A 54,546-nucleotide genomic window follows, 5' to 3' on the forward strand; every position below is an offset into this window, starting at 1 on the left:
GAGACATGAGCATCAGCATGTCGCGCCGGACGTCCAGACGCGACGAGATACTCAAAGGGGACGGCGATGACACCCCCGTCAGGCGCAGCGAGTCGGCTGTACTCGCGCTCGCGGGGCCGGGCGGTTGGAGTCGGCGGCGCCGTCCTTTCAGGCTTGTTGCTCTGGATCGGCGGAAGCGCACCGACCGCTCATGCACTCGGTTCGCCCGCGATTGAACACACCACGACGGTGACGGTGACCCGGCCCTCGGTTCGGCACGTCAACGTGCCGCTGGAGCCGATTCACATCACCCGGATCGCGTTGCCGAAGTCAATGCACGAGGCGAGCACTCCGATCTTCACTCGCGACGGCCAGCACCTATTGTTCTTCTCCGGTCAGCACCTGTGGCGGATCAGTACAGCCGGTCGTCACCTCGCCTGCCTGTCGTGCGGCGTGGCCCATCAGCCTGCCGTCACGCAGTCCGAACAGGAAGGCTTCGCGACGGAGCTTCCCGGCGGTAAGCGAGTGTTCTTCGGAGCGGCGAACAGCGTCGCGATCCTGCGCTGCCTGCCCAGCGTCGACAGTTGCCACAAGCGAAGGATCTTCCCGATCGACCTCTCCGGTGCACGCCCACCCGGCAACGTGATCCCACCGGGAGGCGCCGATGTGGTCCCGGCCCTCGACGAGGGCGGAGCGTCGTCACCCAAGATCTCTCCCGACGGTCACTGGATCGCGTTCTCCGACGTCACCACCGACGCAGTGGAGCTGATGACCATTGCACGGCTGAACCCCGGCAAATCTGAGTACACAACCAGCGATCCCCGCGTCCTGAACCCGGCCGGTCCAACCTCCCTCACCGACACCAACACGCAGGCTTGGTCGAACAGCTCCGCACTGTTCGAGTTCAAGACCTTCGGCGACGGCGGCAAGGACGCGTCGTACGCGCAGGTCGGTGGCACCGCCGGCTACAACCCGGACGTCTGGAAGGTCGACCTGCATACCGGCAAGCGCACGCGCCTCACCGCCAGCCCTGACTGGGATGAGGACGACGCCCCGTCACCGGACGGCCGTTCGATCCTCATCGAGTCCGACCGAACGATGCACCGAGTCGACATGCTCGGCAGCCTCATGCCCGTACGCGGCTTCATCGACGCTCCCGTCATCGGCGTCGAGGCGAGCTACCACGTCGCCGGACCCATCGACCGACAGTGCGACCTGCAACCCTGGCTGTTCCCGGCCTCTGGAGACCGCAACGCCACGTTGATGGGCCAACCGATCCAGCCCTACACCGGCGGCGACGTACACGCCGCGAACAACGTGTCGGGCTACCCGCAGTGGAGTCCGGACGGCACACGCATCGCGCTGAACACGGAGAGCTTCTCGACCAACCGGAGCGCGGACTACCTGCTCGTCGCGCACCTCATGGACCGCAAGCCGACGAAGCCCAAGCCGATCGTCAGCTCACGACCCGGGTCATGGGCACCCAGTAGCTACCACGGTGCGATCGGCGCAATCGACACCGTCGTGCTCCACGGCAGAGCATCAGGCACCGCCACCGTCAGCTACGACAACCCGGCAGGGGTCGTATCCGGTGCCGACACCGTCATCTACAACGACTACTCCGACAACGGCCGTGACGTGGTCAACGGGACAACCTCGTTGGTCAACCCGACCATCCTGACCGGACCGATCCACCTGAGCTCGCACCTCACCATGACCGGCGACAACACCGGATCCTCCGAGGTCGACCTGACCTACACCGGGATCGACACCGGCCAGGTCAAGGTGACCGGGACCGCGACCGACAGCTACGACGGCACCACCATCTCCGGTGTTCCGCAGGTGCCAGCACACTGCCCGAGCAGCCTTCCAAGAAAGCCGGTCACCAAGATCACGGCGCGACGGGTGACCCGCCACGGACATGAGTACGTGCTCGCCCGCGTGACCGGTCGAATCGCGGGTGACGGCACCAACGAAGCAACGACCGAGATCGCCCCCGTCGTCGACGCCACCATACGCATCGACAACGCGACCGCTCACACAAACCGCCACGGCGTCGCACTCATCCGCGTCCCCGCGAACCTGCAAGGACGTCACAAGGTGACGATGACCGCAGGAGACACCCTGCGCGCCGCCCAGACCTCGGTGACGATGTGAACATGCGACGCGCCGGCGCGGCAGCACATCGACATCGCCACGCTTCAGCCCAGGACGTCCGCATCGACCGCGCCGAATAGCGCCGGTCTCACCCAGCGGGCACTTCGACAATTCAAGCGCCGACAACGCTGCGGCGGCCGGATCGCAGGTCGTCCGACAATCGCGGGCAGTCGCAAGACGCGATCATTGGACTGGCAAGGAGGTCCCTGTGGACGAGGAATGGATGGCGGCCTCGCGCCCGGTCGCGGGCTCGTCTGTGAGCGGCGGTCAGGGCGAGTCCCTCATCGCCGAGGACCCGAACGGTCGACGGGTGTTCGTCAAGAGACTGAAATACAACGGGCGGCAGGCTGCCCGACGTCGATTCGTCCGTGAGGTCCGTTCCTACGAGACCCTCGAGCATGCGCAGTTGCCGAAGTTGATCGAGACCAACGTTGACCATTGGCGGGATCGCAAGCGGAAGCTGTATCTGATACTCGAGGCGATCGACGGGCCCACACTGGCCGAGCGGATCGCGAGCGAGGGACCCCTGCTGCACGCAGACGCCACAGCCCTCATCTCGACGATTCTCGCGACCTTGGAGTACTGCCATGAGAACACGTGGTGCACCGGGACATCAAGCCCGCCAACGTCATGCTTCGAGCCGGTAGTCCCGCCGACGCGGTGATCGTCGACTTCGGCCTGTCCTTCAATTCCAGTGATCCGGATCAATCGGACCTCACACGCATCAACGAAGAGGTCGGCAACCGGTTCTTGCGCCTTCCCGAGCACTCGACGGGTGGACGGAGCCCGATCGCGGACGTCTGCCAATCGGCAGGACTGCTCATCTACGCCCTGACTGGGCACGAGCCGCGGACGCTGATCGACGACGAGGGCCTCAAGCCTCACCAACGAGCGGCGATTCGAGGCATCCTGGCCCAAAGCCTGTCTGCCGGCCAATACCGAAGGCTGCAGTCAGTGTTCGACCGCGCCTTTGACGTCCGAGCAGCCACGCGCTACCCAACAGCCGGCATGCTGCGGAGTGCGATCATCCACGCGATGAGAGACGAGGACCCCGAACCGGGACTTGATGCGCTGCTAGCCCAGCTCGACGATCGCATCGCCGCCGAGGACCACCAGCAGGCGTCCGAGCACGCGACCTCGCTGAAGACGTTCGCGTCACAGATCGAGACGCTCGCGATGCGGTTCGCCGCAAGTCGCCAGCTGCAATGCGCGCGTGGCCGCGGGCCCGACGACTTTCTTGCACCGATCCCCTACGGCCACGTGAACATGGCGCTCACGCCACCGCATGCGACCGGGGCGAAGAGCCTGGTCAGCTTTCGACTGGAGCGGTCAGCCGACGAACTCGTGGTCAAGATCGACGAGGACGTCATCTGGCGAGGTATGAGTGTTAACGACCAGCTTGAACAAATCGTCGTCGAACGACTCGCTAGCCACTACCTCCACGGCAATCAGTAGTCGACGCTGAGCGCCAGGCGCGAAAGGTCACGCACCGGTCTGCCCCAGTGGGGCACTTAGACACACACCCGTTCCCTTGATGCCGCAGTAGCCGTTCGGATTACGTGCCAAATACTGCTGGTGGTAGTCGTTCATAGGTAGGTACACCAGCCGCGGCGAAAGAGCTCCGGGTGCGGTATCAAGATCACCCAAACGGCGTAGCGCACGAGCACGCCACCCGACGCGCGCGGCGGTGCTCTCATCAGCCCATCGGTCAAGGATTCCCGTCAGACCCGCGCGCTACGGTCCCTTGGCATGCGATCCAACCCGGCCATCTATGTCCTGGTCGGCAGCCGCCCTCGCGGTCCCTACAGCTATGTCTGGCGTGTTTGGGCCAGAGGTACATCGTTCTACCTGAAGGCGCGCTACAAACCACTCACTCACTGGAAAGTCAGTCTCCACGGTCCCGATCCCCGCCACCCTGGACTCGATGGCTTCAAGCTTGCGTGCGAGGCAGCGCCAGATGCTCTGCCAACAGACGCCGGACAGCTCGTTTCACCCGGCATGGAACGCACTTGGTTCATGGGAAAGGAGATGGCCCCTGGCGTCCGCCACGTCATGCGGATTCGAACCGACTTCACGCTCTTCCTACCCGGCGTACCGTCCGCACCGAATCCGGGCAAGATCCGCGAGGACGACCTAGGCGCCCTCATACCCCCACCTGCGCCGCTTTGCGCTGCCGATGTGGATTTCTACGTCTCAAACGGAGCGCCCTACTGGGCCGGAGGATCGAAGTCGAAGCGAGCGAACGCTCGCCTCGGACCAATCGCCAACGAGGCCGGCCAAGTATTGACAGCGGTATCGAGTCAGAGACTGATGGTTAAGTTCCCTTCGCCACCGAGCCTTGAGCAAGCACCGCGCCCGCAGGGTGCGGGCGACAGCGTGCGCGGATTTAGCGGGAGCTTCGACGAAGACCAAGTGCTCTGGATTCGAGAGATGCTCTTGTCACGCAAAGCGCTGGCGGGCGCCGGACAAGTCGACGAGATCTACACCGACGATCGGACAGCCTCATGACGACACCGAGACCGACGCCAGCGTGGCCTAGCGGCGTCCATCTGCTTCACGTCACTCTGTAGACCATGAGCGACTCATCAGGCCACAGTGCGGGTCAACGGAATGTTGACCTAATGACTCAGGTCGCAGTCAACGCCGGCGGCACGGTATTGGGCGGTGTGATCCTCTTCGTCCTCGGCGCGCTCGGCGGACTCGTCAAGGTTCACACAGCGGAGTGTCTTGTCATTGCGGGATGGGTCCTCGTACTGGCGACCGTCGCGGCCTGCCAGCTTCAACCTGAGAGTTCTCTCAAATGGTGGTCGAAGACGGCTCGACTCAATCGCGCCGGTCTAGTCCTGGCTATCGCCAGCGTCGTCTGTTTCGTCGTCGCTAGCCAGCTCGGAGCCTGACGCACTGAGAGCGCTTCCCTACTTAGGAAGGTGCGTGCCTGCGCCCTAGCGCAGAAGCAAGCCGTCGACCTCGATGTGGCGCTTCTTGCTACCGATCCCACAGACCGCGTGACGTACTGCGCGGTCTATCTCCTTGACACGAAGCAAGCCCGGACGACATCCAGGTCGCCGCGAACCATCACAGACGAGTCAGTCGCGTGTCTGTGGATTGCCAAGACCAGGCAACACCAATACGCCGTATGGATCACTCCTCGTACAGAGTTCGTTGATCTACTAGCCAAATGGAGCCAACAGAATCTGCCGGTATGTGGTGGCTACCTGAGACCCCGGAAGCCAAAGTTCCCGGAGTTCTCAAGATCGATGAGCGCGGGAGCGCAAATCTTGAGTTGATCGGATGCTTTAAGGACATGTTTGCTGCCCCCACATCCGCCGGCAAACCAACACCGTTGACAAGCTCCGCCTTGGCCAAGGCGGGCAACTACGGTCGCATCTGCGGACAGTCCGGAACCGATGCGTACACCCTCGACAGCTGCCACCGAGGTCGCTTGTCGAGCGCCCTCTTCAACGGAATCGCGAGCGAAGAAGTCCGCGTTGGGCGCGTGTACAAAGGACTCTGGCTCGATCGAGACGAAAGCGCTTCGTTCGATCAGGCGGATGTACGACTCCAGTGGTTGCCGTTTTGGCTCATGGAATCAGCCATCGACGAGAACTGGACGTGGGAGGGCGAAGGCTCCGCTCGTACCCACAAAATGCAGATCAACGTGAAGGGACTTGCGTCCCGATCCTGTCGCCCATGGAAGGGCTGGACTGTCAGCTTGAACCACAGTGCGGGTCTCCGTGGCGACAGCGTCACCGGACGCTCGGTCTCGCAGGAGTATTACTTCACCGCGCGCACCACGCAGCCGGAACAGGTTGAAAGGCTCCTCAACGTCCTGTCTGACGTTCAGACGTTGGTGGCCTTCGGCGTGAACAGAACTGTCGGAATAGAGCGCATGACCCTTCGACACCCCGACGTTCATCCGCCGGATCGACCGCAACGTCGATATCGGACGCCGATCGACTTCGTCGTGCCGTGGTCATACCGCGACACCGACACAGCGAAGCGACTCACCGACCACGACATGGCATTCACATTCCCCCAGATCGGCGGCATGGCCGGCGTTCGAAAGTTCCTTCACGCTGCGACGAAACACAGGAGCTCACTCACCCGTGTGATCGCCAGCAGCATGGCGAAGGACATGTTCGTGTCTGATCAGTTGCTCCACCGAGCAGCCTCGCTTGAAGCGTTCGATCGCGTACGCACGAACACACGCAAGAAGAAGATCGATTTCAAGGATCGGCTGAAGAGCTCAGTTGCCTATGTGGGATCGCCATTCACCACTCTGGTACGCGATACGGAGAAGTGGGCAACCCGGATCACGAAGGAGCGCAATGACGCTGCGCACACGTTAGGCCTAGGCAGCGACGCGGCTGATCAATACTTCCTGGCCCGGTCCCTGTATTGGCTGTATGTCTTGAGCATTCTCCGTGAGGCCAACACCCCAAAGGCCGCCTTCGTCCACATTGGAAGAAATCCGGAGTTCGAGTACGTCGCCGAACGCCTCACTGCAATGGGCTACTGACTGCGCAGGTGTGGTCACCGGAACCGGCTTCGAAGCAGCACGAGGAGTGATCTGTCTGGGAGATGACGCAATCGCACCAGTCGCGAACCCTTTGGCGACAGCGCTCGATACCTTTCACCTCGACCTTCTCGGCCACATGCGGGCACGTCATCGTGTTGCCGATGAGGGTTAGCCCGGTGGCATCTCCCCCAATATGGATGCCGCCACTACCGAAAACATTTCCGCACGACGGACACTTGAATGGGACTGCTGGCACGGGACGACCTGACCTAAGAGGCCGTGCCGATCGCGCAAGTCACGCCTGTGCCCTTGATTCCGCAATAGCCATTTGGATTACGTGCCAGATATTGCTGGCGAGAGCTCCGATCAAAGCAAATCCACACCTTACGAACTCCCCATATAAATAGTTGCCTGATTGGGTTCGTCTTCATGGGACGCGAATCGAGTCCGGAGATCATTGCCGACGACAAGGCAACGCCCGTTGGTCACGCAACTGGCACCGGCGGAACGAAGCGTTCATTCTCGTCCACCACAGATAGGAGAATCAATCGTCGAGCCGTGAGGACTCGTCGGCTCTCAGGTACTCTTCGACCGACACGCCACCCTCTTCGAGCTGTCCGACCATCTCGGCACGCAATGTCTCGTACGTAGTCGAGTTATAGTTAAACCTCCGGCCCGAGATTCGGTTTGGTCGGCCGAGTGTGCTGGCACGCTCACCGTGGTCCACGAGAAGTGCAACGCCCAGCGCCTTGGCACATTCGTCGAATGTTTCGTTTCGCAGAACGTCTGCCGGCCTGACATCCAACTCCAAGAAAGCCAGATCACGGGTCGGCTGTCGAGACTGCATCTTGCTAAAGAGATCGATCGTCAGCTTGTCGAGTCGGGCGGCGCGCTCGGTCGCCGCCTTTCGCGTCTCGCGAATGTTCAATCCGCGATGCAAGCCCTGATGCACGTAGACAGCGCCAGACCGGGGAAGGACAAGCTCGCTGTCTTCTGACTTGAACCGAGTCGAACCAGCGTCACCGATACGGACACCAATCACGGAGTACTCGAAGAGCCTTTCTAACAGGGCCTGGATTCCAAACTGTTTGACGAGTTGCGGCGCCTTACGCTCGATCACCTTTTGCAAGTCTCGCAGCGAGTCGTAGCGATGCCGTTCTTGGCGCAGGCATTCCACCAGGGGATCGAGCTCGGGGAAAACCTTCTGAAATTCCTGCTTCAGGTCCGCGACTTTCCACCTGCTGTAACGCGCTTCGGCCGACCGAACATCGTCTTTCGTTACGGAGGTGGCACTCGGGCCGGCCTCCTGGAGACACTCGTCAAGAAACTGAAGAACCTCACGAGGTCGAAGAAAGGTCCGCCGCACGATGTAGCCAAACGGGCTGATCGATCCCCGCATTTCGCCTGACTCAAAGAGTTCGTCGATGGTCAGACCCTGTGGTAGTCGTCTGTCGACCATTTCCTTTAGTAGCTCGATGTTCCAAACGATTGTTTGCTCTGTTCGCCTGTGCTTGTCCTTATCGTCAAAGCGCAGATCGTCGTAGATGTCGGACCGAAGGAATACCACGACGCGAATGCCTAAGCTCCGCGCATTTGGTGTATTCTGGTCGTTGATTTCCTTTGTCGCCTTTAGCAGTCCTATGAGAAGAGAGCGGCTCTCCTCCGTGCCATCCCACGAGTCATCGAGACGGTCGATTGCGACAATCAGGCCGCATTCCTCAACGAGCACTCCAAGGTTTTTGAAGAGCGCCTCTGTCGCGGCGGGTGCTAGTGCGACCTGTTTCGTTTCTTCTCTCGATAGACCGACGCCAAATCCAAAAGCAGAGAAATTGAAACTCGTCAGCCCTTTGACGATCGAAGCCGCGGTACTCAGCAGCGAGGGCTGAACGCGGCCGAAGTTGTCGGAAACAAACGTCCTTAAGATCTCAAGACTCTCTTGCGACTTCGGAAGCCAACTTCGGTCGAGGGCGAGCATTGCCCCCACCGCCTCGACCGCGAGAGTAAGTTTCCACGCATTCGTATGGGCCTGCTCGCTAAGCAAGCCTTGCTCCTTGTACTCCCGCAAAGCAGACCATGCGTACTGGTCTGGGCGGACCGCGAGCACCGCCTGATCGTCTGTTGCATGAGCCGCGGCCAACCGTGGAAGCTCACGGAAGAGCGCAGACTTTCCGCTGCCCTTTCGACCAAGGAAGAGTGTCCGTCGTCCCTGTAGCGCTGACTGGACATACGGCGTCTCAACAAAATACGCCTCCAACCTTGGATCGCTCTCGGCATCGATACCGCCCAGGTCAATATGGGCGGTGGTGAGGTTGAGTTCGACCAAGTTCACCAGTCCATCCTCGCCCTCATGATCAGCCGTGTCACGAGTCTCGTAGAGCATGTCTCACGCGTAGGAGCGACAAAGCGAGAAAGAGAACCACCGCGAGTGTTGGCCATTGCCGCAACGTCCTTGCAGAACTCACGAGCGGCTTCGACTTCGGGTGTAGGAAGGTCGCGGTTCCAGTCAAGACCATCGGATTCGGGCAGTACTCGGTCGACGGCACCATCGAGTCCTTCGAGACCAAGGTCCGCGTGTAGACGCGACCACATGATCGCCATCGGAAGTCCCTACTGCCGGCCGGTGACATCACGTCGCAACTTCCCGGTCTCGGAAGCGAGCGAACGACCCGTCCTCGCGCGGGCCAAGGCTGGCTCGCGACGTGCGCGCACAGGAGCCGAAGACCAGAACGTAGGACGCGGTCGCGGACTTCGTCCGTGACCAAGACTGAAGCGTCGAGTGTCAGCGCGCAGGGCCATCGTCGGGCATGCTCAAACTCGTGGATGGCATTGAGCAGGGACGCTCGGTCACCCTGTTCCATGGCACAACGAGATCGGCGGCCGCGCGCATCGTCCGTGAGGGGTGGGAGCAACGCCCGGCGCTGGTGATCATCGAGCAGGTAGCTGCCGAGTGGGACGTGGACGTGTCAACACTCGGAGAGAACATTCGTGACTACGCCGGGTTTGGGCTCTTCTCGGGACGAGGGGCGACGGTGTCGTTCGACACGGATCCCATCGCCACAGCGCACAGCTGGGCTCAGCGCAGTCCAGAGACGCGATGGGAGGCGCTGTGGGCAGTGTGGCGCCTACGGAACCCGCGGTTGGCAGAAACCTGGACCACCGAAGCGCAAGGGCGAGCCTGGGTACACCAGCAGATGAGCAATGACTTCGCTGCGATGATCACTTGGACAACGACCTACGGGGAGTTAGTTGCCTTGGGAGCTCGCCGAGGAGGGTTCGGGCGGTCTAGTGGCCTCGCGGCAGTCTGGGAGGGCGGAAGTATGGAGATCGAGGTCTCGGCACCATTCCGGCCGGAGCCCGGCGCCATTGAGACTGAACACGTCGACCGCATAGTGGACGCTCAACTTCTCTCTTATCTCCTCGGCGTTGACGTGCGCGACCTCGCCGACCTACGAGAGTCCGGCCAGCTGCCAGCGCCCGATTCGGAAGCCTTCGAACTCCGAGTCGGCGAGCGTCGGCCTTGGTGGTGGACTTCCTCGGTTGAGCCGCTGCTCCAGGAAGCATCAGGCGGTCGTGAGGTGCACTGACGCTGTTGAGGCACAGCGCCTGCTCACCGGGATGAGTGGATGTCGATGGTCGCAACCGTGTGTTCGAAGGTCTCGCAGCCGACGATGCCAGGACCATCTGATCAGCAGTCAGAACATGGTCTTTACAACCCGCTCCACGCCGCTCACTAGCTCCTCAACATCTTCGGCCGTGGGCTCGTGGTCTCCGCTGTGGGCGCAAAGATTCCGCATGTCTGCAGGGTGCTGAACCGTCGCCACTGTGGGACGTCGTAGACCTCAGAGTCTTTGAGCGCATCGTTCAAGACCGCGAGCGTCGCCTTCCGGCGCCCTAGAGATACTGCATGTTGCTGGACAACCATGCCAAGGTCTTGTTCGAGAACAACGCCCGCGATCGCGCCTGCGGCGCGAACGTGTTTGGCCTTGAGCACTCTCGCGCTCCGTCTATTTCCGCGTCAAAGACTCCTGCCTGCAACTCGCGAACAATGTCGGCGAGGAGCGAGTCGAGCCTTCGTTCAGCAGTCCTGAGGATTGCGACTTGCTGCTCGAACTTGCCCAGTGCACCGGCGCGGGTATCGAACACAGGCTCTTCTGAGGTAGCCGTGGGTCACGGTGACTTTGCTGATGTAGTCGGCGATGCCGTAGGTGATGACGTCGAGGTCATCGCTCGCGCGCCGGGTCGGCTAGTACAGCGTTAGAAACTCGTCGATCCGATCCGGCAAGAGTAACCGGACCGTGGGAAGCGCAGCCGAGTACCAGTCGTTGTACTCCCTGCCGAAGTTCGGCTTCTTCTTGTCCCGCAGAGGACCAACAGGGGTCTCGAGGGCGGCATCTACCTTGGGGTCCGCCTTCTTAGCCTTGCGAGTCGGCTTGCCCTCACCTTCGAGCCCTTGCCGCCGTGATATGTGCCGGATGCTGTGGAAGTACGCCTTTAACAGACTGGCGGGGGGCCTATCGCTTGCGCGATTGATCCTTCTGCGCTGCCACATTGTCCCTTGGCTTGGACGCAGGAACTACCGACGGCGGCTGCTTCAGAGACCGCAGATACTGGTCCCTCTTGTCCTTGCTTGTGAATCGGACCGCCATGGCAACCGCCTCCGTCTGAGGGACCCAGCCTACGCCTGTCCCCGTGTCCTTCCTGGCACCACGGGCCGTGGGACGAAGGTCGAGGCGACCCAGAACCACCTGCGCCCGAACCAACGCGGGACACCAACGGTGAATGTCACTTGCCAGCCGAGAACATCCCGGGAAGGTGGGTCGACGAAAAAGATGGCACTGCCAACGACAGTCTCGCCGGGCCCTACGAGATCGTCGCCTTCAAAAACGGATCGAGAAACGCCCACATCGGACGGCCCGGCACGGGTGTACTCGACGACCTCGATCGACGGCGCGTTCTCGATCTCGTGTTCAAGTCGCAGCGCAGTAGCTCCCTGCGACGCGATCGCCGGACGCACATGCAAAATGAGCCCGCCGTCAACGGCTGACGCAGTCGCCTCAACTGAGGTGACGCCACGGATGAGGTACCGCGCCGCAGCGATCGCGCCCCCCACGACGAGGACAGCAGAGACGACCGCCGCAATGGCACTGACTACGGAGGTCCAGTCCGGATGTACTGGCCCAGACTCGTGGTGGACCCATGCGACCGCCGACAGCACGCACGTATCTAATCGCCAACAGGCAAGGTCCGCATCGAGACGCGCCCACGCCAGCGCATGGCTGAGTCGCTCCCGGGACGGTTGGCAACGGTCGGCTTATCTCGTGACGACTGATCTCCGCGCAACCGAAAGCCAGTGGGCGGGCGGGACGCTTCCCGCCCGCCCACACCAGCGAACTACTTGCCGGACTTGTGCTTCGTGACGTCCGGCTTGCCGTATGTCATCCCCGGCTTGGGCGTGGGCGGCAGCGGCCGTCCACCTACCGCGGTGACCTCTGTTCCCGTCTTGCCGCCCTTCGGCCCAACGACGGGATACTGACCCGAGACAGGAGCGCTGTCCCCGGGTCGCAGGTTGCCCTTAGGCATGGCCTGCTCCTTATCTGTCCGGACTTAGCGCGTCGGATTTGCAACGGTCACCGAACATCCGTACGGTGCCGTCTGCTGATGCAAATCGACCCGGCACGCTAAGTCGCATTCGGGCCTCGCGGTCGCGGGACCCGACGAGTAACGACTCGCACTCTCTAGGGTCCCGCCGCCGGACCTACCGTGACGTGGCGACACGCCGTGATCATCGAACACGTGTTCGGTCGCTCTCGACTGTCGTGCTAGCACGTCATCCCCTACGCGTCAGCCCTTGCCAGGGTGGCGATGACCTGTCATACGACGGCCGACCGACGTCCTTTTCGGCCCTACGTCGTCAGCGCCGCCACGAAGCTGTCGCAGCTCAGCCGATCGTGCAGGAGACCCCGGTCCCCTTGATCCCGCAGTAGCCGTTCGGACTACGTGCCAGATACTGCTGGTGGTAGTCCTCGGCGTAGTAGAACTCCCCCGCCGGCGCGATCTCGGCGGTGATGTCGCCGTACCCGGCACCGTTGAACGCCGGCTGGTAGACCTCGCGCGAGTCAGCCGCGGCCTTCAGCTGAGGGTCAGTGGTCGTGTAGATCGTCGAGCGGTACTGCGTGCCGACGTCGTTGCCCTGGCGCATCCCCTGCGTCGGGTCGTGTGACTCCCAGAACACCTTCAGCAGCGCGTCGTAGGCGATGCGCTCCGGGTCGTAGACGACCTTGACGACCTCGGCGTGCCCGGTACGCGCCGAGCAGACCTCCTCGTAGGTCGGGTTCGGCGTGTACCCGCCCTGGTAGCCCACCGCGGTCGAGACCACGCCGTCGATCTGCCAGAACAGCCGCTCCGCCCCCCAGAAGCAACCCATGCCGAAGTACGCGACCTCGACGGTGCCGGGGTAGGGCGGCTCGAGCGGCGTACCCAGCACGAAGTGGCGGTTGGTGATGGCGAACGGTCGAACGTCACGCCCGGGCAGCGCCTCGGTCGCGTCGACCATCTTGGTCTTGTGGCTCGTGAACAGCACGGGTCTCATCCTCTCCGGAGCCGGACACACAGCACAACGCCCGACATGACTCGAGCGTTCCCGGCGCGGGACACTGGAGGCATGGCCCTGTTCCAGGACGGCGACGGCTGGACCCTGTGCCAGGCGGGTCACCAGCACTGGGGCCGCCACGGCGCCGCCGGCCTGCTGCTGCGGACGGTCGACTCGACCGGCGCCGACCATGTGCTGCTCCAGCGCCGGGCCTGGTGGACCCATCACGGCGGGACCTGGGGCGTGCCGGGTGGCGCGAAGGCGTCCTGGGAGACGCCCGAGCAGGCGGCGCTTCGCGAGCTCGGCGAAGAGGTCGAGATGGCGATCGACGGTGTGACGGTCGAACGGATCCATCACGACGACCACGGCGGCTGGTCCTACTGGACGGTGATAGCGACGGTCGCGAGCCCCACAAAAGCCCGCCCCCGCAGCCGCGAGACCGCCGAGATCCGCTGGGTCGCAAGCGACGCAGTCGCCGCGCTCGAGCTGCATCCCGGCTTTGCGGCGACCTGGCCGATCCTCGCCGAGCGCTAGTCGAGCGAGCAGACGCTGTTCCAGCCGCCGTCGAAGTACGGCGGTCCGACCGGCTTGCGGGCGTCGGTGAAGCTCTGCTTCGGCTCGGTCACCTTGCCGCCGAGGTGGAAGAACGCACCCTTCTGGTCTTGCGCGGCACACGCCCGACGCGGGCCTTCATGCGGGTCCTGGTTGGTCGTCGTGTCCGGCTGCGGTACGTCGGACGGCGGCGGCGGGTCGGTCGTGAACTGGCCGGTCGCGCCGTCGGGGCCGCCGTCGAACAGCGCGATCGCCGAGCCGTCGTACGGATAGCTCCTGATCGGCTTCAAGTCCCAGAAGACCGACGACGCCTTCCAGCAGTAGTTGCCGTCCGTCGGGTCGTTCGCCTTGTCGTGCTTCGGCTCGCTGCTGCACAACCGGCTGGCGAGAAGGGCATCGCCGCTGCCGATCCGGTTCGACGTAGCGGGCATCCCGACGGCGCGGGCGCCGATGGTGCGCGCCTCGTCGAACGCGGTGATGTTGGCGACCTGATGGTCGCCCCACGCGACCTGGAGCAGGACGTGATGATCCGGCGTCGCGATCGGACAGGTCGCACCGACCTTGCTCACTGCCACGACCCCCTCGCCCGTGCAGTCGCGCAGCAGGCCGCCCTCTGACGAGGCGGTCATGTGGGTCGCGTACCCGTCGGGGTCGTCGCGGTCCCACAAGGTCGACAGCACGTCGAGGATCAGCTGCCGCTGCGCCTGGTCCGGGTAGGCGGTGTCGAGGATGTTGGAGTAGCCGATGTCGCCGTAGACCGCCGTCGGGTCGAAGCCGGCCGGGTTGGCGAGCAGCTTCTTGACCTCGCCGCCGGCGAACTGCAGCAGGTCGGTCGGCGCGATGTAGTCGACCGAGCGCGGCAGCAGCAGCGGGTAGTCCATGCCGGGCACGCCGAGGGCGCATCGGCGTACGTCGATCGAGATCGCGCAGACCGTGCCGCCGTAGATCCCACCCTGGCTGTTCCCGTCGTAGTAGACGCCGTCCTTCGTGTTGATGAAGGACTTGCCGTTGCGCTGGAAGGCCGGGCTGGCCGAGAAGCCTTTCGGGCTGATCTCCAGCCGAGCGAGATAGAGGAAGTTGAGCTCGCCCTGCTCGGTGCGGTCGGCCAGCAGCGGGAACAACGACAGGTTCGTCAACGCCAACAACGCGTTGGGTACGTCGGCATCGGCGAACCCGAACCAGTTGACCGCGCAGTACAGCATCCCCTCGCGGTCGGCCATCTCCGTCTGCGGCGAGGAGTTCACCTCGTCCTCGCTGCCGAACAGCCCGTGTCCGTACTCGACCGGCCGGTACATCCGGCCCGAGTGGAAGCCGTGGCGCCCGACGTTGCAGGTGAACGCCGCGTTGTAGGTCTGGCCGAGGACCTGGGTCGGGTCGGAGTCCGGGTCCAGCGGGTTCTGGTATTCGAACACGCCTGGCGTCGGGCAGTCGTCGAACGGGCTCTCCGGAATGTTGGAGCACTTGATCGGGGTCGAGCAGGTGGGCGCGATGTAGCACGGCACCTGGAAGCTGCCTTTGATCTGGCGGATGACGTTCGGGTTCTCTTTCGCGGTGTACGTCGTGACCTTCGAGATCTTGAACGACGGCGCTCGCCCGACGTCCTTGCCGGCGTCGATCTGCGCCTTCGTCTCACCGAGCTGCTCGAACGCGTCGTCACGGATCGCCAGCAGCCGGCCGGTCACGCTCTGCGAGGAGGCCGTGGTGAAGTCCCACGCCAGGTAAAGGTCCTTCGGGTCGACCGAGACCTTCCAACCGGCTTCCGCCAGGTCCGCGAACACCCCGTCCATGTGGGCGACGCGCGGATCGCTCGACGTGGAGTGATGCAGGTAGTCCTGCACGTACGCCGAGAAGCCCGCGGACTGCGCTGCGTCCTGGCCCTTGTTGGTGACCAGGTGACGCAGGCCGATGACGTAGCGATGCCCGTCGATCAGGTTCTCCGCCGGGTGGATCATCAGGTCCTGCTGGATGGGCGCGGTCGCGCCCGCCTTGATCAGCCCGGCCTCGGATGTGTAGTGGTCGATCTCGACCCATACCGGCCACCGTTTGCCCGTCGTCGCGTCGATCAGCACGACCCCGAGGTTCGGCTCACCGTTGGCGGCGAGGTTGACGTCCGTCGGCAGCCGAGACTTGGCGAGGTCGGCGTTGTGTGTCATACCGGGTACGACGGTGAGGATCTCCGAGCCGGCGCTGAAGCCGTCGCTGGCGTTCCATGCCGTCGGGTCGATGGGCAGGCCGGCGATGTTCTTCGGCATCGCGAGCTCGTTGAGGTCGAGCCGGCGCCCGGTCGCGCTCGTCGGGTCGGCCTTGGTGAACCAGTCGTTCGGGTACGGCAGCAGGCACTGCGCCGGGTCGATCGGATCGCAGCCCTGTGGGTTGGTCAGCGCGGTCGTGCCTCCCTCACCGGACCAGCCACCCCACGCGTCCGCGTCGTGATTAGTCCAGTGCCTGGTGGTCGACTTCGCTGCGCTCGCCTGGGCGGTCCAGGCGACCGCGGGCAGCATCAGGACAGCGAGCAGCAGCGAGAGGGTCCGGCGCATGCGGGTGGACTTCGTCGCGGGCGGACGGGACTCCTGCCCTATAGATACAGACCGGGTGCGCTCTCGCCGTCATCGAGACGTTCCGCGGCAACCGCATGGACGTCACGCTCGCGCAGCAGCACGTACGCCGCGCCGTGCAGCTCGACTTCGGAGCGGTCCTCCGGGTCGAACAGCACCCGGTCGCCGACCTCCATCGTGCGGACGGTACGTCCGATCGCGACCACTTCGGCCCACGCCAGCCGGTGGCCCATCTTGGCGGTAGCCGGGATGACGATGCCGCCGTTGGAGCGGCGCTCGCCAGCGTCTGGGTCGATGCTCACGAGGACGCGGTCGTGCAACATCTTGATCGGCAGCTTGTCCGGCACGGTCACGACGCTACTTCCTAGCGAGCGGTCAGCTTCGCCAACCGCTCGGCGTCTGCGCGCTGCTTCGCCTCGGCCTTCTCGAGCAGCACGCCTACCTCGGCCTGTGGCCAGACCACCACGCCGTCCGCGTCGGCCACCACGATGTCGCCGTCGGACACCCTCACCCCGCCGATCTCGACGCTGCCGCCGACGGAGCCGGGCCCGTTCTTCGACGACTTCGTCGGTGTGCTCTTTCGTGCCCACACCGCGAGACCGAGCTCGGCGACCGCCCGCGAGTCCCGAATCGGCGCGTCCGTGACGACCGCGGTCACACCGGCCGCCAGCAGCTCACGAGCCACCAGGTCGCCGAGTACGGCGGTGCGTGACTCGTGGCCGCCCGCGACGACCAGCACCATGCCCGGCCCAGCGACAGCGGCCGGCACGTCCGCCATGGCGACGTTGTCGTCGCGCGACACCTTGACGACCAAGGCCGGACCGACCACGGTCCGCTCCGGAGAGAACGCGATGAGGTCGGTGTCGATCACGCCGCGGCCCTCGGTCGCGTCCGACGCCACGGTGCTCGCCAGCCAGTCAGGAAGCTCCTTCACGCACCTATCCTGCACGTTGTGCTCGGAGCGTGCAGCGCGTGCGGCGACTGCTGCGATCCGGTCTGGTATCCACTCGGGCCGGCCGACATCCGACAGTCGGCGAACACGACCGGTTCGCTCGACCTCAGCTTCGCCGCCGCGCACTGGTCTGCGACCGGCGACCGGAGCGAGGAGATGTACGCCTACCGGTGCGATCGGTTCGACGCGGTCACGCGGTTGTGCACCGCGCACGACTCCCGGCCGCCGATCTGCCGTGCCTACCCGATCGCGGTCAACCTGCTTCCGGCACGCTGCACCGTCCGCTGACCGCTCAGCCGTAGCGGCGTACCCATTCGAACATCGCAATCCCCGACGCCACTCCTGCGTTGATGGAGCGGGTCGACCCTTCCTGCGGGATGTGCAGCACCGTGCCGCAGGCCTCCCGGGCCGCCGGCGAGAGCCCGGGACCTTCCTGCCCGAAGACCATCACGCAACGCTTCGGCAGGTCGGCGTCGACGATGCTGACCGACCCGGGCAGCAGATCCACGCCGATGAGCGGCAGACCCTCGCCCGCCGCCCACCCGGCGAGGTCGTGGAACTGCGCGTGGTGGCGGACTTCGACGTACCGGTCGGTCACCATCGCGCCGCGCCGGTTCCAGCGCCGGTTGCCGACGACGTGGACGGCGGCGGCACAGAAGGCGTTGGCGTTGCGAACGACCGTGCCGATGTTGAAGTCGTGCTGCCAGTTCTCGATCGCCACATGGAAGCCGCGTCGCCGCTCGGCGAGGTCCGCCATGATCGCGTCGCTGCGCCAGTAGCGGTAGCGGTCGACGACGTTGCGCCGGTCCCCGTGCTCGAGCAGCTCCGGGTCGAGCCGGGCGTCCTGCGGCCAGGGCCGCGGGTGCGGCCCGACACCCACCTGCTCAGTCTCCCCGTCAGGTCCCACGACGCCATACGGTAGGGCGCTATGGCCTCCCCCAGACTGGCCCGGACCCTGATCGCAGCAGCGCTGGTCACCTCGACGGCGCTCACGCTCACCTCCGCGGCGGCCGCTCCACCCACACCCGCCCCTGGGTCGCCGTCTGCTTCACCGACGGCCTCGCCCACCCCGACCGCGAGCCCGTCCGCCACGACGTCGCCCGCGGCGCTCGCTCGGCTCGCCTCGCGCGTCCGCGCGGCGATGCGCGGCGCCACCGCCGCCCACGTCGACTACCAGATCCAGGTGCAAGGGGTCGGCACGATCATGCAGAACGCGTCGACGGTGAGCGCTCCGGCGAGCAACGAGAAGCTGCTGACGTCGCTGACCCTGCTCAACCTCGTCGGGCCCAGCTTCCGGTACGACACGACGGTCTCCGGCACCTCCGACCTCGGCAGCGACGGCACGCTCGACGGTGACCTGGTGCTGACCGGCTCCGGCGACCCGACCCTCACCCGACGAGACCTCGCCGCGATGGCCCACTCACTGGCGAACGCCGGCCTCGCCCACGTCACCGGACGGCTCGTCGTGGACGACACCCGGTACTCCCACACCACACTTGCGCCCGGCTGGAAGCGGGACTTCGTGCCCGAAGAGTCCGGCACCGTCGACGCGTTCACCGTCAACAACAACGACTGGCGCTCCGGGACCGCCTTCGACGCCGACCCGACGCGCGACAACGCGGGGTTGTGGCGTACCGCGCTTCACAACGCGGGAATCACCGTCGCCGGGCCGACGGTCGTCGGCGCCTCACCGGCCACCCTCGTCCCGCTGTGGTCGCACCACTCGCGCCCGCTGTCGGCCATCGTCGAGATGACGCTGAACGAGTCGATCAACTTCTACGCCGAGATGATGCTGCGAGAGGCGGGCTATCAGCGCTCCGGTCACGGCAGCCTGACGACCGGGACCGCCGCGGTGCGCGCCCAGGCGGCCGCCCTTCACATCCCGATCGGGGTCGTGCGGGACGGGTCCGGGTTGTCCTACGCCGACCGGCAGTCCCCCGCGACCTTCACCGCGCTGCTGGACGAGCTGCCGACACAGCCGAAGGCCTACCAGACGATCTACGACGGACTGCCCCGGTCCTGCACGCCGCCGGGCACCCTGGAGTACCGGCTGTGCGGCTTCAAAGGTTTGGTGCGCGCCAAGACCGGCACCCTCGACCGGATCAGCAGCCTGTCCGGCTACACCATCACCAACAACGACCGCGGCGTGGTGTTCTCGTTCCTGCTCAGCGGCATCGGCAACGTGAGCGCCGCGAACGACCGGATCGACGCCACGATCCGAGCGGTGATCAACAGCAACGCCTAGGCTTCGGCGTCGTTCCCCGCTCGATCGGAGTTGCCGTGCCCACCCGCCGCGCCACCACGCCTCCCCCGCTCACCGACGACGACGTGGACTCGTTGCGCGCCAAGGTCGCCAACGGCGAGAAGCCACGAGTGGTGGTGCGTGCCGCCTCCGCGTCCGTCGCCGCGGGCACGCGCGGCAACGTGATTCGGATGGGGGATCCCAAGGAGAGCGAGTACATCGTCGTGCGGCTCGGCAAGGACGAGGTGCCGTTCGCCCCTGCCGAGCTCGGCATGCCGGGACGGACGGCACCCCAACCCGAAGCCCGTACCGCTGCGCGGCCGGCGACTGCGCGGCCGGCGACGGATCGGCCGGCATCTACCCCACCGGCGGCCGCCCGCCCCGCCGCTGCCAGACCAGCCGCGACCCGCCGCGGCGCAGCGCGTACCGCCACGAAGCGGGTCCCGCCGCTGTCGGTGACGTTGCGCTTCTCGGGCGGAGCCTGGACCGTGGAGGCGCAACGCGGCGCACGGCGGCTGGCCCGACCGACCGCGTTGCGGCCTGGCGCGGTGACCGCGCTGGCCGACCACCTCGACGACGACTCACTCCGCGACGCCCTCGTCGAAGCCGTCGAGTCCTGCCGTTCGGTCGTCGAGGCACAGCGCGCCGAGCTGCGCGCAAAGCTCGAAGCCGCCGAGGCGGCGCTTCGCGACTACGACGCGAAGCCTCGTCGCCGGTGACGTTCGGCCCGTACGACGAACCGCCGGCTGATCCGGCGGGTGACGTCGTGCTGGCGCTGGTGCCACTTGCCGACGCGCTTCCGATCGCCTGGGACCGCTATTTGCGCAACCGGCTCCGCCACCCGTACCCGAAGTGGCTCGAAGCGGTGTTCGCCGACCCGCCCGAGCCGTGGCCGACGGTCCGCTCGTTCTGGCAGCACCACCACTACGACGCCCTCGCCGAACGATGGCGAGCCGCCGTCGGCGAACGCCTCGTGGTCAGCGTGGTCAGCGTGGCCGCGGCACCGGCGACAACTCGCCCGCCGCTGCCGGCCGCGGCGGCCGAGGTGGTGCGGCGCGTCAACGCCGCGTTCCACCACCGTGACTGGCCGGTGGACCGCTACGACCAAGTGGTACGACGCGGGCTGCTGCCGGCGCTGGCCGCACCCGCCGCGACCGCGACCGCGACGACCACGCCGGCCTGGGCGATCGAGCACGCCAACGAGATCGCCGCCGCCGACGCCGCGCGCATCGCGTCGTCGGGGATCCGGGTCGCCGGTGACCTCGCCGCACTCAGCGGCGTACCCGTGCCGGCCGGCACCGCGCACGACGGCCCGCCCGAGGCGCCGCACGCGTTGCCCGTCGACGCAGCGGCCGAGGCCGTCGTCGCGACGGTGACAGCGGTCGCGGCTACTTGGCCGCGCTAGGCGCACGGTTCGCCGGGCGCACCGGCGGCGTCGGCTCGTGAGGCCAGCGACGCGGGCCGGACCACAGCGCGGGCACCGCGTCGGTCTTGCAGGCGAGCTCGTAGGCGAGCCGCTCGTAGTTGACCCGCCAGCCGCGGAACTGCGGCCACGCCTGCTCGGCGGTGCGTTCGGTCTCGAAGCCGACCTCACGCAGCCGCTGTACTCCGGCGGCGAACTCCTCGAACGTCAGCTGGATCGACGCGTCCGGGTCCGGGTCGTCGTCGACGGCCAACCCGACCGCGCGTCCCATCTGCCTGAGGGCGGTGAAGCCCATCCGCAGACACAACCTCGGCTCGATCCGCTCCCGGCTCGGCGCCAGCGACAGCAACAGCGCCGCGGAGTCCATCACCGCGAGCAGACCGACGAGCCACGAGGACAGTGGCTGCGGCGAGCGGAACCGCATGAGCACCGGGTAGTTCGAGTGGCTCTCCGCGACGTCGGCCGCCCACCGTTCCCACCCGGCGTAGAACGCCGGCAGGTCGTCGCCGTCGCGGCCGATGCCGTACCTCGTCCGGGCCAGCAACTCCGGACCCCACGGCGGCGTCCCCGCACGCGAGCCGAGCAACGTCACCTCGGTCTCGCGGCGGTTGAACGCGCCGTAGAGCGTCGGCAGGTAGCCGATCTGGGCTGCGACCACGAACAGCCCGGAGGCGGCGGCGAGCACGTCCACCGCAACCGCGCCGTTGTCGTCCGGCGCGACGAAGCCGAGCGTGAACATCGATGACGCGATCTCGCGCAGCGCCTGGCCGAAGTCCTCGGTGAACGGCCAGACCAGCAGCGCATAGCCGACCAGGAAGCCGAGCAGCCAGACCGCGAGCAACGAGACCAGGTACACCGCCGCCTGCGCGGCGAGGATCGTGTCACGGTCCTCATAGCTGGACACCCGGCCAGCCGCGACCCGGAACACCCAGTCGACGCCCCGATCGACCGTGCGCCCGATCGGGCCGAGGCTCGCCCGCGGGATCACCAGCGTGCGCAGGACGCTGATGCCCGTGAACACCACCAAGAAGGCGCCGACGACCGCGACGACGTCCCTGAGCGCCTGCACGGTGTCAGCCCCCTGAGGTCAGCCCCCGAGTACGCCGAGCAGCGCGCCGAGCTCGTCCTGGATCGACGTCGGGACGATGTAGCCGTCCTGCTTCTCGATCTGGTCGAGGTTGTCCAGCACGTCCTCGGCGGTCGGGGTGTGTCCCTTGCCGCCGTACCAGCCCTGCGCCAGGCCGATGAAGACTCGCGCGTAGCGGCCACCGGCCGCCGAGAACGTCTCGTGGGTGAGCTCGCACGCCTCCGAGGCCAGGAAGGTCACGAGCGGGGTCACCGTCTCGGCCTGCAAAGCGGAGGCGGCGTCGCCGAGCAGCTCCATCGTCATCCGCGTGGCGGCGACGGGGCACACGACGTTGGACTTGATGCCGGCTTTCGCGCCCTCGATCGCCAGGACGTTCGACAGCCCCACGAGACCCATCTTCGCCGCGGCGTAGTTGGCCTGGCCGAAGTTCCCGAACACCCCGGCGTTGGACGAGGTGAAGACGAACCGGCCGTAGCCGTTCTCCTTCATCACCTTGAACGCCGGCTGCGACACGTAGAACGCGCCCTTCAGGTGCACGTCGAGGACCGCGTCGAGGTCGGCCCACTCCAGTTTCGCGAAGGACTTGTCACGCAGGATGCCGGCGTTGTTGATCACGACGTCGACCTTGCCGAACGCGTCCACGGCGGTCTTGACGATGTTCTCGCCGCCCTCGGGCGTCGACACGGAGTCATAGCTCGGGACGGCTTCGCCACCGGCGGCCTTGATCTCGTCGACGACCTTCTGTGCCGCGGTGTCGTCGCCACCCGTGCCGTCGACCGACCCGCCGAGGTCGTTGACCACGACCTTCGCGCCACGCCGGGCCATCTCGAGGGCGTAGGTCCGCCCGAGTCCGCCACCGGCGCCGGTGACAACCGCTACTCGTCCGTCAAAAGTGATCTCAGCCATTCGCACACCCTATAGAGGGTGGTGTTGACTCGGACACGTGCCGTCCAGCCGGAACATTCGCGCGCTCGGACTAGCCGGCTCGCTCGGCGGGATCACGACCACCGCCGGCACCGGCGCGGTGCTGATCGCTGCCAGCCGTCCCTGGTACGACAGTCTCGACAAGCCTCGCTGGGCGAGTCCCACGATCGCGTTCGCGCCCGCCTGGTCGGTCGTCGCGGCGAGCCAGGCGGTCGGCGCGTGGCTCGCGTGGCGCGCCGACGACGACCGCGACGCCCTCGACGTACCGGCGGTCTCCTCCTACGCCGTCCAGCTCTGGCTGAGCCTGGCGTGGCTGCTGCTGTTCTTCGGCTTCCGCAGGCCCGGCGTCGCGCTGCTCGAGGTGGCCGTGCTCTGGGTCGCGCTGGCTTTGACGGTCGCCGAGTTCGGGCGGCGTCACCGGATCGCGGCCGCGCTCATGGTCCCGTCGCTGCTGGCCGTCACCTACCTCGGCCTGCTCAACCTCGCCGTCTGGCGCCGCAACCGCAGCGAGTAGCTCGACGTCAGCGGGGTTCGACCTTCCAGCGCCGGTTGGCGAGGCTCGGCATCTTCTGCCGGCACTCGGCGACGCGGGCCGGGTCGACGTCGGCGACGGCGATCCCGTCCTGCTCGTCGAGCGAGGCGAGTACGTCGCCCCACGGGTCGACGACGATGCTGCCGCCGGTGTACGACGGCGGGGTCTGTACGGCGCCCGCGATGTAACAGACGTTCTCGATCGCCCGCGCGGTGGTCAACGCTCGCCACTGGGCGAGCTTGCTCGGTCCGGCCACCCACGCCGACGGGATCGCGACCAACTCGGCGCCGTCGTCGGCGAGCGCACGGGCCAGTTCGGGAAACCGGACGTCGTAGCAGGTCATGACGCCGACCGACATCCCGGCGCAGTCGAAGGTCAGCCGATCGTTCGGCTCGCCCGGCAGCAGCCGGTCGGACTCCATCCAGCCCAGCGCGTCGAACAGATGCTGCTTGCGGTAACTGCCGATCAGCGTGCCCGACCCGTCCACGGCGACGACCGTGTTGTAGACGCGATCCTCCCCGGCTGTCTCGAACATTCCCGCCACGACGGTGACTCCTCGTCGCTTCGCGACCTCGGCGAGCGCCGCCACGAAGGGACCGTCCAGCGGCTCGGCGACAGGCCCCAACGCGAGGTCGCGGTCGCCGAAGTCGTGCATCGACGCCTCAGGGGTGATGATCAGGTGCGCACCGTGATCGGCGGCGGCGTCGACGCTCGCCACGACGCGGGTCCGGTTCGCCTCCTTGTCCAGGTCGGCGGCGAACTGCGCGACGGCGATCCTCACGAGCCCATCCAACTACGCTTCGCGACATGAGTCGTGGAACGATCTTCGTCACAGGCGCGAGCACCGGAATCGGCCGCGCGACAGCGATCCGCCTCGCCGATGCCGGCTTCACCGTGATCCCGGGGTTGCGTCGCAACGAACCGCTGCCGGCGCCGGTCGCCGCCCCGGTCCTTCTCGACCTCGCCGACCCGGACTCGATCGCCCCCGCGTGCGAGGAGGTCCTCGCCCGCGCCGGCGGCAGCCTGGTCGGCATCGTCAACAACGCCGGCGTGAACGTCAGCGGAGTCTTCGAGGTGCTGCCGGTCGCCGAATGGCGGATGCAGTTCGAGGTGAACCTGTTCGGCCACCTTTCCGTCACCCAGGCCCTCCTGCCGGCTCTCATCGCCAGTCGCGGGCGCGTCGTGACCGTCGGCTCGATCGGCGGCCGGTTGTCGCTGCCGTACCTCGCGCCGTACTCCGCCTCGAAGTTCGCAGTCCGCGCGTGGATGGACGCGCTGCGTTGCGAGCTCACACCGCAGGGCGTGCGCGCCATCCTCATCGAGCCCGGCTCGATCGCGACCCCGATCTGGGAGAAGGGCACGTCGGCGGCGAGCGCCCACATCGACGACATGCCAGAGGACATCCAGGCGAGATACCGCCGGCACATGAACGGCGCGCTGAAGACGGCCGCCCTTGCGGCACGGCACGCGATTCCCGCCGATCGCTGCGCGAAGGTGATCGAACGCGCGTTGACCGCCAAGCACCCGAAGGGCCGCTACCTGGTCGGTCCGGACGCGCGCGTGGAGGCCGTGATCTCGATCATGCCGACCCGCGTTCTCGACGGGATCGCAGCGGCGATGATGCGACCGAGCGACTAGATGGTCCTGCGCGGCTTCGGTACGACGATCTTCGCCGAGATGTCGGCGCTCGCGACCGCGACCGGCGCGATCAATCTCGGCCAGGGGTTCCCGGACACCGACGGACCGCCTGCGATGCTCGACCGAGCCGTTCATGGTCTGCGCAACGGTGAGAACCAGTACCCGCCGGGACCCGGCGTCCCGGCGCTGCGCGATGCGATCGCCGCGCACCGCGAGCTGCACTACCGACTTTCCTACGACCCGGCGAGCGAGGTCCTCGTCACCGTCGGGGCAACCGAGGCAGTCGCCGCCGCCATGCTCGGGTTGTGCGATCCCGGCGACGAGGTCGTCCTGTTCGAGCCGTACTACGACTCCTACGCCGCCGCCATCGAGCTCGCCGGCGCCAGACGGGTGCCCGTGGCGCTGCGTCCCGACTCGTCCGGACGGTTCGGTTTCGATCCCGACGAGCTGCGTGCCGCCATCACCCCGCGCACGCGGCTGCTACTGATCAACTCCCCCCACAACCCGACCGGAACCGTGCTGACCGGCGACGAGCTTGCCGTCATCGCTGCCTTGTGCCGTGACCACGACCTGTTGGTCGTCACCGACGAGGTGTACGAGCACCTCACCTACGACGGCACAGCGCACGTACCGATCGCGACCCTGCCGGGGATGCGCGAGCGGTGCCTGGCGATCTCGAGCGCGGGCAAGACGTTCAGCGTCACCGGCTGGAAGATCGGGTGGGTCTGCGGCCCCGAACCGCTGCTGCGCCAGGTCAACACCGTCAAGCAGTTCCTGACCTTCACCCACAACCCGGCGATGCAGCACGCCGTCGCCTACGCACTGGGCAACGAGCTCGGGTGGGTGGCCGACCTGCGTTCCTCGCTCGCTCGTGCGCGCGACCTGCTCGCCGACGGCCTGGAGCGAGTCGGCATGGCTGTCACGCGCCCAGAGGGGACGTACTTCATCCAGGCCGACATCCGCCCGCTCGGGACCAGCGACGGCAACGCCTTCGCCCGCCAGCTCCCGCACGCCGCTGGGGTGGTCGGCGTCCCGACTGCGGTGTTCTGCGACTCGACCGCCGGCGACCCGTTCGTCAGGTTCGCCTTCTGCAAGCGGCCGGAGGTGATCGACGAGGCAGTTCAGCGGCTGGCGAGGTTCGCGGCAACCGTCGCGCCGAGCTCGTAGAGCGCCTCGCGGTCGCCTCGCGTCGGCGCACCCGTCACCGACAACGGCTTCGCCACCGCCACCCACCCCAGACCTGTCGTGATGGTCTCGATGGAGCCGAGCGCGCCCTCCGTGCCGAGGTTGCCGTGCACGTACGCCGCGTACGGCCGACCCTTGGTCGCCTCGAGCACCGGGTAGTAGACGGTGTCGAAGAAGTGCTTGAGGGCCCCTGACATGTAGCCGATGTTCGCCGGCGTACCGAGCAGGTAGCCGTCGGCGCCGAGGACGTCGACCGGCCCTGCGACCAAGGCGGGCACAACCACGACCTCGACGTCCTCGATCGCGTCGTCGCGGGCGCCGGACACGACCGCTTCGAGCATCTCCTGCATCGCGGGCGAAGGCGTGTGATGCACGACCAGGAGTCTCGACACGCGCTCATTGTGGTACGACACGACCATGACCGATGCCGAGCAGGACACCTTCGACGTCATCGTGATCGGTGGCGGCCCGCCCGGCGAGAACGCCGCCGACTACGCCCACCGCGGCGGGCTGAGCGCCGCGCTCGTGGAGTCCGAGCTGGTCGGCGGCGAATGCTCTTACTGGGCGTGCATGCCGAGCAAGGCGCTGTTGCGACCGGTCGAGGTCGCGGCCGCCGCCCGGGCACTGCCCGGGATCCGGGTCGGCGACGCGCTCGACGCCGACCAGGTGCTCGCCCGCCGTGACGAGTTCACCAGCCACCACGACGACAGCGGCCAGGTGAAGTGGGCGGAAGGCGCGGGCATCACCGTGGTCCGCGGCCACGGCCGGCTTGCCGGGGTACGCCGGGTCGCGGTCACCGGCCCCGACGGCACGGTGCGGGACCTGACCGCCCGCCACGCGGTAGTGCTCGCCACCGGCACCGCCGCCGCCGTCCCGCCGATCCCGGGCCTGCGCGAGGCGCGGCCATGGACCTCCCGCGAGGTCACCAACATGAAGTCGGTCCCCGACCGGATCGTGGTGATCGGCGGCGGCGTGGTCGGCTGCGAGGCCGCCGTCTGGCTCAACGGGCTCGGCGCCAAGGTGACACTCGCAGCGCGAGACGAACGCCTGCTCACCCGCAACGAGCCGTTCGCCGGCGACCTGCTCGCCGACGCGCTGCGCGAGTCGGGCGTCGACGTTCGACTCTCGGCGGACGTGAGCGACGTACGCCGGTCCGGGGCCTCGGTCACCGCGACCATCGACGGTGAGGCGGTGACCGCCGGCGAAGTGCTCATCGCCGCCGGTCGCACGCCCCGCACCGCCGACCTCGGGCTGTCCGCGGTCGGGCTCCCTGACGGCGGCTTCCTCACGACCGACGACAGCATGCTTGTCGAGGGTGTGGCCGGTGAGTGGCTCTATGCGGTCGGCGACATCGCCGGCCGCGCGATGCTGACCCACATGGGCAAGTACCAGGCGCGCGTCGCAGGAGACGTCATCGCCGCGCGCGCGAAGGGCGAGGTCCCGGAAGGCAAGCGCTACGCGGCTTCGAGCGACCACGCTGCGGTGCCGCAGGTCACGTTCACCGACCCGCAGGTCGCCTCCGTGGGCCTCACCGAGGCCGACGCGCGCAGCGCGGGCCGCAACGTCCGCACGGTCGAGTACGACATCGGTCACGTGGCCGGGGCGTCGTTGCTACGCGACGGCTACACCGGTCGCGCCAAGCTGGTCATCGACGGCGACGACCACACGCTGCTCGGTGCCACGTTCGTGGGCCCCGAGGTCGGCGAGCTGCTGCACTCGGCCACAGTCGCCCTGGTCGGGAAGGTGCCGATGGAGACGCTCTGGCACGCCGTCCCGTCCTACCCCACCGTCAGCGAGGTCTGGCTGCGCCTGCTCGAGGCGTACCGGTCTGAGTGAGGTCCTCCGCGTCGCTGAGGCGGGCGATCGCGGCAGCGCTCGCCATCGACTCGACCGGCTTCGCCCCGCTGGTCGCGTTGCGGGGCGCGATCGGGGTGGCGATCCCGGTGAGCATCGGGCTGGCCACCAACCACCCGGCTGAAGGAGCGATTGCCGCCGCCGGTGCGCTGCCTGCCGGTGCGGCTGCGCTGGGCAACCGGCAGCTGGCCGGCCATCGGATCATCGCGGCGACCGCGGTCGGCATGGCGCTCAGCACGTTCGCCGGCGGCCTGGTCGCCGGCCATCTGGTCGCCACCTTGCTGGTGCTCGCCGGCTGGGGGTTCGCCGCCGGGCTGACCGTCGTCCTGGGCAGGGACGCGACTGTCGTCGGCATCCAGGCTGTGATCGGCGTGGTGGTCTTCGGTCGCTTTCCCGGCAGCGTCTCGTCATGCGCCCTCCATGCCGGATGGGTGCTTGCCGGCGCCGGCCTGCAAGGAGTCCTTGCCGCTGTGCTGCGCTCCCCGATGCGTTTCGCGGCGGAGCGACGCATCCTTGCCTCGGTCTACGACCAGCTCGCGAGCATCGCGAGGGACCCGGACCACACCGGGACCGTGGCCGCGTCGCAGACAGCGGCCGCCAGCGCGATGCTCGACCGCCGCAGCCCCGACGACGACGTCGCGCTGGTCCGCGGCATCGCCGACGAAGCCGAGCGGATCCGCATCGAGCTGCAGTCGCTGGCGACGGCGAAGCAGGTCGACGAGCTGCCCGCGATCAGCGCGGCCGTGACGAGCTGGCTGCAGCGGCTCGCCGGGTCCATCCGGGACGGGTCGGCGGCGCCGGGCGAGCCGGACGGTCTCGACGACGCGGTCCGCCGGTTGCACGATGCGCGGGTCGCCGCGCCCGCCGGACGCCGCGGCACCGCGGTGCGGTACGCCGAGGCCCGCGTGTCGGCGCTGCTCGGGCAGCTGCGCGCGGTCGATCGCATGGTCGACGCGCTCGCCGGCATCCGTCGGATCGCACTGCCGCATCGCCCCAACGCCCCGACGCAGCTGGCGCTCGCGCTGCCCCGGCAGACCGCCACGGCCGCTCAGCGGTTGCGCGACGCCGCCGTCGACACCCGATCCTCGGCGTTCCGCCACGCAGTGCGGCTCGCCGTGCTGCTGCCCGCTGCCGAAGCGCTCAGTCACGCGCTGCCGTGGCAGCGCGGCTACTGGGTGACGTTGACCGCCCTACTCGTCCTCAAGCCGGACTACGCAGCAACCTCCCAGCGCGGCATCGCCAGAATCGCCGGGACCGCGATAGGCGTGCTGGCTGCGGGCGGCTTCGTCGTCGAGGTCCACCCCGGCACCGCTTTGCTCGTCACGCTGATCGCGGTGACGAGCTGGGCGGCCTACACCTGCTTCGCCGCCTCGTACGCGATCTACACCGTCCTGATCACCGCGCTCGTGGTGCTGCTGCTGTCCCCGATCGGGGGCGCCGAGCTGTCGACGGTCGCCGACCGCGGGCTCGACACGTTGATCGGCGGCGCGATCGCGCTGGCCGGTTACCTGGTGTGGCCGACCTGGGAGAAGCGATCACTCGAGGCGTCGGTGGACGGCGTCCTCGCCGCTCTCGCGACGTACGCCGATACGGTGCTGTCGCGCTACGTCGATCCCGACAGCGCCGATCCCGCTGCCGCCGGCCACGCGGCTGTCGCGGCGAGGCGAGCACGGATGGTGGCCGTCGAGTCCCTCGAACGCGCCACCGGCGAGCCGCGTCGTGGCGGCGCCGATGTCGCCGACGCGGCACGGCGGCTCGCGGCGGCACGTCGGATCGTGATCAGCCTCCACGCACTTCGCGCCACGGTCGACGACGCGGCCGAGCACGTTTCGGTCCCGGAGCTCGCGCCCCTGCGTGACGCCATGGTGGAGGCGCTGAAGGCGGTCTCGCGACGACAACGTGCGCAGGTGAGCGAGCTGCGCTCGATGCAGGAGAACCTCGACGCCGACGTCGCCGGTGACCTCCACGGCCTGCACGCCCGGCGGCTGGCCCTGCTCGCGGCGCAGCTCGACCCGCTGGTCGACAGCATCGACACCCTGGCCCACGTCAGCGGTGACGCGTCAGCGCAGCCGCCGCACGTTTGACTCACCGGACGGCGGGAGCTGGCTCTCGTCGTAGGCGGCCGGGGTGGCGCCGACGAACGCGTCGAGCTCGCCGTCGGCCATCACCCGGGCACGAAGCACGCCTCCGGCCGCAAACCGCGCCAGGTCGGAGCGGTCGAGCGCGAGGTCGCTGGCGGCGAGCACCAGGTTGCCCGACCGCCGGCCGCGCAGCACGGCGGGCTCCACCAACAAGACGACGTCGGCGAAGACCGTTCGCAACGTCGCGACCACCGTCTTCGCCAACGCGAACGGCGTTGCATCGGAGATGTTGCAGACGTAGAGACCCTCGTCCTGGAGCGCGGCGCGCGCCGCAGCCAGGGAGACGTGCGGGTACACCGACATCACGGTGTCCGGGCCGGTGTAGACGTCGCTGACCAACAGGTCCAGCGTGCCCGCCGGGGTCTCGTCGAGCGCGGTCAGAGCGTCGATGACGTCCAGCTCGAACTTCGGTTGCGGGTCGATCGAGAGGGCAAGGCCCGCGATCTCCGCCGAGGCCTCGGCTACCCGCTGCGGCGATCCGGGATAGCGCTCGGCCACCCACCGAGGGACGGTGCATAGCCCGCCGCCGAGATGCAGCGCGGCGAGCGGCTCGTCCTGCGGGAACGCCGTCTCGATCGCGTACCTCATGAGCTGGACGTACTCGAACTCCAGATGACAAGGGTCGTCGAGATCGACGAACGACTGCTCGGACGCACCGACCATCAGCCACCAGCCGGCCGGGCGTTCCGCGTCGCGCAGAAGCTCGACTCTCACCCTTCGATCATCTCGGCCGGCAGCCGCGTCCGTGCCGCGGCGGTCGCCCCGACCGACGCGATCACCACACAGCCGAGTGCGAGCCACTCCCGGTCGCGAAGGTGCTGCCCGAGGAAGACCAGGCCGGACAGGGCCGCCATCGCCGGCTCGAGCGACATGAGCACTCCGAAGATCGCCGCCCGCATCCGCCGCAGCGCCAGCAGCTCGAGCGAGTAGGGCACGACCGAGGACAGCAGCGCGACCGCGAGCCCCTTGCCGAGCACCGCAGGCCGCGTCAGCGCCTTCCCGCCGGCGACCAACCCGTACGGCGCGGTCAGCACGGCGCCGACGACGAGCGCGACGGCGAGGCCGCTGAGCCCCGGCACCACCTGTCCGACCCGCTGCGAGAGCAGGATGTAGCCCGCCCAGCAGACAGCCGCCACCGCTGCGCAGACCACCCCGGTCGCGGACAGCTGCCCGCCGCCGCCGCCCAGCAGGACGACCCCGGCGGCGGCGAGCACCACCCACACCCCGTCGACCATCCGCCGAGACCCACCGATGGCCACCGCCAGCGGGCCGAGGAACTCGATCGTCACCGCGACACCGAGCGGGATCCGGTCCAAGGCGAGATAGAACGACGCGTTCATCGCCGCCAGCACCACCCCGAACCCGACGGTCAGGCCGAGGTCGGTCCGCGAGAACGCACGGACCGGAGGTCGGACCACGCCGCAGAGGATCACGGCCGCGATCGCAAGCCGCAGCAGCACCGCCCCGCCCGCGCCGACGGCGGGGAACAGCTTGATCGCCACCGCGGCGCCGCTCTGCACGCTCGCGATCGCGGCGACCACCAACACCGGCGCGGGGACCACGTCGGTGTTGCGCACCCGCTCAGTGTTGTCCACATCGCACAGTTCGCGATGGCGCGGATCCGCGGCCCTCGTCGACGCTCGTTCGATGCCGATCCGAATGCCGAGCCTCGCCGCGATCCGCCGGGTCTGCCAGGACGATTCGATGCCCGACGGTCAGCTGCGCCTGCTGTTCGTCCGAGACGGCGCGCGGGTCGGACTCGTGCAGCGAGCGAGCGAGAGCGCCAACAACGCCGACCAGTTCCTCGCTCGCTATCTGGTGGACATGATCAACGACGTTGCTGCGCCCGGCGTCGTCGTCGCGGTCAGCCGCCACGACGGGCGGGCGACCCACTCCGACCGTCAGCTGTGGTCGATGCTCGGGGAGCTGCTGGCGCCCACGACGACGACGCTGCTCGACGTCGTCGCGATCGGCTCGAAGCGGGTCTGGTCGGTACGCCGGGCCCGTCCGCTCAACGCCCCGCGGCGCGCCCGCGCCGGCCAGCATCGCGCGGGACGTAGATCGGCATCCCGCGCAGCGGCTCGCTGACCTGGAAGATCACCCAGTGCGATGCGACGTCGGTGAAGTAGGACTGGTTGGTCACGAGAATGCTGCGGCCGAGGAACTGCACGCTCGTCGGGGTGTCCCACGGGACCGGCGAGCCTCCGAACCCGGCCAGACACGACGGGAGCTCCCCGAGCTCGTGCCAACCGCCGGCGTAGCGCGCCAGCTCGACCACGCAGTTGGCCGCCGGGCCTGCCATGGCCACGAAGATGTGCCGCCGGTCGGCTGAGACCGCGAAACCGTCCGGCGCCTGCGCGGCCTTGCTCGACCACAGCGTGGTGATCGCGCCGGCGCGGTCGTGGCGCGTGACGGCGATTCGGTAGAGCCGGCCCCGCGCGGTGTTGTCGGCGAGGTCGAGCGTCGTCAGCCCACCGGTCGCCGCGGTCACCAGCACGCTGTGATGACCGGGCATCAGCACGATTCCGGCCGGCCCGAACAGCTCCCCGTCGAATCGCTTGTCGTTGAGCCACACGCTCGCCTTCCCGCCACCGGGCGGGACTCGCCAGATCAGCTCCTGCGCGTAGTCGGTGACGAGCAGTGCCCCGTCGGGCAGCCAGGCGGCGTAGTCGGGTTCCGGTGCGTTGTCGAGCACGGTGTTGCTGCAGCCGGTCGAGCGGTGCGCGGCCGAACACGTCGGCACGTCGGCGAAGGTGGCATACGTGTGCTGCGCGCCGGTGCGAGGGTTGAGCACGAGCACGCGCGCCGGGTCCTGATCGAGCAGGTAGAGGCGGCCGCCGCGGTCGCGTGCGGCGACTTGTACGCCGTGCGTCTTGTTGGGGGCCTGACCCTTGACGGTGAAGGTGCGCAGCAACGCGCCGGCGGCGTCGTACTCGAACACCTTCGACGGCGAGCTGTCCGTGCCCGCCAGGTCCTCGAACGTGCCGACGAACACCCGGCGGTCAGGTGTCACCAGCGTCAGGGACGGTTCGCCGGGCGCCCTGACGTGAGCGAAGACCTTGATGCCGGCGGCGGCCACTGGCGCGCCCGCGTTCGCCATCACGGGCGCGGCGACCGAGGCCAGCCCGATCGCGACGCCGAGCAGGCGTCGGATCACAGCTTGGACCTGACCTCGTCCGCCGCTCGGTAGCCGGAGCGGACCGCGCCGTCCATGTAGCCGTGCCAGTACGTCGCGGTCTCGGTCCCGGCCCAGTGGATGCGCCCGATCGGCTTGGCCAGATGCGGGCCGTACTCGCTGATCGTGCCTGGCGCCGCGATGGCGACCGGACAGCCTCGGGTCCACTGCTCACGCGTCCAGTCCATGAGCTCGACGGAGGTGGGCTTCGGGATCGGCTTGCCCTTGTTGAAGAAGGTCGAGAAGTTCGACAGCACGGCGTGTTTGAGCGCCTCCGGGCGGCCGCTGAACCGGCGCGCCTCGTCGCCACCGACGAACCCGAGCAGGCCGCCGATCTTGCCGTCCTGCGGGGAGACGTCGAACGTCGTCTTCGCCGGCCCGAGCACGCTGACCGCGGCACCGGACAACCCGTTGTCGCGCCACCACGGCCGGTCGAAGAACGCCTCGACCTTGATCAACTGACCCTGCGGGCTGCGCTGGGTCAGCGCGTCGCGGGCCGAGGGAAGCAGCGGGTGGTACTCGATCCGGCCGGCCAGCGTCGGCGGGATCGCGACGATGACGTACTTCGCGCGGTACGTCGTGTCCTCCGTCGCCACCTCGACTCCGGCGCCGTCCTGGGTGATCTTGTAGACCGCGCTGTTGAGCCGGACCCGACCTGGACCGAGCCGCTTCGCCAGCCGGATCGAGATGACCTGTGAGCCCTCGACGAAGCGTTGAGCCTGCGCGCCGCCTCGAGTGTCGATGAGCCGCTCGAACGTGCCCGGGCTGGAGCCGTCGGTCGCCGTCGACACGTAGGCGAGGGCGTCGAGCAGGGACACCTCGCGCGGCTCGGCGCCGACCAGCGCCTCGAACGCGGCGGACACGACACCCATGAACTTGTCGGTCGCGCCGACGGCGACGCCTCGCAGCCAGGTGTCGAGGGTCTCCCGGTCGTATGGCCCGGCGTTCACCGCCTCCCAGGGCGCCTCGACTGGGATGGTCGTCGCGAGCTGGTCGATCAACGGGATGACGGCGAGGACGTCCGGCAGGATCGTCGGGTCCGGCGGCGCGGTGCCGAGCAGCGGGGTCTTGTCGCTGTAGGTGATGACGCCGCCGTCGTAGAAGACCTGGTCACCGTCGTCGGGCTGGTCGAAGGCGTGCACTCCCATTTCCTTGGCGAGCTTGGCGATCTCGGTCTGCGTCGGACCGATCCAGGTCCCGCCCATGTCCCCGTGATAGCCGTTGGGCAGCGGATGGTTGAGCGTCCGGCCGCCGACCCGGTCTCGCGCTTCGAGCACGACCACGGAGTGACCGTGCTGCTGGAGCTCTCGCGCGGCCGACAGCCCGGCGAGGCCCGCACCCACCACGACCACGTCGACGTGGCGGGGTCGGCGCTTCGTCGACGGCGCCGCGTCCGCACGAGCCGCGGTCGCCGCCGCGCCTGCCAACGACGCGGCGACGCCGCCCTGCAACAGCCCTCGACGGGTGATGGTTCCGCTCATCGGCGAGCCGGCTCCTTCCGAGTGATCGCGCGAGCGATCCGGCGGGCGTCGATCGCCAGCTCGCGAAACATCCCGCTCATCGGGTTAGTGAACCCGGTGAACCACAGGCCGGGTGCGTCAGGGTGACACCGGGCGCCGTGAACCTTCGGTCGCCCGTCGCCACGCAGCACGCCGAGATGCCCGACCAGCGGCTCGAGCCCGCGGCGGTAGCCCGTCGCAGCGATAACCACCTGCGGTTCGATGACCGCCCCGTCGGCCAGGCGCACCTGTCGGCCGGCAAACTCCACCGGCGCGGCCACGACCTCGATCCGGCCCGCCTTGACCAGGTCGACGAAACCGATGTCGAGCATCGGGATGGCGTCGTCCCGCCTGACCCGCTCGTAGAGCCCGTCGGCCGGGGCGGGCAGGCCGTACGGCGTCAGGTCGCCGAGCGTCAGGCGGCGCATCACCCGAGCGATCGGATCGAACACCGCGTTGGGCGCGTAACGGAAGACCACCCCGAGCAGCTGGTTCGGGATTCCGTTCAGCTCGCGATACACGATGTGCGGCGGGTTCCGGATCGCGATCCGGACCCGCTGCGCGCCGGTCTCGACCAGGTCGATCGCGATCTCGGCGCCGGTGTTGCCGGCTCCGACGACCAGCACATCCTTGCCGACGTAGGGCGTGGCGTTGCGGTACCGGCTCGCGTGGAGCAGCTCGCCGTCGAAGTCGGCGACGCCGGGCCAGTCCGGCACGACCGGCGTGTGGTTGTAGCCGGTGGCGACCACCACGTGCGCAGCCGTCCGGTCACCCTGATCGCTTCGCAGCACCCACCCGTCGCCGTCGCGGTCGATGCGGTCGATAGCGGTGTTGAAGGTGGGCCGAATGCCGTGATGGGCGGCGTAGGCCTCCAGGTAGCGCACCACGTCGCCGCGGGCGACCCAGTTGCCGTACTCGCGCGGGATCGGGTAGCCGGGCAGGCTCGACAGCCAGCGAACGGTGTGCAGATGCAGTCGCTCGTAGTGGCCGCGCCAGGTGGAGGCCACCGCATCGGCGCGATCGACGACCTCGGTGTCGACGCCGCGGCCGCGAAGCGTCGCGGCTACCGCCAACCCCCCGGGGCCGGCGCCGATCACCACCGCGTCGGACATCCATTCAGCCTGCCGCATCCCGGGCGGCGATGTCCCGCGCCGCCCCGTCGACCACCTCCTGGATCATGCGCGGTGGCAGCTGGTGATCGAGCCCGGCCTCGATGAGCTGCGCCAGCGAGTACGTCGGGTCCGAGCTCAGCGCCCGATCGAGGGCGATGTTGGCAAGGGTGCCGTCGCCGCTGGCGTAGGCGAACCAGGCGAGCACCGTGCAGATCGCAGCGTCGTGTGGCGGCGGCACGCGGCGTACGACGGTTCGCAGCAGCGAGAGCAGCTCTGCCAGCCGCTGCGGCGAACCGGCCGCGAGCAACAGGTCGTCTCGCGCGCCGATGTCCCCGCACAGGGCGGCGAACAACGCGGCTTCGGCGTCGCGCACCTCGCCGCGCGGGTCCTGGCGGCGTCTGGTGAGGCGGTCGGTGAGCTGGTCGAGCTCGCGGCGGCGGCGATCCGGCGCCATCTCCGCGACCCGGGCCCGTGCTCGTGACATCCGCCGTCGTTGGGCCGGCGAGTCGGCGGTGGGCTCCACGGCTACGGAGGCGACCAGCTCGCTGCGATCGGCGAGCACCGCGCTCCCCGACAACACGAGGGAGGACTCGAGAGCGGTCAGGCCCTCCGTGGTGCCTGCCAGCGGAACCCCGTCGGCAGGGCAGCAGCCCGCGCCGCTACACAGGTAGGACCACAACCGACCGTGATGGATCAGCAGGGCGTCGCTCACCCACAGGTCCGGGTGGTCGAACAGCTCGGCGACCAGCTCGGTGAAGGGCAGCTCACCGGCTGCGAAGCCACAGTCGGTGTAGACGGCGACCAGGACCGCGTCAGCGTCGGCCCTCACTGCCCTGGCCGCGATCTCCTCGACGGCGACGCTGAGCGGCCCGAGGCTGTTGAGGTCGAATCGCAGGGTGAGGCCGAGTGCGGCCTGCCCACCCTGTAGGCAGGCGACCACCAGGCTCTCGGTCGGTTGGTAGCCCAGCAGCATCGGCAGGGCGCGGGCAAGTTCGTGAGGGGTGCGCAGTCGCACGGCAGGTCCGGACATCCCGCGACGGTGCGTCGCACCGATGGCCGATCAGCGTGCTCACCGCCATCCAGTGGACGCGCGTCAGCCGTCCACAGCACAGATCTGCGCTCGGACGTAGCGAAGCAGCCCGGCGCAGCCCGCCTCGACCATCGCCAGCACCCGTTCGAACCCGTCGCCGTTGTCGTAGTACGGATCAGGGACGTCGAGGTCGCCGCCACGGCTCGCCGGATCGAACGACCGCAGGCGCACGATCTTGTCGACGGCCTCCGGCGGCGCGAGCCAGCGCAGCGACTGCAGGTTCTTCCCGTCCATCGCCACGATGAGGTCGCGCTCGGCGAACCAGCCGGTCTGGAACTGGCGCGCGACGTGTCCGAGCTCGTCGTACCCATGGGCGCGCAACGTCGCGATCGTGCGCGGATCGGCGGGTCCGCCGGCGTGCCAGTCGCCGGTGCCGGCGCTGTCCACCGTGATCCGGTCGCCGAGACCCGCCTCCGCCACCTTCGACCGCATGACGACCTCGGCGATCGGCGAACGGCAGATGTTGCCCATGCACACGAAACAGATCCGGTACGGCGCTTGCACTACGCCATTATCTGGCCCGCCCACCCGCCGAGCCGGCCCTCGCCGGCCGGCCCCGGTTGGGGAAGGATGGCGACATGCTCATCGGATTCGGCGCCCCCGTCTCGGGATCGTGGGCGACACCCGCCACCCAGGTCGAGATCGCCCACCGCGCTGAGGAGCTGGGCTACGCCTCACTGTGGACGTTCTCCCGGCTGATCTACTCGGACTGGCCGCCGGAGCAGCGGTTGGCGCCGCCCTACCGCAGCGTCCACGACCCGATCGTCATCGCGGCCTTCTTGGCCGGCGTGACCACCCGCATCCGCCTCGGCCTCGCCGTGGTGAACGCGCCGTTCTACCCGCCGATCGCGCTCGCGAAGGCGCTCACCAGCCTCGACATCGTGTCGGCCGGCCGGCTCGACGCGGGCCTCGGCATCGGCTGGTCGCCCGACGAGTACGAGGCGACGGGCACCGACATGTCGCGGCGTGGCGCCCGGATGGACGAGTACCTCGCCTGCCTCGAGGAGATCTGGACGGGTGACCCGGCGGAGTTCTCCGGCGAGTTCTACCGGGTGCCCCGAGGCTGGGTCGACCCCAAGCCGGTGCAGACCCCGCACCCGCCGGTACTGCTCGGCGGGACTGCGGACAGCGCGCTTCGCCGCGCCGGTGCGCTCGCGGACGGATGGATCTCGTCGAGCCGGGTCGGGCCCGACACACTCCCGCACGCGATCGACCAGGTGCGCGCCGGCGCGTCCGACGCCGGCCGCGACCCGGGAGCGATGCGGATCGTGATTCGCGGTGTTGCCCGGCTGCGTGACGAGCCGGACCCGGCGGCAGGCCCGCTCACCGGACCGATCGACGTGATCCGCGAAGGGCTGGCGCACTACGCCGAGCTCGGCGCCACCGAGGTCTTCCTCGATCTGAACTTCGACGAGCTGATCGGCACCCCCGACGCGGACCCGGCACGATCGGTCGACATCGCCCACCGGATGCTGGAGGAGCTCGCCCCGGCGTAGCGTCGTTGGACAGCGCCGGACCAGCCGGCACCGCTATCGGATGCCGGGAGGTGGACGTGACCGAGCGCACGCCGCGGCTACGGCCGATCGCCCCCGGGACGATCGCCGACAACGTCCGCGCACCCGAAGGGCTCGACGACACCGAGCTGATCGCCCGCCTCTACGACGCGCTGGCGCTGCTGCCGCTCGCCGAGCGCGCCGCGGCGGTCGTGGCCATCGGGTTCGCCGAAGGCCCAGCGGGCGTCGCCGTCGAGCTCGACCTCGACCCGGCGGATGCGGACGCGCTCACCCGCAACGCGTTGCAGCTGCTTCGCGGTGCTCTTGCCGACGTCGACCTCGACGAGCCGGCGTACTTCGGGCGGCTGGAACGACGCAGACATACGAAAACCTCGGAGGGATGACTCCGAGGTCTCCGTAAAGCCCGACTCGCCAGGTCTGCCTCTCGGCAAAGGTTCGCTCGAAGCGACAAAGGTTAGGACCGGGGGCCATGAAACGAGCCGGACGGACACCTTGCGGCGTCCGTGTGCGTAACGTACCGCACGGCTCCTAGCATTCCCGCATGGCGAGATGGAAAGCCTCCGACATTCCCGACCAGTCCGGCAAGGTAGCGGTCGTCACCGGAGCCAACAGCGGACTGGGCTATCACACGGCGCTCGAGCTCGCGCGAAACGGCGCCCGGGTCGTTGTCGCCTCGCGCAGCGACGTGCGCGGCAAGGAGGCGGTCGCTCGCATCGTTGCCGCCGTCCCCGATGCCGACCTCGACCTGCGCGGCCTCGATCTCGCCGACCTCTCGAACATCCGGGCGTTCGCCGACGGGCTGCGCTCGTCGTACCCGACGATCGACCTGCTGATCAACAACGCCGGCGTCATGGCGATCCCGCGAAGCCTCACCGCGGACGGCTTCGAGATGCAGTTCGGGACCAACCATCTCGGTCACTTCGCATTGACCGGCCTGCTGCTGCCGAGCCTGCTCGCCGCGCCCGCGGCGCGGGTCGTGACGGTGAGCAGCACCGCGCACAAGCCAGGGCACATCGACTTCGACGATCTGATGGCCGAGCGGCGCTACCGCAGATGGAACGTGTACTCCAACAGCAAGCTGGCCAACCTGCTGTTCACCTACGAGCTGCAGCGCAAGCTCGTCGCCGCCGGCTCGGCCGCGATCGCGGTCGCGGCGCATCCGGGCACGTCCGCCACGAACCTGGTCACCGTCAGCGCGCAGGACAGCCTGATCAAGCGCATCGTGATGCCGGCGGGGGCGCGGCTGATCAGCCAGTCCGCGGCGAAGGGCGCCCTACCGCAGCTGTACGCCGCTACCGCGCCGGACGTGAAGGGCGGCGAGTACTTCGGCCCGAACGGCATCGCCGAGTCGTTCGGCTATCCGAAACGGGTGGACTCGATCCCGGAGTCCAAGGATCCCGACGTCGCCTCGCGACTGTGGTCGGTGTCGCAAACGCTGACCGGCGTCAGCTACGACTCGTTGCGCGACTGACCCAGCAGGCCCGCCAGCGCGTCACGCGCCGCGGTCGACTCTCGGGCCCGCTCCGCCAACGCGTCAGCGAGCAGCCGGCTCCACTCGGCGAGGTCGACCTCCCGGTTGGCGATGGTGACGCCACGCACTCGGCGAACGACTCTTGCGGTCGGCAGATGCTTCGCCGCCTCGAGCTCGAGCGTGGTCTCACCGAGCAGAATCCGGATGCCGATGACCTTGCCCGGGCGGCCGGCGATCCGGTCCCGCATCGACTGGTCGTGCTCGACCTCGAGCATCTCCGGCGGCAGCGCCTCGGCCAGCGACGTGCTCAGCACCCGCGAGTACACGTCCAGGTCGACCGCGTCCGCGCGTAGCGAGGCGGCGAGCAGGTCGATGTCGTCGGGGGACGTCATCGGTCGGTGAGCGGCAGGACCAGCTGCGGCTGGCCGATCTCGTGGTCCTCGCGCAGCGGCCGAACCGCCGTGCCGATCGCGAAGAACTCCGTCGTGTGGCCGCCCCACTTGTGTGGCAACGACAGGAGCTGGACGCCGACGATGCCCTCGGCCTCGAGCGCTTCGGCCTCGGCCTGCATTCGCGCCATCGCGAGCTCGCGGGCGTCGTACAACGCTTCGGTGAACTGCGGGATCTCGGCATTGCGCCCGTAGTTGCCCATCGCCTTCATCATCCGCTGATGCGCGATGTGGTAGACGCACGAGCCCATGACCATGCCGAGCGGGGCGTACCCGGCTTCGAGCAGCGTCCAGAAGTCTTGGCCCGACAGGTCGGAGGTGAACGGCTTGTCGGTGTTGTTGCGCCAGGTGCCGCCCGTGGCGGGTGGCGCGTCCGCCTTGACGGCGGTGCCGACCGCGATGAACTCCGCCATATCGCTGCCGAAGTCCTTGAACTCGATGTCGAGCCGGACGCCGACGATCCCGTCGGCGCCGAGGAGATCGGCCTCCGCCTCCATCCGGGTCATCGCGAGCTCGCGCGCGTGGTACATCGCCTGCGTCAGCGTCTCCAGCTCCTGGTTCTTGCTCCACTGCCGGAACTGGAACCCGACGTGGTAGATCGAGGAGCCGAGGACCAGGCGGAGCGGCCGAAACCCCGCCTCCCGCACCAGCAGGAACTCGTTGACCGAGAGGTCGGAGGTGAACAGCGAGCCGGTCTTCCCCGGCTTCATGTCCGCGAGGCGGCGCATCGCGTCCTCGGGAACCCCCAGCGCCTTCGGATCGCTCACTGCTTTTCCCTTGGCTTCCTCAGCGGCATCACGGTGATGCTGTCAGTTCGCGCTTGCGTGCCCGCGTGGAACTTCGCCAGGCCGGTGCCGACGATGACCGCTTCGGCCACGTGGTCGTGCTGGCCGCCCGAGCGGCACTCCATCCCCCACACCTGCAAGGACATGCCGCTGACGATGGCGCTGTCGGCGCCGTACTTCGCCACCTTGTTCTCGAGCTGATGACGCGCGTCGGCTCGGGTGTGGAGGACGAGGTCGGTGTAGCCGGGAACCTCGATGTTCTGGTTCGTCCACGGCCGGCTGGCCATGCGCGTTGCGTAGTCGTCATGGCGGATCGCCACGGAGATGCCCCACATCAGCGACACCGGCGCCCAGCCGGCGTGCATGAGCTTCGCGACGTCAGCGCCGGACAGGTCGGTCGAGAACAGGTGTGTGGGGCGCTGCCGTGACCTCGCCCGCACCGCCGTTCCACGCACGACGTACTCCCACGCGGCGCCGTCGCCGAGGCGTTCGCGGGTCACGGTGATCCCGACGATGCCGTCCGCCTCGAGCGCCTGCGCCTCGAGCAACGCCCGATGCAGCGCGGTCTCGTAACCCTTGTAGAGGGCGTTGACGTACGGCGCGAACCCGCGCCACTGCCCGCTCTGCCCGGAGGTCACGGGGGTGGGCGGGATGCCGAAGCCGCCGTACCTGCTGCCGTAGGTGCTGTAGCCGCCCGCCATGCGGCCGTAGTTCGAGACGAACCCGCAACCGCCCCAGCCCGCCCAGCCGAGCTGGTTGACGATCGAGCCCATGACCTCGCCGACCGGGTCGAGACCGGCACTTTGCAACGCCGCGTCGCCGCGGACGCTGAGCAGCGACGACCGCATGTGGCCGGCGGCCGCGCGGTCGATCCGCGCCTGCGCCGCGGGCGGCAGGCCCGTCCCGTCCCAGTCGGCCACCTGGCGACCGTATCGCTGCCGGCTACCGGCCGATCGCGTCCCAGTCGACCGCGACGAGCTGCGGGTTGCCGGGATTGACCTTGACCGGCAACAGGTTGCCCGGGGTCAGCGAGGTCAGCTTGTCGTTGGGCACCGCGTAGACGTTCTGGACCTGGTACGGCGGCCTGCCGTCGATCAGCACGTTGAACATCAGGCCGACCCCGGTGCGCCCCTCCTTCACCACCGGTGCCGGTGGCGGGAAGGTGCCGAGCAGGGTGGCGTGGCCGGCCAGACCGCTGGCCAGGATCTCGGCGTTGCTGACCGTCGGCAAGGTCGGCACGGCGCCCGCCTGCTGCATCCCGGGCGTGGAGCCCGCCACCGCCATTGCGGCCTGGACGAGGTTGTTCAAGTCGGTTCCGCGCTGACCGGTCATCGAGCTCAGGTCGACCGGTTGGCCGTTGAGCATGACCGTCGTCGAGGTCGTCGCTCCCGGCATGCCCGCGACCGGCGGGATGCCCGTCGACTCACCTCGCATCTGGGCGGCGAGCTGCTGCGCCATCTGCTGCGCGGTCTGCTGCCCGGTGGGGAGCTCCTTCCAGTGCACGACGAGCCGCTCCGGCTTGGCCCGGTCGACCGTCACCGGCAGCTCGTCGCCGGGCGACGGCCAGCGACTCGTCGAGGTCATGCCGTGATGGACCACCGGGGTCGGCAGCAGGCCGTCGGCGGACACGACGCCGTCCAAGCGATAGTTGGCGCTGGTCGCGGTCGGGTCCGGCATCGTGATCCCGGTGACCCGCAGGACCCCCTCGGCGGGGTCCTTCATCCGCATCTCCGACAGCTTGCCGATCAAGCCCATGGCCGCATCTCCCCCTCGGTTGGCCGCTGCGCTAGTTGCTCCGGCGCTTAGCCTCTCGGTAACGAGTGGCGGCGTCCAGCGTCACCTTGCGGATCCGCACGGTGGTCGGAGTCACCTCGACGCACTCGTCCTCCCGGCAGAACTCGAGGCACTGCTCGAGACTGAGCACCTTGTGCGGGATCAGCGGCACGAGCACGTCGCCGGAGCTCTGCCGCATGTTGGTGAGCTTCTTCTCCTTCGTCGGGTTGACGTCGATGTCGTCCGATCGGGAGTTCTCGCCGACGATCATTCCTTCGTACACGTCCGTGCCCGGGCCGACGAACATCGTGCCGCGGTCCTGCAGGTTGGCCAGGGCGAAGGCGGTGGTCGATCCTGAGCGGTCGGCGACGAGCGAACCGGTCGGCCGGGTCCGCAGCTCGCCGAACCACGGCTCGTGCCCCTCGTGCACGTGGTGGAGCAGGCCGGTGCCCCGCGTCTCGGTCAGGAACTCGGTACGGAAGCCGATCAAGCCGCGGGCGGGCACGAGGTACTCCATGCGGACCCAGCCGGTCCCGTGGTCGACCATCTGCTCGAGCCGGCCCTTACGCAGCGCCATCAGCTGGATCAGCACGCCCTGGTACTCACTCGGCGAGTCGATGGTGAGCCGCTCGACGGGCTCGTGCAGCCTGCCGTCGATCTCGCGGGCAACGACCTGCGGCTTGCCGACGGTGAGCTCGAACCCTTCTCGTCGCATCAGCTCGACGAGGATCGCGAGTTGCAGCTCGCCTCGTCCCTGCACCTCCCAGGTGTCCGGCCGATCCGTCGGCAGCACCCGGATCGACACGTTGCCGACCAGCTCGGCGTCCAGCCGGTTCTTCACCAGCCGCGCGGTCAGCTTCTTGCCGCTCTGGCCGGCGAGGGGCGAGGTGTTGATGCCGATGGTCATCGAGATGTTCGGCTCGTCGATCGTGATGACCGGCAGCGGGAGCGGGTCGGCGGGGTCCGCGAGCGTCTCGCCGATGGTGATGTCGGGGATCCCGGCGATGGCAACGATGTCGCCCGGGCCCGCGGAGTCGATGGGCACCCGCTCGAGCGCCACGGTGCCGAGAAGCTCGGTGAGGCGCACCTGCTCGATCGAGCCGTCAGCCTTGCACCACGCGACCGACTGCCCCTTCTTCATCTCGCCGTTGTGGATCCGGATGAGGGCCAGCCGGCCGAGATAGGGCGAGGCGTCCAGGTTGGTCACGTGGGCTTGCAGCGGCGCGGTCTCGTCGTAGGTCGGGGCGGGAATCGTGTCGCGCAGCACCTGGAACAGCGGCTCGAGGTCCGGGCTGTCCGGGCTGGCGCCGTCCGCCGGCCGGTTCAGCGACGCCTGGCCGGTCTTCGCCTGGCAGTAGACGATGGGGAAGTCGATCTGGCGCTCGTCAGCGTCGAGGTCGAGGAACAGCTCGTAGGTCTCGTCGACCACCTCGGCGATCCGGGCGTCCGAGCGATCGACCTTGTTGATGATCAGTACGACGGGAAGGTCCGCGGCGAGGGCTTTGCGCAGCACGAACCGGGTCTGCGGAAGCGGGCCTTCGCTGGCGTCGACCAGCAGGGCAACGCCGTCGACCATCGACAGCGCTCGCTCGACCTCACCGCCGAAGTCCGCGTGACCAGGCGTGTCGACGATGTTGATGGTCAGGTCGCCGTGACGGACCGCCGTGTTCTTGGCGAGGATCGTGATGCCCTTCTCACGCTCCAGGTCCATCGAGTCCATGACCCGCTCGTTGACGCTGCCCTCGTCGGCCTGGTGCGCCGAGAAGGCGCCGGACTGCCAGAGCATCGCGTCGACGAGGGTCGTCTTGCCGTGGTCGACGTGCGCGATGATCGCCACGTTCCGGAGGTCGCTGCGTTGTGCCACGACATTCCAGGCTACTGACGACGGCCGTGTCTCAGGTCGCTACGGACGCCGGAGGCACGGACACCTCGGTGAGCCAGCGGTCGATGTCGGCGACTGCGGCCTGGGCGAGGTCGGGCGGCATGGCCGAGTGGGTGATCGAGGCCTTCGCGAGCCGGGCGAGGTCGGCCCGCGAGTAGCCGAGCGCGTCGCGCACGGCGACGTACTGCTCGACCAGTGACGCGCCGAACAGCAGCGGGTCGTCAGCCGCGATCACGACCGGTACGCCGGCGGCCTCCAGTCGGCTGACCGGAAGGTCCGCGGCCTCGGCGAACACGCCCAGCGCCAGGTTGGAGGCCGGACAGACCTCACACGCGATCCCGCGATCAGCCAGCAGCGCCATCACGTCGGCGTCTTCGACCGCTCGCACACCGTGACCGATCCGGACCGGCTCGAGCGCCCGGATGGTCCGCTCGACCGAGTCGGCTCCGAGCAGCTCACCCGCGTGCGGCATCGCGCGAAGCCCACCGTCGCGCGCGATCCGAAACGCCTTCGCGAAGGTCTCCGGCGACCCCTGCCGCTCGTCGTTGGACAGGCCGAACCCGATCACGCCGTCCGCCGCGAAGCGGACAGCGAGGCGGGCGAGCGTCTCGGCCTCCCACGGCGGCCGGGTCCGGTTGCCCGCGACGATGAGGCGTACGCCGACACCACTGGCCGCTTGCGCCGCGGCTGCCGCGGCGCAGAACACCTCCATCGCGGTGACGAGGTCGCCGAGTCGCGCGGCGTAGCCGGTCGGCGTGATCTGTAGCTCGAGCCAGCGCGAGCCGTTGGCGGCCTCGTCCTCGGCGATCTCGCGGATCAGCCGCTCGATGTCGGCCGGGCTGCGCAGCACGCCGCGGGCGAGGTCGTACAGCCGTTGGAACCGCGGCCAGCCGAGCAGCCGCCAGTCGTCGGAGACCTCGTCGACCAAGCGTTCCGGGAGGCGGATGCCGTATCGCTCGGCGAGGTCGATGAGGGTGGTGTGGCGCATGCCGCCGGTCAGGTGCAGATGCAGGTGCGCCTTCGGCAGCGCGACCAGGTCCGCCTCCGTCATCGCCCGACCATAAGGTGACGGGATGCGGATCGCGACGTGGAACGTGAACTCCGTCGGCGCCCGGCTGCCGCGGCTCAACGAGTGGCTCGAGCTCGCCCAGCCGGACGTCTTGTGCCTTCAGGAGATCAAGTGCGCCAGCGACGCGTTCCCGGGCGAGCGGGCCCAGGAGCTCGGTTACGAAGTCGCTGCGCATGGCGAGGGGCGCTGGAACGGCGTCGCGATCCTGTCCCGGGTCGGCCTCGACGACGTCACCCGCGACTTCCCCGGCCAGCCGGCGTACGCCCCACCGCCCGACGAGGACGACCCGGCGCTGATCGGCACCCCGCCGAAGGTGGAGGCGCGCGCGGTCGGCGCGACGTGCGACGGCGTGCGGGTGTGGTCGCTGTACGTCCCCAACGGGCGGACGCTGGAGAGCCCTCACTATGCCTACAAGCTCGAATGGCTCGCCTCGCTGCGCACCGCGGTCAGCGCGGAGATCGCTGCGAACGACCGCTTCGTGATCACCGGCGACTTCAACATCATCCCGACCGACGACGACGTGTGGGACATCACCAAGTTCGCCGACTCCACCCACGTCACGAAGCCGGAGCGCGACGCGTTGCAGGCGCTGCGAGACCTGGGCCTGCACGACGTCGTCCCGCGTGCGATGAAGTACGACACGCCCTACACCTACTGGGACTACCGCGCCGGGATGTTCCACAAGAACCAGGGCATGCGCATCGACTTGTTCTACGCGACGGCTGCGCTCGCCGGCGAGGTCAAGGACGCGTACGTCGATCGCGACGCGCGCAAAGGCACCGGCCCGTCAGACCACGCGCCGGTCGTCGTCGACCTCGGCTGAGCGCCGCATCCGGCTGATGACGCCGCCGAAGATCGCGACGCCTGCCACGATGAGCGCCGCCGGTACGACGAGCAGCCAGTGCAGGTGCACGCTCGTCGTGTGCGTCAGCAGGTAGCTGCCGGCGACGCACAGGAAGCCGACTCCGGACACGAGGGACCACGGGTCGAGCTCATGCGAGCGCATCACGTACCTCCAGATCGCCGAAACCGTCTTGCAGTTGCAGGGTCAAGGTGCCGTCGTGAGCCGTCGGTGAGGCTGAGACGTGCTCGTCGAGCCCGGTGCCGTCCTGCTCGTGCCCGAACAGGTAGACGCGGCCGGCGCCGACCTTCGCCTCGACGACCACGCCCATCCCTCGCGGCACCGTCACGATGAGCCGGCCGGCGCCGAGGCGTGCGTCGACGGTGGCCGAGGTCGTGGGGTCGAGTCGGGTGAGGTCGAGGTCGGCCTTTCCGGCGCCGAGGACGTACGACGACGCCAGGTCGCCCGACACCGGCGCCCAGTCGCGGGTGCCCGCACTCCAGGTGAGGTTGCGAGGCAGGGCGTTCGCGATCCCGAGCATCGCCACGAGCAGCAGACCGATCGGGATCATCGCCCGCGCCCGGCCGACGAAGGCGCCGATGACCAGGCCCAACCCGGCAACGGCGACACACACCGCGAGCACGTCGGCGGGCTGCGGATGCGCAGCCCCCGAGCTTGCGACGAGAGCGAGTACGCCGACGGCGAGGACGACCGCGGCGAACGTCAGCCACCCGAGCCACGCCCGCTCGCGAGGCCGGATCGGGGCGCTGGGTGCGGCCACCCACTCGACCGGCGGGGTTGCGGACGCCGTCATGGTGGGCGCTGACGGCGCCGGCGCGGCCTGCCGCGGCGGGAACAGTCCGTGACCGTGCTGGCGCCCGATCAGCTCGGTCAGCAGCAGAGCCGCGATGACCGCGACGGCGGCCGCGCCGTACTCGTGGCCGAAGATGTGCGCCGTCGCCAGGAAGATCACGACACAGACCGCGATCAGCGCCAGGAGGATTACTTGGCGGAGGTCGACCCGCCCGCCTGTCGTGAACCAGCGTTCGAGCCGCGTCTCGGGCGAGGCCTCGTCGGGGATGAGGGCCCAGGCGACGACGTAGATGATCACACCCGCGCCCCCGAAGACGGTCAGCGCGGCGAGCACGATCCGGAAGATGACGGGATCGATGTCGAAGTAGCGAGCCGCCCCTTGGCAGACGCCGGCGACGACTCTCCCGTCGTGGGCGCGGGTGAGCCTTCGCCGCTCGCCCGCGGGCATGTCAGCTGTGGTCATGTCCTCGATCGTGCTGCGGCCGGGTCGGCGTGCCATCAGGGATCAACCCTGAGATCGACCCTGAACTTGCCCGCTGCCCGGTTGGCAGCGCCCAGCCCGTGTGACGATCTGGGTATGGGCGCGTCGGAACCGGTGGCGCCGGTGCGACGGCTGTACCGGCAACGCAGCGGGCGGCTGGTCGCCGGAGTCGCCACCGGGCTGTCGGACCACCTCGGCGTCTCGGTCCTCTTCCTGCGGATCGGCTTCGTCGTCTCCATCGTCCTCGGTGGGCTCGGCGTCCTGCTCTACGCCGCATTCTGGGTCGTGGTGCCCGAGGCGGTCGAGGACGGCGGGCGTCCCGACCCGCAGGACTCCTCGCTTCAGCTGCTCGGATTCGCGGCTCTCGGCGCCGCCGTACTGCTGGTCGGGCAGCTGTTCGGCATCGGCGCCGAGCTGTTGTGGCCGGCGGCGGCCACCGTCACCGGCGCGGCCATCCTGTGGCGCCAGGCCGACGAGGCCAGCCGCAACCGCTGGCGAAGCGTCGCCGACCGGCAGCGCGCGGTCCTGTCCGGCGCCCGCGGGCGAACTGCGCTCCGCTACCTCGCCGGCGGCGGCCTCGTCCTGGCGGGAATGGGCTCGTTCCTGGCCACGCAGAACGCCTTCCCGGTGGCTCGCCGGGCGGCGCTCCCGGTCGTCGTCGTCACCCTCGGCCTGCTCCTGGTGCTCGGTCCGTGGTTGCTGCGCTACTGGCGCGAGGCCGCCGAGGAGCGGACCGCGCGCATCCGCGAGCACGAGCGGGTCGAGCTGGCCGGTCGGGTGCACGACTCGATGCTCCAGACGCTCACGTTGATCAACCGGCGCGCGGACGACCCGGAGCAGGTACGCCGTCTGGTCCGGCACTCCGAACGCGAGCTGCGCGGCTGGCTCTATCGCCCGCAGCCGGCCGCCGCATCGTTCCAAGCGTTGGTCAGCGCCGCGTGCGCCGAGGTGGAGGACGAGTACGACGTGGTCATCGACGTCGTCGCGGTCGGCGACCTGGCCGCCGGCACGACCACCGAGCCGATCCTGGCCGCGATGCGGGAAGCGGTCGTCAACGCCGCGAAGCATTCCGGTGAACGCACGATCTCGGTCTACGCCGAGGTCGGCGAGCAGGACGTCACCGTCTACGTACGCGACCGCGGCAAGGGCTTCAACGTGAAGGCTGTGCCGGCCGACCGGTTCGGCGTACGCGAGTCGGTCGTGCACCGCATGGAACGCCACGGCGGATCAGCGACCATCCGCTCGACTCCCAAGTCCGGCACCGAGGTGCAGCTGCGCCTGCCCCTACCGTCGAAGGCTGCGATCTAGTGCCGCGGCCTCGCGTCGTGCTGGTCGACGACCACTCGCTGGTCCGCTCCGGGGTCCGCTCCGAGCTCGGCGACCGGCTCGACGTCGTCGGTGAGGCGGCGGACATCGCCGAGGCGATCGAGTGCATCCGCCGGACCGATCCCGACGTCGTCCTGCTGGATGTGCACCTGCCCAGCGGCACGGGCGATCACGTGATCAGCGCGGTGCACGCCGACCACCCGAAGCCGAGGTTCCTCGCGCTGTCGGTCTCCGACTCCCCTGACGACGTGATCCGGGTGATCCGGGCCGGAGCTCGCGGGTATGTCACCAAGAGCATCAGCGGCGACGACCTCGCCGCCGCGGTCGAGCGGGTCGCGGCCGGCGACGCCGTGTTCTCACCTCGGCTGGCCGGGTTCGTGCTCGACGCCTTCGCGGCGGGTGCGCCCGCGGCACCGGATCCGGAAGAGCTCAACGTGTTGACGCCGCGCGAGCGCGACGTGCTGCGGCTGATCGCGCGCGGCTACTCCTACCGCGAGGCGGCCGAGGAGCTGTTCTTGTCCGTGAAGACGATCGAGACCCACGTGTCCGCGGTCTTGCGCAAGCTGCAGCTGTCCAACCGCCGCGAGCTGGCACGTTGGGCGAACGATCGCAGGCTGCTGCCCTAGCCGGGCGAGCTGCCGCTAGTGCAGATGCTCCTCGAAGTACGCGTATGCCCGACGCCAACCGTCGGTGTGAGCGCTGTCGACGTAGCGAAGTCCGGGCACGTGTTCGGCGAGGGCCCAGGCGCCGGTGTGCTTGACCATGAAGCCGTGCCCGGCCTCGGCGTACTCCTTGACGTCGTGTTCGACCCCGCAGGCGACCAGCGCCTTCTCGAGCCTCGCGGCGGCACCGCGATACATCCAGTCCTGCTTGCCGTACGACGCGACCACCGGGCAGGCGCCTGACAGCACTGCTTCGGCGTTTCGCGGGACCTGGCCGTAGTTCGGTGCGGCGACGTCGAATCCGCGACTCGCCGCGAGGATCGCGAAGCCGCCACCCATGCAGAACCCGATGATCCCGACCTTGCCCGTGCAGTCGTCGCGGGCGAGCAGGAACTGGCGCGCCGCGTCGATGTCCTCGAGGGCCCTACCGCCGCTGCCGCGCAGCAGGGTGCACATCGTCGCGAGCAGGCACTGCGGCGCGAAGCCGTAGGAGTAGAGGTCGGGGGCGAACGCGAGGTAGCCATGAGCGGCGACGGCGTCCGCCGTACGCCGGATGTCGTCGGTCAACCCGTACGCCTCGTGGATGAGCACGATGCCGGGTCGCGGTTCGGCTCCCTCGGGTGTCGCCAGGTACCCGCGAAGCCGTCCGTTGGGGGTGTCGTAGTGCGTGTCCGCCATCGCCGGCCGTTCAGGCCATCGGCTGCGGCGCGGTCGACAGCGCTTCCTCGAGGTGGGTCGTGTCGTTGAAGCGGCGTACGGTCCACTCCTCGCCAAGCACGACGATCTCGGAGATCGACCCGTTGTCCGCGCCGATCATTCCGAACGGTCGGCAGCCGGTCGCGATGGACATCGTCATGCCGATCACACCACCGTGTACGAAGGCGGCGACGCGCTGGTTCGGATGCGCGGCGTGGATGCGGCCGAAGCCCGCGCGCAGCCGCGCGGCGAACTCGCTGTTCGACTCGGCGCCGGGAATCGCGTCCCAGCGCTGTTCGGTGAACATCTGGATCGCGATCGGGTCGTGGGCCGCGGTCAGCTTGCGGAACTTCCAGCCCTCCCACTCCCCGAGGCCGACCTCGTGGATGTCGGGATCCACCTTCGGCTCGATGCCGAGCTTCGCGGCGAGGGGCGCGGCGGTCTGCTGGGTGCGCTGCAGCTTGCTCACGTAGATCGCGTCGAGCGGCTCGTGCTGGAGCCGCTCGGCCACCTTCAGCGCTTGACCCTCGCCGACCGGGTCCAGCGGGGGGTCGGTGTGCCCGTCGCACATCGGGCCCTCGACGCCCTCGACGGCCGGCGCGGACTCGCCGTGGCGGACCAGCAGGATCACGGTGCCGCCGGGCGGCGGGGCGTATCGGTACTGGCGGTATTGCGGAGCGTCGGCCTCGGTCACCCTGTCACGGTATGCGGACGACTGTGGCGGATCGTCACCGCCGTCCGGGGCAACCACCGCTGTTCGCCGAACCTTCACGTTTCAACGTCAGATCTGCCCGCGCCACCTTGATTCGTGCAGGTTTGGTGCAGGTCGACCGCGTACCGCAGTTCCGTGAGCACCGCATCGCCACGATCGTCTGCCTTCATGGCTCCGTCGGCCCGCCAGCCGCCCGAATGCCGACCGGCGCCGCCACGCGCCGACCGTACGCCAAGTCGACTCGAGGGGCACCCCGGTTTGTTGAGCGCGACCGGCAGCGGGCTACTCCGGTGTCTCCACGCTTCGCCGGTGCGGCTGACTGTGGCGGATCGTCACCGCCATCCGCGCCCCGACGGCGCGCGCGGTCTTGGGCACCGTGTGCTCCCACTCCTGCTGGCAGGCGCCGCCCATCACGACGAGATCCCCGGCGCCCGGCGCCAGCTCGTGGGCGATCCGGCTGCTGCCGCGCCGACGCAGCAGGAAGCGCCGCCGCGCGCCGAGCGAGACCGTCGCGACCATCGGTTCGTCCATCACCAGCCGGTTGCGGTCGCCGTGCCACGCGACGCTGTCACGACCGTCGCGGTAGAGGTTGACCCACACGCTGTCGAAACCCACGTCGTACCGCTGCGAGAGCAGCCGGCAGATCTCGGCGAGCAGCGGCGGCACGTGCGCGGCGTCGGTGGACCAGCCGGCGGTCAGTCGCGGCTCGAGCACCTGCTTGTCCCACATCGTGACCGTCCGCTGCTGCCAGCGCGCCTCACGAGCGAGGACCTCGAACACCGAGTCGGAGCCGGCCAGCCACCCGGGGCAGTAGTCCACCCACGATCGGGCGTCGAGCTCGATCCGGCGCAACCCGTCGTACGACACGTCGATCCGCGGCTCACCCCCGTCGAGCAGTGACGGCTGCCACGCGACGTCCGGCGTCATGACAATCACTAGGCGACGAGCCCGGTGACGCGGGCCTCGTCGTAATGGCGGTCACACCACTGCCGGAACGTCTCACCGAACGCGTCGAGCAGATCGACGGCACGCGCCATCTCCTCGTACTCGGCATCAGTGAGCGCAGGTGGCGCCGGCAACGGCTCGTCAGGATCGGGCGGATCCGGATCGGCGAACAGCGGCAGCCCGTCGGCGATCTCCTCGGGAGGTTCCGGCTCGACCACCAACGGCTCCGGAACCGGGAACCAGGTCGGATGCTTCGTGTAGCGATGACCGAGGAAGCTGATCCAGGTTTCCGTCCCGTCCGGGTTGACGTCGACGTGCCAGAGCTTCTTGGTCTTCAGGTCGTGGTGCAGCTTGCACTTCGGGCCGAGGTTGTCGCGGTCGGTCCGCCCCGGATCGGTACGCCGGTCGTACTCGCGGCGGTGATCGATCTCGCAGTCGATCGACGGACGCGAACACCCGGGCATCCCGCAGGTCGGCTTGTCCGCGACGATCAGGCGGCGGAGAGCGGCCGACGGCCGGTAGGAGCGGCGACCGAGGTCGAGGGTGTCGCCGGTGAGCGGGTCGAACACCAGCCGGCGCAGCATCGTGTCCGCGGCGATCCGCCGCGCTGTCTGCGCCGTGATCGGTCCGTACCCGACGAGCTCACCCGGGCGGTCGTCCTGCCCGAGCATCGTCGTGAGATCGACCCGCACGTGAGTCTCACCGCGGGGCACGGGCCGTCCGTCGGCGATGCCCGCTCCCGGCTCGTTCAAGACCAGGTCGGCCAGAGCGTGGAATCGGCGGACGCCGACGTTGCGGTCGTCACCCGCGCGAGCCATCGCCTCCGCCAACTCGTCGACCGCGTCCGCCATCCGGCGAGCGAGAACGGCGTCTCCGGTCGCGACCAAGGTCGCGGTCTCGTCCGGGAGCGGATAGAACCGCACGTCGGCGCAGTCCTTTGCTGCCGCGGCCCGGTCCACAGCGCCATCCGGGTCCATCGCGATCACGAGCCGGCGGGCGGCGCGCGCGGTCTCGCCGGGTGTCCAGCCACGCTCCACCGCCAGGGCGACCACCTGGCAATCGACGGCCTCGGCCACTCGCGGTGAGCAGTTGGTCGTCGCCTTCTCTACCGCCTTGACGTGCGCGAGTGAGATCTCGCCGCGCGCCATCGCCTCCCACGACGCAGGCAGGCACTCCGCGATCCGCTCGACGAGCGCCACCTGCGACATCGCGGTCGGGTAGGCGACGTGTGTCTCGCAGGCCAGCTCCTGAGCGGTCAGCATCAGACCTTCATGGCGGGGGTCGAGATTCAGCGCGCCTCGAATCCCGTGAAGCGCCTCGTACGTCGGAACCATCTGCTGCGCGCTCACCCAAGCAGCGACCTTGGCCCACAGCGCCGCCACCGTCACCGCGGTCTCGGCGGTCATCGGTTCGGTGTTGAGCCGGCTCAGCTCGGCGACGAGCGCAGGCCCCACCTTCATGCTCGCGGCGACCTCGACCCGCTCCGCAGTCTTGCGGTGGAGCCGGTTGAGCTGCGCCTGCATGTATCGAACATACGTTCGATCATGGGTCAGGTCAAGAGCAAAAGCGCTTTATTTTCAACGATTTTCTTCCACAGGCTTCGCGCCCCCGCACCATCCCTTCGACGGCTACGAACGCGGCGGCGAGTCGCCGTACGTCGTCTGCAGACCGCCGGACTGGATGTAGCGGCCGCCGGCAGCGACGCCCACCGGCGCGATCGCGTCGAGCCGGGCCAAGTCTTCCGCCGCGAGCGTGACGTCGCAGGCGCCGACGTTCTCTTCGAGGTAAGCGCGGCGTTTGGTGCCGGGGATCGGTACGACGTCCTCGCCCTGCGCCATCACCCAGGCGAGCGCGAGCTGCCCCGGCGTACAGCCCTTGTCGGCGGCCATCGAGCGCACCGCATCGACGAGCTCGAGGTTCTT

General features: G+C 68.6%; 56 protein-coding genes. 25 read left to right on the forward strand and 31 right to left on the reverse strand.

The window, feature by feature from the left end:
- The first annotated feature begins 228 nt into the window (after positions 1-228).
- The 6 genes from VG899_15740 (at position 229) to VG899_15765 (ending at position 6,655) form a co-directional block, all read left to right on the forward strand.
- Positions 229-2,136 (forward strand): hypothetical protein, encoded by a 1,908-nt coding sequence (locus VG899_15740; protein ID HWA67814.1) that lies wholly within the window; start codon positions 229-231, stop codon positions 2,134-2,136.
- A gap of 208 nt (positions 2,137-2,344) precedes the next feature.
- Positions 2,345-2,800: a hypothetical protein gene (locus VG899_15745; GenBank protein HWA67815.1), complete on the forward strand. Its 456-nt coding sequence runs from the start codon at positions 2,345-2,347 to the stop codon at positions 2,798-2,800.
- Entirely contained in the window at positions 2,737-3,591 is an 855-nt protein-coding gene (locus VG899_15750; protein ID HWA67816.1) for a hypothetical protein, read from the forward strand. The genes VG899_15745 and VG899_15750 overlap by 64 nt, the downstream gene beginning before the upstream one ends.
- A 294-nt stretch (positions 3,592-3,885) precedes the next feature.
- Positions 3,886-4,644, forward strand: coding sequence for a hypothetical protein (locus VG899_15755; GenBank protein HWA67817.1), 759 nt, complete (start codon positions 3,886-3,888; stop codon positions 4,642-4,644).
- A gap of 113 nt (positions 4,645-4,757) precedes the next feature.
- A complete protein-coding gene (locus VG899_15760) occupies positions 4,758-5,033 on the forward strand; it encodes a hypothetical protein (protein ID HWA67818.1) in 276 nt (91 codons plus the stop codon).
- Between the two features lie 281 nt (positions 5,034-5,314).
- Positions 5,315-6,655, forward strand: coding sequence for a HEPN domain-containing protein (locus VG899_15765; protein HWA67819.1), 1,341 nt, complete (start codon positions 5,315-5,317; stop codon positions 6,653-6,655).
- Between the two features lie 544 nt (positions 6,656-7,199).
- Here the strand turns inward: VG899_15765 and VG899_15770 are convergent.
- Positions 7,200-9,035, reverse strand: a complete 1,836-nt coding sequence (locus VG899_15770; protein HWA67820.1) for a hypothetical protein — start codon at positions 9,033-9,035, stop codon at positions 7,200-7,202.
- A 424-nt stretch (positions 9,036-9,459) separates the two neighbouring features.
- Here VG899_15770 and VG899_15775 point away from each other — a divergent pair, with 424 nt between their 5' ends.
- Positions 9,460-10,239 carry a hypothetical protein gene (locus VG899_15775; protein ID HWA67821.1) on the forward strand — a complete coding sequence of 260 codons (780 nt, stop codon included), beginning with the start codon at positions 9,460-9,462 and terminating at the stop codon, positions 10,237-10,239.
- 1,202 nt (positions 10,240-11,441) lie between these two features.
- Positions 11,442-11,699: a hypothetical protein gene (locus VG899_15780; GenBank protein HWA67822.1), complete on the forward strand. Its 258-nt coding sequence runs from the start codon at positions 11,442-11,444 to the stop codon at positions 11,697-11,699.
- A gap of 347 nt (positions 11,700-12,046) precedes the next feature.
- Here the strand turns inward: VG899_15780 and VG899_15785 are convergent, their stop codons facing one another.
- Positions 12,047-12,235: a hypothetical protein gene (locus VG899_15785; GenBank protein HWA67823.1), complete on the reverse strand. Its 189-nt coding sequence runs from the start codon at positions 12,233-12,235 to the stop codon at positions 12,047-12,049.
- Positions 12,236-12,593: 358 nt separating this feature from the next.
- Positions 12,594-13,208, reverse strand: a complete 615-nt coding sequence (gene msrA, locus VG899_15790) for a peptide-methionine (S)-S-oxide reductase MsrA (protein ID HWA67824.1) — start codon at positions 13,206-13,208, stop codon at positions 12,594-12,596.
- Positions 13,209-13,316: 108 nt separating this feature from the next.
- Between msrA and VG899_15795 the strand changes: the two genes are divergently transcribed.
- A complete protein-coding gene (locus tag VG899_15795; GenBank protein HWA67825.1) occupies positions 13,317-13,778 on the forward strand; it encodes an NUDIX hydrolase in 462 nt (153 codons plus the stop codon).
- Here VG899_15795 and VG899_15800 read toward each other — a convergent pair.
- From VG899_15800 to VG899_15810, 3 genes are read right to left on the reverse strand one after another with little or no spacing between them, the layout of a single operon-like run.
- A complete protein-coding gene (locus VG899_15800) occupies positions 13,775-16,333 on the reverse strand; it encodes a hypothetical protein (protein HWA67826.1) in 2,559 nt (852 codons plus the stop codon). The two genes, VG899_15795 and VG899_15800, sit on opposite strands and share 4 nt — an antisense overlap.
- Positions 16,334-16,371: 38 nt before the next feature.
- Entirely contained in the window at positions 16,372-16,704 is a 333-nt protein-coding gene (locus VG899_15805; GenBank protein HWA67827.1) for a co-chaperone GroES, read from the reverse strand.
- Between the two features lie 11 nt (positions 16,705-16,715).
- Entirely contained in the window at positions 16,716-17,285 is a 570-nt protein-coding gene (locus VG899_15810) for an RraA family protein (protein HWA67828.1), read from the reverse strand.
- 18 nt (positions 17,286-17,303) lie between these two features.
- On the opposite strand from VG899_15810, the gene VG899_15815 reads away from it, so the two are divergent.
- The gene (locus VG899_15815) at positions 17,304-17,591 is read left to right on the forward strand and encodes a YkgJ family cysteine cluster protein (protein ID HWA67829.1); all 288 of its coding nucleotides are present in this window, start codon (positions 17,304-17,306) and stop codon (positions 17,589-17,591) included.
- 4 nt (positions 17,592-17,595) lie between these two features.
- On the opposite strand, the gene VG899_15820 is transcribed toward VG899_15815, so the two are convergent.
- Positions 17,596-18,183: an RNA methyltransferase gene (locus VG899_15820; GenBank protein HWA67830.1), complete on the reverse strand. Its 588-nt coding sequence runs from the start codon at positions 18,181-18,183 to the stop codon at positions 17,596-17,598.
- A gap of 48 nt (positions 18,184-18,231) precedes the next feature.
- Here VG899_15820 and VG899_15825 point away from each other — a divergent pair, with 48 nt between their 5' ends.
- From VG899_15825 to VG899_15835, 3 genes are read left to right on the forward strand one after another with little or no spacing between them, the layout of a single operon-like run.
- A complete protein-coding gene (locus tag VG899_15825) occupies positions 18,232-19,548 on the forward strand; it encodes a D-alanyl-D-alanine carboxypeptidase (GenBank protein ID HWA67831.1) in 1,317 nt (438 codons plus the stop codon).
- Positions 19,549-19,583: 35 nt separating this feature from the next.
- Positions 19,584-20,264 (forward strand): DUF6319 family protein, encoded by a 681-nt coding sequence (locus tag VG899_15830; protein HWA67832.1) that lies wholly within the window; start codon positions 19,584-19,586, stop codon positions 20,262-20,264.
- The gene (locus tag VG899_15835; GenBank protein HWA67833.1) at positions 20,261-20,950 is read left to right on the forward strand and encodes a hypothetical protein; all 690 of its coding nucleotides are present in this window, start codon (positions 20,261-20,263) and stop codon (positions 20,948-20,950) included. Before VG899_15830 ends, VG899_15835 begins: the two co-directional genes overlap by 4 nt.
- Here VG899_15835 and VG899_15840 read toward each other — a convergent pair.
- Positions 20,934-22,037, reverse strand: a complete 1,104-nt coding sequence (locus VG899_15840) for a hypothetical protein (GenBank protein ID HWA67834.1) — start codon at positions 22,035-22,037, stop codon at positions 20,934-20,936. The two genes, VG899_15835 and VG899_15840, sit on opposite strands and share 17 nt — an antisense overlap.
- A gap of 18 nt (positions 22,038-22,055) precedes the next feature.
- Entirely contained in the window at positions 22,056-22,961 is a 906-nt protein-coding gene (locus VG899_15845; GenBank protein HWA67835.1) for an SDR family NAD(P)-dependent oxidoreductase, read from the reverse strand.
- 37 nt (positions 22,962-22,998) lie between these two features.
- Here VG899_15845 and VG899_15850 point away from each other — a divergent pair, with 37 nt between their 5' ends.
- Positions 22,999-23,493 carry a TspO/MBR family protein gene (locus tag VG899_15850; GenBank protein ID HWA67836.1) on the forward strand — a complete coding sequence of 165 codons (495 nt, stop codon included), beginning with the start codon at positions 22,999-23,001 and terminating at the stop codon, positions 23,491-23,493.
- Positions 23,494-23,500: 7 nt separating this feature from the next.
- Here VG899_15850 and VG899_15855 read toward each other — a convergent pair whose 3' ends face one another.
- A complete protein-coding gene (locus VG899_15855; GenBank protein HWA67837.1) occupies positions 23,501-24,292 on the reverse strand; it encodes a carbon-nitrogen hydrolase family protein in 792 nt (263 codons plus the stop codon).
- Positions 24,293-24,318: 26 nt separating this feature from the next.
- Between VG899_15855 and VG899_15860 the strand changes: the two genes are divergently transcribed.
- Positions 24,319-25,149: an SDR family oxidoreductase gene (locus tag VG899_15860; protein HWA67838.1), complete on the forward strand. Its 831-nt coding sequence runs from the start codon at positions 24,319-24,321 to the stop codon at positions 25,147-25,149.
- Complete coding sequence (locus VG899_15865; GenBank protein HWA67839.1) at positions 25,150-26,316, forward strand: pyridoxal phosphate-dependent aminotransferase; 1,167 nt, start codon at positions 25,150-25,152, stop codon at positions 26,314-26,316.
- On the opposite strand, the gene VG899_15870 is transcribed toward VG899_15865, so the two are convergent.
- Complete coding sequence (locus VG899_15870) at positions 26,271-26,726, reverse strand: flavodoxin family protein (protein ID HWA67840.1); 456 nt, start codon at positions 26,724-26,726, stop codon at positions 26,271-26,273. The genes VG899_15865 and VG899_15870 overlap by 46 nt on opposite strands.
- Positions 26,727-26,751: 25 nt before the next feature.
- Here VG899_15870 and VG899_15875 point away from each other — a divergent pair, with 25 nt between their 5' ends.
- Complete coding sequence (locus VG899_15875; GenBank protein HWA67841.1) at positions 26,752-28,170, forward strand: NAD(P)/FAD-dependent oxidoreductase; 1,419 nt, start codon at positions 26,752-26,754, stop codon at positions 28,168-28,170.
- The gene (locus VG899_15880) at positions 28,167-30,272 is read left to right on the forward strand and encodes an FUSC family protein (GenBank protein HWA67842.1); all 2,106 of its coding nucleotides are present in this window, start codon (positions 28,167-28,169) and stop codon (positions 30,270-30,272) included. Before VG899_15875 ends, VG899_15880 begins: the two co-directional genes overlap by 4 nt.
- Here the strand turns inward: VG899_15880 and VG899_15885 are convergent.
- Positions 30,249-31,043: a fused MFS/spermidine synthase gene (locus VG899_15885; GenBank protein HWA67843.1), complete on the reverse strand. Its 795-nt coding sequence runs from the start codon at positions 31,041-31,043 to the stop codon at positions 30,249-30,251. The two genes, VG899_15880 and VG899_15885, sit on opposite strands and share 24 nt — an antisense overlap.
- Positions 31,040-31,924, reverse strand: a complete 885-nt coding sequence (locus VG899_15890; protein HWA67844.1) for an EamA family transporter — start codon at positions 31,922-31,924, stop codon at positions 31,040-31,042. Before VG899_15890 ends, VG899_15885 begins: the two co-directional genes overlap by 4 nt.
- Before the next feature lie 52 nt (positions 31,925-31,976).
- On the opposite strand from VG899_15890, the gene VG899_15895 reads away from it, so the two are divergent.
- On the forward strand, positions 31,977-32,417 hold the full coding sequence (locus tag VG899_15895; protein HWA67845.1) for a hypothetical protein: 441 nt from the start codon (positions 31,977-31,979) through the stop codon (positions 32,415-32,417).
- On the opposite strand, the gene VG899_15900 is transcribed toward VG899_15895, so the two are convergent.
- The 5 genes from VG899_15900 to VG899_15920 form a co-directional block, all read right to left on the reverse strand.
- Positions 32,341-33,486: a hypothetical protein gene (locus tag VG899_15900; protein HWA67846.1), complete on the reverse strand. Its 1,146-nt coding sequence runs from the start codon at positions 33,484-33,486 to the stop codon at positions 32,341-32,343. The two genes, VG899_15895 and VG899_15900, sit on opposite strands and share 77 nt — an antisense overlap.
- Positions 33,483-34,985, reverse strand: coding sequence for a flavin monoamine oxidase family protein (locus tag VG899_15905; protein HWA67847.1), 1,503 nt, complete (start codon positions 34,983-34,985; stop codon positions 33,483-33,485). The genes VG899_15900 and VG899_15905 overlap by 4 nt, the downstream gene beginning before the upstream one ends.
- Positions 34,982-36,115, reverse strand: a complete 1,134-nt coding sequence (locus tag VG899_15910; protein HWA67848.1) for an NAD(P)/FAD-dependent oxidoreductase — start codon at positions 36,113-36,115, stop codon at positions 34,982-34,984. Before VG899_15910 ends, VG899_15905 begins: the two co-directional genes overlap by 4 nt.
- A 4-nt stretch (positions 36,116-36,119) precedes the next feature.
- Positions 36,120-37,145 (reverse strand): DUF4192 domain-containing protein, encoded by a 1,026-nt coding sequence (locus VG899_15915; GenBank protein HWA67849.1) that lies wholly within the window; start codon positions 37,143-37,145, stop codon positions 36,120-36,122.
- A gap of 63 nt (positions 37,146-37,208) precedes the next feature.
- Entirely contained in the window at positions 37,209-37,709 is a 501-nt protein-coding gene (locus tag VG899_15920; protein ID HWA67850.1) for a low molecular weight protein-tyrosine-phosphatase, read from the reverse strand.
- Positions 37,710-37,783: 74 nt separating this feature from the next.
- Here VG899_15920 and VG899_15925 point away from each other — a divergent pair, with 74 nt between their 5' ends.
- The 3 genes from VG899_15925 (at position 37,784) to VG899_15935 (ending at position 40,190) form a co-directional block, all read left to right on the forward strand.
- Positions 37,784-38,701 (forward strand): TIGR03619 family F420-dependent LLM class oxidoreductase, encoded by a 918-nt coding sequence (locus tag VG899_15925; GenBank protein HWA67851.1) that lies wholly within the window; start codon positions 37,784-37,786, stop codon positions 38,699-38,701.
- Positions 38,702-38,757: 56 nt separating this feature from the next.
- Positions 38,758-39,102 (forward strand): hypothetical protein, encoded by a 345-nt coding sequence (locus tag VG899_15930; protein ID HWA67852.1) that lies wholly within the window; start codon positions 38,758-38,760, stop codon positions 39,100-39,102.
- Positions 39,103-39,260: 158 nt separating this feature from the next.
- A complete protein-coding gene (locus VG899_15935) occupies positions 39,261-40,190 on the forward strand; it encodes an oxidoreductase (protein HWA67853.1) in 930 nt (309 codons plus the stop codon).
- Here the strand turns inward: VG899_15935 and VG899_15940 are convergent.
- From VG899_15940 to add, 6 genes are read right to left on the reverse strand one after another with little or no spacing between them, the layout of a single operon-like run.
- Positions 40,169-40,582: a hypothetical protein gene (locus VG899_15940; protein HWA67854.1), complete on the reverse strand. Its 414-nt coding sequence runs from the start codon at positions 40,580-40,582 to the stop codon at positions 40,169-40,171. The genes VG899_15935 and VG899_15940 overlap by 22 nt on opposite strands.
- On the reverse strand, positions 40,579-41,367 hold the full coding sequence (locus VG899_15945) for a heavy metal-binding domain-containing protein (protein ID HWA67855.1): 789 nt from the start codon (positions 41,365-41,367) through the stop codon (positions 40,579-40,581). Before VG899_15945 ends, VG899_15940 begins: the two co-directional genes overlap by 4 nt.
- Positions 41,368-41,402: 35 nt before the next feature.
- Positions 41,403-42,344, reverse strand: a complete 942-nt coding sequence (locus VG899_15950) for a heavy metal-binding domain-containing protein (GenBank protein ID HWA67856.1) — start codon at positions 42,342-42,344, stop codon at positions 41,403-41,405.
- A 22-nt stretch (positions 42,345-42,366) separates the two neighbouring features.
- Complete coding sequence (locus VG899_15955) at positions 42,367-43,179, reverse strand: hypothetical protein (protein HWA67857.1); 813 nt, start codon at positions 43,177-43,179, stop codon at positions 42,367-42,369.
- A gap of 31 nt (positions 43,180-43,210) precedes the next feature.
- Positions 43,211-45,061, reverse strand: a complete 1,851-nt coding sequence (typA, locus tag VG899_15960; GenBank protein HWA67858.1) for a translational GTPase TypA — start codon at positions 45,059-45,061, stop codon at positions 43,211-43,213.
- Positions 45,062-45,092: 31 nt separating this feature from the next.
- Positions 45,093-46,130, reverse strand: coding sequence for an adenosine deaminase (gene add, locus VG899_15965; GenBank protein ID HWA67859.1), 1,038 nt, complete (start codon positions 46,128-46,130; stop codon positions 45,093-45,095).
- A gap of 22 nt (positions 46,131-46,152) precedes the next feature.
- Between add and VG899_15970 the strand changes: the two genes are divergently transcribed.
- A complete protein-coding gene (locus VG899_15970; protein HWA67860.1) occupies positions 46,153-46,971 on the forward strand; it encodes an exodeoxyribonuclease III in 819 nt (272 codons plus the stop codon).
- Here the strand turns inward: VG899_15970 and VG899_15975 are convergent.
- The gene (locus tag VG899_15975) at positions 46,936-47,154 is read right to left on the reverse strand and encodes a hypothetical protein (protein HWA67861.1); all 219 of its coding nucleotides are present in this window, start codon (positions 47,152-47,154) and stop codon (positions 46,936-46,938) included. The genes VG899_15970 and VG899_15975 overlap by 36 nt on opposite strands.
- Positions 47,141-48,265: a PspC domain-containing protein gene (locus VG899_15980; GenBank protein ID HWA67862.1), complete on the reverse strand. Its 1,125-nt coding sequence runs from the start codon at positions 48,263-48,265 to the stop codon at positions 47,141-47,143. The genes VG899_15975 and VG899_15980 overlap by 14 nt, the downstream gene beginning before the upstream one ends.
- A 114-nt stretch (positions 48,266-48,379) precedes the next feature.
- Between VG899_15980 and VG899_15985 the strand changes: the two genes are divergently transcribed.
- Both VG899_15985 and VG899_15990 read left to right on the forward strand, forming a co-directional pair.
- Positions 48,380-49,591: a PspC domain-containing protein gene (locus tag VG899_15985; GenBank protein ID HWA67863.1), complete on the forward strand. Its 1,212-nt coding sequence runs from the start codon at positions 48,380-48,382 to the stop codon at positions 49,589-49,591.
- Positions 49,591-50,235 carry a response regulator transcription factor gene (locus tag VG899_15990; GenBank protein HWA67864.1) on the forward strand — a complete coding sequence of 215 codons (645 nt, stop codon included), beginning with the start codon at positions 49,591-49,593 and terminating at the stop codon, positions 50,233-50,235. Before VG899_15985 ends, VG899_15990 begins: the two co-directional genes overlap by 1 nt.
- A gap of 15 nt (positions 50,236-50,250) precedes the next feature.
- Here the strand turns inward: VG899_15990 and VG899_15995 are convergent, their stop codons facing one another.
- From VG899_15995 to VG899_16015, 5 genes are all read right to left on the reverse strand, one after another.
- Entirely contained in the window at positions 50,251-50,949 is a 699-nt protein-coding gene (locus tag VG899_15995; GenBank protein HWA67865.1) for a dienelactone hydrolase family protein, read from the reverse strand.
- Positions 50,950-50,959: 10 nt separating this feature from the next.
- Positions 50,960-51,661 carry a histidine phosphatase family protein gene (locus VG899_16000; protein HWA67866.1) on the reverse strand — a complete coding sequence of 234 codons (702 nt, stop codon included), beginning with the start codon at positions 51,659-51,661 and terminating at the stop codon, positions 50,960-50,962.
- Between the two features lie 300 nt (positions 51,662-51,961).
- Positions 51,962-52,606: an alpha-ketoglutarate-dependent dioxygenase AlkB gene (locus VG899_16005; protein ID HWA67867.1), complete on the reverse strand. Its 645-nt coding sequence runs from the start codon at positions 52,604-52,606 to the stop codon at positions 51,962-51,964.
- 8 nt (positions 52,607-52,614) lie between these two features.
- Entirely contained in the window at positions 52,615-54,147 is a 1,533-nt protein-coding gene (locus VG899_16010; protein HWA67868.1) for a DUF222 domain-containing protein, read from the reverse strand.
- A gap of 105 nt (positions 54,148-54,252) precedes the next feature.
- A partial coding sequence (locus tag VG899_16015; protein ID HWA67869.1) for an aldo/keto reductase occupies positions 54,253-54,546 on the reverse strand: 294 nt, incomplete at its 5' end.

The organism is Mycobacteriales bacterium, assembly GCA_035550055.1.
Lineage (GTDB): Bacteria > Actinomycetota > Actinomycetes > JAFAQI01 > JAFAQI01 > DASZTV01.

What these genes read in the sequence shown, in the direction of transcription:
- VG899_15945 (HWA67855.1), bottom strand. Translation starts at nt 41,367, where the DNA reads ATGCGCCGCCTCGCGGACATGAAGCCGGGGAAGACCGGCTCGCTGTTC.
- add (HWA67859.1), bottom strand. Translation starts at nt 46,130, where the DNA reads ATGACGGAGGCGGACCTGGTCGCGCTGCCGAAGGCGCACCTGCATCTG.
- VG899_15940 (HWA67854.1), bottom strand. Translation starts at nt 40,582, where the DNA reads ATGACGTCCCCCGACGACATCGACCTGCTCGCCGCCTCGCTACGCGCG.
- VG899_15905 (HWA67847.1), bottom strand. Translation starts at nt 34,985, where the DNA reads ATGAGCGGAACCATCACCCGTCGAGGGCTGTTGCAGGGCGGCGTCGCC.
- VG899_15915 (HWA67849.1), bottom strand. Translation starts at nt 37,145, where the DNA reads ATGTCCGGACCTGCCGTGCGACTGCGCACCCCTCACGAACTTGCCCGC.
- VG899_15825 (HWA67831.1), top strand. Translation starts at nt 18,232, where the DNA reads ATGGCCTCCCCCAGACTGGCCCGGACCCTGATCGCAGCAGCGCTGGTC.
- VG899_15770 (HWA67820.1), bottom strand. Translation starts at nt 9,035, where the DNA reads ATGCTCTACGAGACTCGTGACACGGCTGATCATGAGGGCGAGGATGGA.
- VG899_15935 (HWA67853.1), top strand. Translation starts at nt 39,261, where the DNA reads ATGGCGAGATGGAAAGCCTCCGACATTCCCGACCAGTCCGGCAAGGTA.
- VG899_15895 (HWA67845.1), top strand. Translation starts at nt 31,977, where the DNA reads ATGCCGATCCGAATGCCGAGCCTCGCCGCGATCCGCCGGGTCTGCCAG.
- VG899_15955 (HWA67857.1), bottom strand. Translation starts at nt 43,179, where the DNA reads ATGGGCTTGATCGGCAAGCTGTCGGAGATGCGGATGAAGGACCCCGCC.
- VG899_15985 (HWA67863.1), top strand. Translation starts at nt 48,380, where the DNA reads ATGGGCGCGTCGGAACCGGTGGCGCCGGTGCGACGGCTGTACCGGCAA.
- VG899_15785 (HWA67823.1), bottom strand. Translation starts at nt 12,235, where the DNA reads ATGCCTAAGGGCAACCTGCGACCCGGGGACAGCGCTCCTGTCTCGGGT.
- VG899_15860 (HWA67838.1), top strand. Translation starts at nt 24,319, where the DNA reads ATGAGTCGTGGAACGATCTTCGTCACAGGCGCGAGCACCGGAATCGGC.
- VG899_16005 (HWA67867.1), bottom strand. Translation starts at nt 52,606, where the DNA reads ATGACGCCGGACGTCGCGTGGCAGCCGTCACTGCTCGACGGGGGTGAG.
- VG899_15995 (HWA67865.1), bottom strand. Translation starts at nt 50,949, where the DNA reads ATGGCGGACACGCACTACGACACCCCCAACGGACGGCTTCGCGGGTAC.
- VG899_16010 (HWA67868.1), bottom strand. Translation starts at nt 54,147, where the DNA reads ATGCAGGCGCAGCTCAACCGGCTCCACCGCAAGACTGCGGAGCGGGTC.
- VG899_15765 (HWA67819.1), top strand. Translation starts at nt 5,315, where the DNA reads ATGGAGCCAACAGAATCTGCCGGTATGTGGTGGCTACCTGAGACCCCG.
- VG899_15865 (HWA67839.1), top strand. Translation starts at nt 25,150, where the DNA reads ATGGTCCTGCGCGGCTTCGGTACGACGATCTTCGCCGAGATGTCGGCG.
- VG899_15845 (HWA67835.1), bottom strand. Translation starts at nt 22,961, where the DNA reads ATGGCTGAGATCACTTTTGACGGACGAGTAGCGGTTGTCACCGGCGCC.
- msrA (HWA67824.1), bottom strand. Translation starts at nt 13,208, where the DNA reads ATGGTCGACGCGACCGAGGCGCTGCCCGGGCGTGACGTTCGACCGTTC.
- VG899_15760 (HWA67818.1), top strand. Translation starts at nt 4,758, where the DNA reads ATGACTCAGGTCGCAGTCAACGCCGGCGGCACGGTATTGGGCGGTGTG.
- VG899_15980 (HWA67862.1), bottom strand. Translation starts at nt 48,265, where the DNA reads ATGACCACAGCTGACATGCCCGCGGGCGAGCGGCGAAGGCTCACCCGC.
- VG899_15925 (HWA67851.1), top strand. Translation starts at nt 37,784, where the DNA reads ATGCTCATCGGATTCGGCGCCCCCGTCTCGGGATCGTGGGCGACACCC.
- VG899_15800 (HWA67826.1), bottom strand. Translation starts at nt 16,333, where the DNA reads ATGCGCCGGACCCTCTCGCTGCTGCTCGCTGTCCTGATGCTGCCCGCG.
- VG899_15755 (HWA67817.1), top strand. Translation starts at nt 3,886, where the DNA reads ATGCGATCCAACCCGGCCATCTATGTCCTGGTCGGCAGCCGCCCTCGC.
- VG899_15875 (HWA67841.1), top strand. Translation starts at nt 26,752, where the DNA reads ATGACCGATGCCGAGCAGGACACCTTCGACGTCATCGTGATCGGTGGC.
- VG899_15910 (HWA67848.1), bottom strand. Translation starts at nt 36,115, where the DNA reads ATGTCCGACGCGGTGGTGATCGGCGCCGGCCCCGGGGGGTTGGCGGTA.
- VG899_15775 (HWA67821.1), top strand. Translation starts at nt 9,460, where the DNA reads ATGCTCAAACTCGTGGATGGCATTGAGCAGGGACGCTCGGTCACCCTG.
- VG899_15975 (HWA67861.1), bottom strand. Translation starts at nt 47,154, where the DNA reads ATGCGCTCGCATGAGCTCGACCCGTGGTCCCTCGTGTCCGGAGTCGGC.
- VG899_15795 (HWA67825.1), top strand. Translation starts at nt 13,317, where the DNA reads ATGGCCCTGTTCCAGGACGGCGACGGCTGGACCCTGTGCCAGGCGGGT.
- VG899_15970 (HWA67860.1), top strand. Translation starts at nt 46,153, where the DNA reads ATGCGGATCGCGACGTGGAACGTGAACTCCGTCGGCGCCCGGCTGCCG.